52 protein-coding genes and 3 pseudogenes (1 of these 55 only partly in view) are annotated in these 57,671 nt (G+C 42.3%); 5 read left to right on the top strand and 50 right to left on the bottom strand.

What is annotated here, in order from left to right:
* Window positions 1–12: 12 nt before the first annotated feature.
* From QFZ72_RS03060 to QFZ72_RS03000, 13 genes are all read right to left on the bottom strand, one after another.
* Entirely contained in the window at window positions 13–417 is a 405-nt protein-coding gene (locus QFZ72_RS03060; protein ID WP_307429217.1) for a F0F1 ATP synthase subunit epsilon, read from the bottom strand.
* Window positions 418–443: 26 nt separating this feature from the next.
* Entirely contained in the window at window positions 444–1,865 is a 1,422-nt protein-coding gene (atpD, locus tag QFZ72_RS03055; RefSeq protein WP_223438639.1) for a F0F1 ATP synthase subunit beta, read from the bottom strand.
* Window positions 1,866–1,934: 69 nt separating this feature from the next.
* Window positions 1,935–2,792 carry an ATP synthase F1 subunit gamma gene (gene atpG, locus QFZ72_RS03050; protein WP_307429214.1) on the bottom strand — a complete coding sequence of 286 codons (858 nt, stop codon included), beginning with the start codon at window positions 2,790–2,792 and terminating at the stop codon, window positions 1,935–1,937.
* Window positions 2,793–2,877: 85 nt separating this feature from the next.
* Complete coding sequence (gene atpA / locus QFZ72_RS03045; RefSeq protein ID WP_223438641.1) at window positions 2,878–4,386, bottom strand: F0F1 ATP synthase subunit alpha; 1,509 nt, start codon at window positions 4,384–4,386, stop codon at window positions 2,878–2,880.
* Between the two features lie 15 nt (window positions 4,387–4,401).
* Entirely contained in the window at window positions 4,402–4,947 is a 546-nt protein-coding gene (locus tag QFZ72_RS03040) for a F0F1 ATP synthase subunit delta (protein ID WP_307429210.1), read from the bottom strand.
* Window positions 4,944–5,462 carry a F0F1 ATP synthase subunit B gene (atpF, locus tag QFZ72_RS03035; protein WP_307429207.1) on the bottom strand — a complete coding sequence of 173 codons (519 nt, stop codon included), beginning with the start codon at window positions 5,460–5,462 and terminating at the stop codon, window positions 4,944–4,946. The genes QFZ72_RS03040 and atpF overlap by 4 nt, the downstream gene beginning before the upstream one ends.
* Window positions 5,463–5,629: 167 nt before the next feature.
* Window positions 5,630–5,842, bottom strand: a complete 213-nt coding sequence (gene atpE / locus QFZ72_RS03030; RefSeq protein ID WP_029283354.1) for a F0F1 ATP synthase subunit C — start codon at window positions 5,840–5,842, stop codon at window positions 5,630–5,632.
* A 67-nt stretch (window positions 5,843–5,909) separates the two neighbouring features.
* Window positions 5,910–6,620 (bottom strand): F0F1 ATP synthase subunit A, encoded by a 711-nt coding sequence (atpB, locus tag QFZ72_RS03025; protein ID WP_307439566.1) that lies wholly within the window; start codon window positions 6,618–6,620, stop codon window positions 5,910–5,912.
* 20 nt (window positions 6,621–6,640) lie between these two features.
* Window positions 6,641–7,009, bottom strand: coding sequence for an ATP synthase subunit I (locus QFZ72_RS03020; RefSeq protein WP_223438645.1), 369 nt, complete (start codon window positions 7,007–7,009; stop codon window positions 6,641–6,643).
* 7 nt (window positions 7,010–7,016) lie between these two features.
* Window positions 7,017–7,238, bottom strand: a complete 222-nt coding sequence (locus tag QFZ72_RS03015) for an AtpZ/AtpI family protein (RefSeq protein ID WP_070877080.1) — start codon at window positions 7,236–7,238, stop codon at window positions 7,017–7,019.
* Between the two features lie 187 nt (window positions 7,239–7,425).
* The gene (locus tag QFZ72_RS03010) at window positions 7,426–9,663 is read right to left on the bottom strand and encodes a S8 family serine peptidase (protein WP_307429203.1); all 2,238 of its coding nucleotides are present in this window, start codon (window positions 9,661–9,663) and stop codon (window positions 7,426–7,428) included.
* A 186-nt stretch (window positions 9,664–9,849) separates the two neighbouring features.
* Window positions 9,850–10,479, bottom strand: coding sequence for a uracil phosphoribosyltransferase (gene upp / locus QFZ72_RS03005; RefSeq protein ID WP_307429201.1), 630 nt, complete (start codon window positions 10,477–10,479; stop codon window positions 9,850–9,852).
* A 262-nt stretch (window positions 10,480–10,741) separates the two neighbouring features.
* Window positions 10,742–12,868, bottom strand: coding sequence for an alpha-amylase family glycosyl hydrolase (locus QFZ72_RS03000; protein ID WP_307439565.1), 2,127 nt, complete (start codon window positions 12,866–12,868; stop codon window positions 10,742–10,744).
* A gap of 372 nt (window positions 12,869–13,240) precedes the next feature.
* Here QFZ72_RS03000 and QFZ72_RS02995 point away from each other — a divergent pair, with 372 nt between their 5' ends.
* Complete coding sequence (locus tag QFZ72_RS02995; RefSeq protein ID WP_307429198.1) at window positions 13,241–14,068, top strand: undecaprenyl-diphosphate phosphatase; 828 nt, start codon at window positions 13,241–13,243, stop codon at window positions 14,066–14,068.
* Between the two features lie 79 nt (window positions 14,069–14,147).
* Here QFZ72_RS02995 and QFZ72_RS02990 read toward each other — a convergent pair whose 3' ends face one another.
* The 8 genes and pseudogenes from QFZ72_RS02990 to spoIIR all read right to left on the bottom strand — a co-directional run bounded on the left by QFZ72_RS02990 (window position 14,148) and on the right by spoIIR (window position 20,357).
* The gene (locus QFZ72_RS02990; RefSeq protein ID WP_252202742.1) at window positions 14,148–15,383 is read right to left on the bottom strand and encodes a serine hydroxymethyltransferase; all 1,236 of its coding nucleotides are present in this window, start codon (window positions 15,381–15,383) and stop codon (window positions 14,148–14,150) included.
* A 195-nt stretch (window positions 15,384–15,578) separates the two neighbouring features.
* Window positions 15,579–16,152 (bottom strand): annotated as a pseudogene (locus QFZ72_RS02985) (TIGR01440 family protein).
* Between the two features lie 5 nt (window positions 16,153–16,157).
* Window positions 16,158–16,607, bottom strand: a complete 450-nt coding sequence (gene rpiB / locus QFZ72_RS02980; RefSeq protein WP_307429195.1) for a ribose 5-phosphate isomerase B — start codon at window positions 16,605–16,607, stop codon at window positions 16,158–16,160.
* 20 nt (window positions 16,608–16,627) lie between these two features.
* The gene (locus tag QFZ72_RS02975; protein WP_307429192.1) at window positions 16,628–17,080 is read right to left on the bottom strand and encodes a low molecular weight protein arginine phosphatase; all 453 of its coding nucleotides are present in this window, start codon (window positions 17,078–17,080) and stop codon (window positions 16,628–16,630) included.
* Window positions 17,081–17,185: 105 nt separating this feature from the next.
* Complete coding sequence (locus tag QFZ72_RS02970) at window positions 17,186–17,746, bottom strand: manganese efflux pump MntP (RefSeq protein WP_373464405.1); 561 nt, start codon at window positions 17,744–17,746, stop codon at window positions 17,186–17,188.
* 74 nt (window positions 17,747–17,820) lie between these two features.
* Window positions 17,821–18,861 carry an L-threonylcarbamoyladenylate synthase gene (locus QFZ72_RS02965; RefSeq protein WP_307429189.1) on the bottom strand — a complete coding sequence of 347 codons (1,041 nt, stop codon included), beginning with the start codon at window positions 18,859–18,861 and terminating at the stop codon, window positions 17,821–17,823.
* 163 nt (window positions 18,862–19,024) lie between these two features.
* Complete coding sequence (locus tag QFZ72_RS02960; protein WP_307429187.1) at window positions 19,025–19,468, bottom strand: hypothetical protein; 444 nt, start codon at window positions 19,466–19,468, stop codon at window positions 19,025–19,027.
* A gap of 217 nt (window positions 19,469–19,685) precedes the next feature.
* Window positions 19,686–20,357 (bottom strand): stage II sporulation protein R, encoded by a 672-nt coding sequence (gene spoIIR / locus QFZ72_RS02955; RefSeq protein ID WP_307429184.1) that lies wholly within the window; start codon window positions 20,355–20,357, stop codon window positions 19,686–19,688.
* Window positions 20,358–21,930: 1,573 nt separating this feature from the next.
* Between spoIIR and QFZ72_RS02950 the strand changes: the two genes are divergently transcribed.
* Entirely contained in the window at window positions 21,931–22,926 is a 996-nt protein-coding gene (locus QFZ72_RS02950) for a nuclease-related domain-containing protein (protein ID WP_307429181.1), read from the top strand.
* On the opposite strand, the gene prmC is transcribed toward QFZ72_RS02950, so the two are convergent.
* A complete protein-coding gene (prmC, locus tag QFZ72_RS02945) occupies window positions 22,920–23,786 on the bottom strand; it encodes a peptide chain release factor N(5)-glutamine methyltransferase (protein ID WP_307439562.1) in 867 nt (288 codons plus the stop codon). The genes QFZ72_RS02950 and prmC overlap by 7 nt on opposite strands.
* Before the next feature lie 5 nt (window positions 23,787–23,791).
* The gene (prfA, locus tag QFZ72_RS02940) at window positions 23,792–24,862 is read right to left on the bottom strand and encodes a peptide chain release factor 1 (RefSeq protein WP_307429178.1); all 1,071 of its coding nucleotides are present in this window, start codon (window positions 24,860–24,862) and stop codon (window positions 23,792–23,794) included.
* A gap of 244 nt (window positions 24,863–25,106) precedes the next feature.
* On the opposite strand from prfA, the gene gloA2 reads away from it, so the two are divergent.
* Both gloA2 and QFZ72_RS02930 read left to right on the top strand, forming a co-directional pair.
* Window positions 25,107–25,520, top strand: coding sequence for an SMU1112c/YaeR family gloxylase I-like metalloprotein (gloA2, locus tag QFZ72_RS02935; protein ID WP_307429176.1), 414 nt, complete (start codon window positions 25,107–25,109; stop codon window positions 25,518–25,520).
* A 128-nt stretch (window positions 25,521–25,648) separates the two neighbouring features.
* Window positions 25,649–26,167, top strand: coding sequence for a MerR family transcriptional regulator (locus tag QFZ72_RS02930; protein WP_307429173.1), 519 nt, complete (start codon window positions 25,649–25,651; stop codon window positions 26,165–26,167).
* Window positions 26,168–26,201: 34 nt separating this feature from the next.
* Here the strand turns inward: QFZ72_RS02930 and QFZ72_RS02925 are convergent, their stop codons facing one another.
* The 9 genes from QFZ72_RS02925 to QFZ72_RS02885 all read right to left on the bottom strand — a co-directional run bounded on the left by QFZ72_RS02925 (window position 26,202) and on the right by QFZ72_RS02885 (window position 34,561).
* Window positions 26,202–26,612 (bottom strand): hypothetical protein, encoded by a 411-nt coding sequence (locus tag QFZ72_RS02925; RefSeq protein ID WP_307429170.1) that lies wholly within the window; start codon window positions 26,610–26,612, stop codon window positions 26,202–26,204.
* 84 nt (window positions 26,613–26,696) lie between these two features.
* Window positions 26,697–27,314 carry a thymidine kinase gene (locus QFZ72_RS02920; protein WP_307429168.1) on the bottom strand — a complete coding sequence of 206 codons (618 nt, stop codon included), beginning with the start codon at window positions 27,312–27,314 and terminating at the stop codon, window positions 26,697–26,699.
* A gap of 229 nt (window positions 27,315–27,543) precedes the next feature.
* Window positions 27,544–27,744, bottom strand: a complete 201-nt coding sequence (gene rpmE, locus QFZ72_RS02915) for a 50S ribosomal protein L31 (RefSeq protein ID WP_029283312.1) — start codon at window positions 27,742–27,744, stop codon at window positions 27,544–27,546.
* Between the two features lie 133 nt (window positions 27,745–27,877).
* Window positions 27,878–29,161: a transcription termination factor Rho gene (rho, locus tag QFZ72_RS02910; RefSeq protein ID WP_307429165.1), complete on the bottom strand. Its 1,284-nt coding sequence runs from the start codon at window positions 29,159–29,161 to the stop codon at window positions 27,878–27,880.
* A gap of 305 nt (window positions 29,162–29,466) precedes the next feature.
* The gene (gene glpX / locus QFZ72_RS02905) at window positions 29,467–30,429 is read right to left on the bottom strand and encodes a class II fructose-bisphosphatase (RefSeq protein ID WP_307429162.1); all 963 of its coding nucleotides are present in this window, start codon (window positions 30,427–30,429) and stop codon (window positions 29,467–29,469) included.
* A 147-nt stretch (window positions 30,430–30,576) separates the two neighbouring features.
* Window positions 30,577–31,866: a UDP-N-acetylglucosamine 1-carboxyvinyltransferase gene (locus tag QFZ72_RS02900; protein ID WP_307429160.1), complete on the bottom strand. Its 1,290-nt coding sequence runs from the start codon at window positions 31,864–31,866 to the stop codon at window positions 30,577–30,579.
* 510 nt (window positions 31,867–32,376) lie between these two features.
* Window positions 32,377–33,021, bottom strand: a complete 645-nt coding sequence (gene fsa / locus QFZ72_RS02895; RefSeq protein WP_307429157.1) for a fructose-6-phosphate aldolase — start codon at window positions 33,019–33,021, stop codon at window positions 32,377–32,379.
* 121 nt (window positions 33,022–33,142) lie between these two features.
* Window positions 33,143–34,000, bottom strand: coding sequence for a class II fructose-bisphosphate aldolase (locus QFZ72_RS02890; RefSeq protein ID WP_223438664.1), 858 nt, complete (start codon window positions 33,998–34,000; stop codon window positions 33,143–33,145).
* Window positions 34,001–34,189: 189 nt separating this feature from the next.
* Window positions 34,190–34,561 carry a response regulator gene (locus QFZ72_RS02885; protein ID WP_029283300.1) on the bottom strand — a complete coding sequence of 124 codons (372 nt, stop codon included), beginning with the start codon at window positions 34,559–34,561 and terminating at the stop codon, window positions 34,190–34,192.
* Between the two features lie 382 nt (window positions 34,562–34,943).
* Between QFZ72_RS02885 and QFZ72_RS02880 the strand changes: the two genes are divergently transcribed.
* The gene (locus QFZ72_RS02880) at window positions 34,944–35,477 is read left to right on the top strand and encodes a DUF2529 domain-containing protein (RefSeq protein WP_307429151.1); all 534 of its coding nucleotides are present in this window, start codon (window positions 34,944–34,946) and stop codon (window positions 35,475–35,477) included.
* Window positions 35,478–36,155: 678 nt separating this feature from the next.
* Here QFZ72_RS02880 and QFZ72_RS02875 read toward each other — a convergent pair.
* The 18 genes and pseudogenes from QFZ72_RS02875 to QFZ72_RS02790 form a co-directional block, all read right to left on the bottom strand.
* Window positions 36,156–37,760 (bottom strand): CTP synthase, encoded by a 1,605-nt coding sequence (locus tag QFZ72_RS02875; RefSeq protein ID WP_307429148.1) that lies wholly within the window; start codon window positions 37,758–37,760, stop codon window positions 36,156–36,158.
* 466 nt (window positions 37,761–38,226) lie between these two features.
* A complete protein-coding gene (gene rpoE / locus QFZ72_RS02870) occupies window positions 38,227–38,781 on the bottom strand; it encodes a DNA-directed RNA polymerase subunit delta (RefSeq protein ID WP_307429145.1) in 555 nt (184 codons plus the stop codon).
* A 282-nt stretch (window positions 38,782–39,063) separates the two neighbouring features.
* A complete protein-coding gene (locus QFZ72_RS02865; protein WP_307429142.1) occupies window positions 39,064–40,152 on the bottom strand; it encodes a toxic anion resistance protein in 1,089 nt (362 codons plus the stop codon).
* Window positions 40,153–40,178: 26 nt separating this feature from the next.
* Entirely contained in the window at window positions 40,179–41,786 is a 1,608-nt protein-coding gene (locus QFZ72_RS02860; protein WP_307429140.1) for a YceG family protein, read from the bottom strand.
* A 91-nt stretch (window positions 41,787–41,877) separates the two neighbouring features.
* Window positions 41,878–42,063: pseudogene (locus QFZ72_RS02855) on the bottom strand (helix-turn-helix domain-containing protein); the annotation flags it as partial.
* Window positions 42,064–42,191: 128 nt separating this feature from the next.
* Window positions 42,192–43,007 carry an HAD family hydrolase gene (locus QFZ72_RS02850; protein WP_307429137.1) on the bottom strand — a complete coding sequence of 272 codons (816 nt, stop codon included), beginning with the start codon at window positions 43,005–43,007 and terminating at the stop codon, window positions 42,192–42,194.
* 12 nt (window positions 43,008–43,019) lie between these two features.
* Entirely contained in the window at window positions 43,020–44,138 is a 1,119-nt protein-coding gene (locus QFZ72_RS02845; RefSeq protein WP_307429134.1) for a cysteine protease StiP family protein, read from the bottom strand.
* The gene (locus QFZ72_RS02840; RefSeq protein ID WP_307429131.1) at window positions 44,131–45,498 is read right to left on the bottom strand and encodes a phosphoribosyltransferase family protein; all 1,368 of its coding nucleotides are present in this window, start codon (window positions 45,496–45,498) and stop codon (window positions 44,131–44,133) included. Before QFZ72_RS02840 ends, QFZ72_RS02845 begins: the two co-directional genes overlap by 8 nt.
* Window positions 45,437–46,654: an HpcH/HpaI aldolase/citrate lyase family protein gene (locus tag QFZ72_RS02835; protein WP_307429129.1), complete on the bottom strand. Its 1,218-nt coding sequence runs from the start codon at window positions 46,652–46,654 to the stop codon at window positions 45,437–45,439. Before QFZ72_RS02835 ends, QFZ72_RS02840 begins: the two co-directional genes overlap by 62 nt.
* A gap of 490 nt (window positions 46,655–47,144) precedes the next feature.
* A complete protein-coding gene (locus tag QFZ72_RS02830; protein ID WP_307429126.1) occupies window positions 47,145–47,723 on the bottom strand; it encodes a TerD family protein in 579 nt (192 codons plus the stop codon).
* Between the two features lie 43 nt (window positions 47,724–47,766).
* The gene (locus QFZ72_RS02825; protein ID WP_307429123.1) at window positions 47,767–48,375 is read right to left on the bottom strand and encodes a TerD family protein; all 609 of its coding nucleotides are present in this window, start codon (window positions 48,373–48,375) and stop codon (window positions 47,767–47,769) included.
* A gap of 219 nt (window positions 48,376–48,594) precedes the next feature.
* The gene (locus QFZ72_RS02820; RefSeq protein ID WP_307429120.1) at window positions 48,595–49,608 is read right to left on the bottom strand and encodes an ATP-grasp domain-containing protein; all 1,014 of its coding nucleotides are present in this window, start codon (window positions 49,606–49,608) and stop codon (window positions 48,595–48,597) included.
* 770 nt (window positions 49,609–50,378) lie between these two features.
* Window positions 50,379–53,643, bottom strand: a pseudogene (gene icmF, locus QFZ72_RS02815) (fused isobutyryl-CoA mutase/GTPase IcmF).
* A 25-nt stretch (window positions 53,644–53,668) separates the two neighbouring features.
* Window positions 53,669–54,307, bottom strand: a complete 639-nt coding sequence (locus tag QFZ72_RS02810) for a TetR/AcrR family transcriptional regulator (protein ID WP_307429117.1) — start codon at window positions 54,305–54,307, stop codon at window positions 53,669–53,671.
* Window positions 54,308–54,338: 31 nt separating this feature from the next.
* Window positions 54,339–55,478 (bottom strand): acyl-CoA dehydrogenase, encoded by a 1,140-nt coding sequence (locus tag QFZ72_RS02805; RefSeq protein WP_307429114.1) that lies wholly within the window; start codon window positions 55,476–55,478, stop codon window positions 54,339–54,341.
* Window positions 55,479–55,499: 21 nt separating this feature from the next.
* Entirely contained in the window at window positions 55,500–56,636 is a 1,137-nt protein-coding gene (locus QFZ72_RS02800; RefSeq protein ID WP_307429109.1) for an acyl-CoA dehydrogenase, read from the bottom strand.
* A gap of 24 nt (window positions 56,637–56,660) precedes the next feature.
* Complete coding sequence (locus tag QFZ72_RS02795; protein ID WP_307429106.1) at window positions 56,661–57,515, bottom strand: 3-hydroxybutyryl-CoA dehydrogenase; 855 nt, start codon at window positions 57,513–57,515, stop codon at window positions 56,661–56,663.
* Window positions 57,516–57,542: 27 nt separating this feature from the next.
* Window positions 57,543–57,671, bottom strand: partial view of an acetyl-CoA C-acetyltransferase gene (locus QFZ72_RS02790; RefSeq protein ID WP_307439560.1) — the end only. 1,050 nt of this gene lie beyond the right edge of the window; the window shows 129 of its 1,179 coding nt (coding positions 1,051–1,179); the start codon falls outside the window, past its right edge — the gene reads right to left on this strand; it ends in the stop codon at window positions 57,543–57,545.

The raw sequence follows: 57,671 nt of genomic DNA, 5'->3' as shown, positions 1-57,671 counted from the left end.
GGGATTTTCCGATTACATCTTTTGCTGTGATACGTTAATTCGATTCATTGCTCGGCGCAAAGCAAGTTCGGCACGCTTGAAATCGATGTCGTCTGTACTTTTGTTCAGACGCTGTTCAGCGCGTTCTTTCGCAGATTGTGCACGAGTTAAATCAATATCTTCTACAGTCTCAGCAGCTTGTGCCAAGATTGTGACTTTGTCAGGCCGTACTTCTAAAAAGCCGCCGCTAACAGCCACGAGTTCCGTGGATTTTCCTGTTTTCAACCGAACTGCTCCGATTTGAAGAGGAGCCACCAGCGGAATATGACCTGGCAAGATTCCGAGCTCACCGCTTTGAGCCTTTACGCTTACCATTTCGACGTCTGCATCGTAAACTGGGCCATCGGGAGTAACGACATTGACTTGTACTGTCTTCATACTCTATACCCTCCTGCGTCCCAAAATTATACTTCTACACCCATGTTCTTCGCACTTTCGATAACATCTTCGATGCGTCCAACCAGACGGAAAGCATCTTCTGGAAGATGATCGTATTTGCCTTCAAGGATTTCCTTGAAGCCGCGAACTGTTTCTTTAACAGGAACGTAAGAACCTGCTTGACCAGTAAACTGCTCAGCTACGTGGAAGTTTTGGGATAAGAAGAATTGAATACGACGTGCACGGGACACGACTAATTTATCTTCGTCATTAAGCTCATCCATACCAAGGATCGCAATGATATCTTGTAATTCTTTGTAACGCTGCAGCGTTTGCTGTACTTGACGTGCAACAGAATAGTGCTCTTCTCCAACGATTTCAGGAGATAATGCACGAGATGTTGAAGCAAGTGGATCCACCGCTGGGTAAATACCCATTTCAGAAAGTTTACGCTCAAGGTTTGTTGTTGCATCCAAGTGAGCGAAAGTTGTTGCAGGAGCCGGATCCGTATAGTCATCGGCAGGAACGTAGATTGCTTGAATCGACGTTACAGAACCAACGTTTGTAGACGTGATGCGCTCTTGCAATTGACCCATTTCAGTAGCAAGTGTCGGCTGGTAACCAACGGCAGATGGCATACGGCCAAGAAGGGCTGATACCTCTGAACCTGCTTGAGTGAAACGGAAGATGTTATCCATGAAGAAAAGAACGTCTTGTCCTTGATCATCACGGAAGTATTCAGCCATTGTAAGACCTGTAAGAGCTACACGCATACGTGCTCCAGGCGGCTCATTCATTTGTCCGAAAACCATCGCTGTTTTTTTGATAACACCAGAATCAGTCATCTCATGGTAAAGGTCATTTCCCTCACGAGTACGCTCTCCAACACCGGCGAATACAGAGATACCGCCATGCTCTTGAGCGATGTTGTTGATAAGTTCTTGGATAAGTACGGTTTTACCTACACCCGCACCTCCGAAAAGACCAATTTTACCGCCTTTGATGTAAGGTGCAAGAAGGTCTACTACTTTGATTCCCGTTTCAAGAATTTCTACCTCAGTAGAAAGCTGATCGAATTTAGGTGCTAGTCTGTGAATTGGATCACGACGGGATTCAGCAGGAATTGCTTCATCCAAATCAATGTTATCACCTAATACGTTAAATACACGTCCTAGTGTAACATCTCCAACTGGAACTGAGATTGGAGCACCTGTATCTAAAACTTCACTTCCGCGAACAAGGCCATCTGTTGATGCCATCGCAACGGTACGAACCGTGTCGTCACCTAGGTGAAGGGCAACTTCTAATGTTAATTCTGACGCTGCTTCATTTTCGCTTCGTCCTTTGAATGTAACTTTAAGGGCGTTATAGATTTCAGGAAGCTGACCACTTTGGAACTTTACGTCAACAACCGGACCCATAACTTGAGTAACGCGTCCTTTATTCATCGTTTTCCCTCCTAACTTGCTAGTGCAGAACATTTCTGTCTATGGAACCCATCTATTGGGCCTGTTTGTCTATTCGAGTGCCGCAGCTCCGCCGACGATTTCCGTAATTTCCTGCGTAATCGCAGCCTGACGTGCACGGTTATATGAAAGAGTAAGACTGTTGATAAGTTCTTTCGCATTGTCTGTCGCATTTTTCATCGCTGACATACGCGCAGCATGCTCAGAAGCTTTACTGTCTAAAAGTGCTCCGTAGATGAGACTTTCAGCATATTGTGGTAATAACACTTCTAAAATCTCTTCCTCAGAAGGCTCAAATTCATAAGATGTTTTCTTAGTAGAGCCAGCTAGATCAGAAAGAGGAAGAAGCTTCGTTTCTGTTACGTCCTGCTGAATAACACTTGCGAAATGATTGTAATACACGTAGATTTCGTCAAATGTTCCATCATTGAACATATTAACTGTGTTTGTTGCAATATCTTTAATCTCAGCAAATGATGTGTCATCTGCAATACCAGTCACTTCAAGAGCGATTTGAACACCGCGCTTCTTGAAGAATTCACGTCCGATCTTACCAATTGCAATTACAGCGTACTCATCTTTCGACGTGTGGCGCTTTTGCATTGCCTGGTATACGGCACGCAAAACGTTACTGTTAAGAGCACCAGCTAATCCTCGGTCAGACGTGATCACAAGATACGCTGTTTTCTTAACGGGACGGCTAACAAGCATTGGATGAGACACACCCGTACTGCCTAAAGCTATGTTTGCAACCACCTCTTGTATCTTATCCATATAAGGCACAAACGCTTTTGCGTTGTTTTCGGCGCGGTTCAGCTTTGCGGCTGAAACCATCTCCATTGCCTTAGTAATCTGGCTTGTTTTCTTCGTTGAGGTGATTCTTGATTTAATGTCGCGTAATGATGCCAAAGGTTCTCACCACCTTTTTATAAAAATCAACCTGATTCATTATCTTAAGATAAAGTATGAAGGCCTGCCTTCATACTTCACCTCATTATTCAGTAATCGCGAATGTTTTTTTGAATGCAGCAATAGCAGCATTGAAGTCGTTGTCTTCAGGAAGTCCGCCAGTTGTTCGAATATGATCAAGCAATGCTTTATGGTTTTGATCTAAGAATACATAGTACTCTTCTTCAAAGCGTTTAATATCTTCAACTGGGATATCATCAAGGAATCCGCGAGTTAAAGCGTAAAGAATCGCAACTTGCTTTTCAACTGCAAGAGGTTTGTTCAAGCCTTGTTTCAAGACTTCAACCGTACGTGCTCCGCGGTTTAATTTCGCTTGAGTTGCTTTATCAAGGTCTGATCCGAATTGAGCAAATGCTTCCAGCTCACGGTAAGAAGCAAGGTCAAGACGCAGTGTACCTGATACTTTTTTCATTGCTTTGATCTGTGCAGATCCTCCAACACGTGATACAGATAGACCGGCGTTAACCGCTGGACGTACACCTGAGAAGAATAAGTCAGACTGCAGGAAGATTTGTCCATCAGTGATGGAAATTACGTTTGTTGGAATGTATGCAGATACATCTCCAGCTTGTGTCTCAATGAATGGAAGAGCTGTTAATGAACCAGCGCCTTTTGCATCACTAAGTTTTGCTGCACGCTCAAGAAGGCGTGAATGCAAGTAGAATACGTCACCAGGATAAGCTTCGCGGCCTGGAGGACGGCGTAATAATAATGAAAGTTCACGGTAAGCAGATGCTTGTTTCGTTAAATCATCATAAACAACCAAAACGTGCTTGCCGTTGTACATGAAATGCTCACCCATAGTAACACCAGTATAAGGAGCTAAGAATAATAACGGTGCCGGCTGTGAAGCAGATGCTGTAACAACGATTGTGTAGTCTAATGCGCCATTTTTGCGAAGAGTTTCAACTACGCCGCGGACAGTAGATTCTTTTTGTCCGATTGCAACGTAGATACAGATCATATCTTCGTTCTTTTGGTTTAAGATTGTATCGATGGCAACAGATGTTTTACCCGTTTGACGGTCACCGATAATTAACTCACGCTGTCCGCGGCCAATTGGAATTAGAGAGTCAATCGCTTTAATCCCTGTTTGTAATGGTTCATGAACAGATTTACGATCCATAACGCCTGGAGCCGGGCTCTCAATTGGGCGAGTATGTGTTGTTTCGATTGGACCAAGGCCATCAACAGGCTGTCCTAGAGAGTTTACGACGCGTCCGATTAACGCTTCACCAACCGGCACCTCCATGATGCGTCCAGTGCGGCGAACTTCGTCACCTTCACGGATATCAGAGTAAGGTCCAAGGATAATGATACCTACGTTGTTTGACTCAAGGTTTTGAGCCATACCCATTACGCCGTTTGAAAATTCAACAAGCTCTCCAGCCATGACATTGTCGAGGCCATGAGCACGGGCGATACCGTCACCAATCTGGATAACTGTACCTACATCACTAACTTTGATATCAGACTGATAGCTTTCGATTTGCTTTTTAATCAGTGCACTAATTTCTTCTGCTTTGATGCTCATGAGTTTCACCCCTATCTACGATCTTTTTGCAACAAGTTGTCGCTCTATACGTTCAAGCTTTCCGCTTATACTTCCATCATAAATGCGATTGCCGATACGAAGCTTCACTCCGCCGATCAGATTCTGATCAATAACATTTCTTAAACGAAGAGATGTTTTGCCGATTTTTTTGGCAAACGTATCAGACAGCGCTGTTAATTCATCTTGATCCAGCAGTCTGACAGAATAGACAATGGCGTCTTCTGTGCCGCGTTCGTCATTGGCAAGCTTCACAAAATGATCAGCAAGCTCAGGAATCACATTGATTCTTTGACGTTCAATCAAGAGTAAAATTGTACTTAAAACTGGTTGAGATAAAGAAGCGAACGCTTCACTCATCATGGATTTTTTCTTTTCTAGAAGCACTTTTGGATGTGTAAGCACGTTTAATAATTCAGGATTTTCTTTTGTTACCTTCTGGATCAAAAGCAATTCCTCTTCGAACTTGTCAATCGTGCGGTTTTCCTTTGCGATTTGAAAAAGAGCCAATGCATAGCGAGCTGCAACTATTTCTTTACTCATCGACCTTCGCCTACCTCTTTGATATAATCTTGGATAAGCTTTTCTTGTTCTTTTTCATTTAATTCTTTTTCAATAACCTTCGTAGCAATTAAAATAGATAATGAAGCTACTTGCTCACGAAGAGCGGCAACAGCTTGCTCTTTTTCCTGAGCAATTTCTTTAAGTGCAGACTGCTTCAGGCGTTCTGCTTCTGAACGAGCTACTTGGACGATTTCTTCTTTTTGCTTTTCACCAAGCTTCTTCGCACTTTCAACTAAACCCTGAGATTCAAGTCTGGCCTGCTTTAATAGTTCACGCTGCTCTTCAGCAAGCTTCTTAGCTTCCGCGTGTTTAGCTTCAGACGCGCTGATTTCAGATGCAATGTGCTCTTCGCGCTGTTTCATCATATTCATAACAGGTCCAAGAGCATATTTTCTCAGCAATGCAAGTAAGATTAAGAAAAGGACCAGCTGGAATACAATGTCTCCAGTATTTAAATGTAAACCTGCACCAACTACTAGATTTGACGTTAACATTGCCCGGTTTCACTCCCTTCAAGAGTTCCATGATGGGTTACTATCAAAAAAAAGCACGAGATTGTTCTGTTTGATTCTCGGCCGCATATTTAAATAGAAACATAAAGCAATGGCGAAGAAGGGTAAAAAACGATCTTCGCCATTTATGTAGAGAACCTGTCTCTTTATTAACTTCCTAATACGATAAACGCGATAACTACTCCGATGATAGGAAGTGCCTCAACTAATGCGATACCGATGAACATGATTGTTTGAAGCTTACCTTGTAGTTCAGGCTGACGAGCAACACCTTCTACTGTACGTGAAACGATAAGACCATTACCAATACCAGCACCAAGTGCCGCTAAGCCGATTGCAATTGCAGCTGCGATTAAATTCATTATATAAATCCCCTCTCAAATTATTAAAAAGTTTTTTGATTCTGATGAAACTGTTGAAACATATTAATTAATGGTCGCTGCTCACTTTGTGAGACATATAAACCATTGTTAACATTACAAAGATAAATGCTTGGATGGAACCTACAAAAATACTGAATGCCTGCCATACCATCATTGGCAATACGGCAGATAAAGCGCCGATTGGACCAGTTACTGCAAGTCCAGCGAGAAGTCCCAAAAGGATTTCTCCGGCATAGATGTTACCGTAAAGACGCAAGCCAAGAGTCAGCGTGTTAGCGAACTCTTCAATGATCTTGATCGGGAAAAGGAACGCCATCGGTCGGAAGAAATCCTTCCCATACTCAGCTGTGCCCTTCATTTTCACACCATAATAGTGTGTCAAAGCCACGACCATAACAGCAAGAGTCAGTGTAATCGTTGGATCTGCTGTAGGTGATTTCCACCATAGCTCATGGTTTACAGCAATTGAAAACGGCAGCCCGAGCATATTTGATACAAATATGTACATTAGGAGCGTAACGCCAAGCGTCAAGAATTTCCCGCCTGTATGCCAGTCCATTGAACTGTTGATGATTCCCTTGACGAAATCAACGATCCATTCAAAGAAATTCTGCATCCCTGTCGGCTTCATTGCCAATTTGCGAGTGGCTAGTACCGCTATTAGAAAAACGATAACACTTGCAACAGTGATCATTAAAACATTGGATAAGTTAAAAGTAAGGCCTAAAAACTCTACTATAGGAGCTTCGTGATGCAATAGATTCACCTCTCTTCCGGCTAAGCGCGTGAGTGTTGAAAAACATAATCTATCATAATGACAATATAAACTGTCATTAATCCAATAATGACACTAACCATATTCAGATATTCGGGAAACTTGATCGCGAGCAGGGCAGCTAAACCAGCTGACGCCAATCGGGATGCAGTGCCCAATGACCTGACCTTCCTATTCTGCTGAATCGCTTCACCGAACTGAACTTGCTTGCGCACCATTGACCATAAGTTGAACAAACTGAGTGCTGTTCCAAGCGCCAGCCCCAAAAAGACAGACTGATACCCGGTAAATCCCCAGCCTACGGCATAAAAGGACAATAGGTAGAACATATACTTGCGATATCTGTGGTACATCTGGTGCAAATCAAACATGAATGATTCAGTCTCCTGAAAAAAAGTGGTGGACTAGCTTGATCATCGCGGAAATACCGATTCCGAGCCCAATGAACAGTCCTATGATCATAAAAAGCGGTTCAGTCTGGAAATATCGGTCGAGCCATCTTCCTGAAAAGATGCCAATTAGTGTTGAACCGACTAGCTGAGATAGAATGCCTGTCATTAGTGCCATGGCCTGCATTGGATGACGCTCTTTTTTGCGCATTCACAAGTCCTCGCTAATAGATTAATAAAGGATTTTTCTGGGGATAAAAGCGGTATATGAAAGCGGTATGAAAACCTTATCATTTACCCTCGTCTAGCATACAATAGGCTCTAGTCAATGTCAATTGCTTTAAAACCAAAAAACTGACAATCAAAAAAGCCTATCACAAAAAGTTCACATTTGATTTTCAGCGCTCTTTTTCCTCAGGGTTTTCAAGGATAAGATCTGTTTCCATTGTATCTTCCTTGCTGCCTTTTCTTGCAAAAATGACCGCTTTATAAAGTCCGTCTTTCAGCTTAAGATCGTCTTTTTTAAACGTCTTCCTGACAACTCCTCTTTGAAGATTCCTGCCCCAGTCAAGAAAGCCCTCAAATCTGAGTGAATCAGGGTCATACAGCGCAATACCCATTTCATCAGCTCCGCCAGGCAGATAAAACTCGTACTTATACGTTCCTGCTGTATCACCGAATCCAAATTCAAATCCCATCACACGGGGATAATCCGGTTCATCTACTACATATAGATAAGGAAGCTTTTCGATTCGGCCGCCTGCTTCCACATCCATCCATCCATGATGAAGTCCCGCTTCCATCCCATTTGAATAAATATCCAAAGTTACGAATACATCCTTTTGCTGTTTTGGTTCAACCTCCACTTTTTGCGGAATCCCCCATTGAAGACCTTTTGTATACGGGGGGTATTTAAAAGTGTAAGCCTTTTTTTCATCTGACTGATTATCAAGAGTCAGCTTCACTTTTTTTCGGATACGGTCACCATGCAGGGGAACTTGTCCGATTGACAATGAACCCGGATAAAGAAGCGCTTCTGTTTCCAGGGCACGTGTTAAATTGATCCTCCCCGTTCCCTGCTCGACGGGTTCATAGTAGACTCCGTCCTTGTCTTTCAGAGGCTCTGCTGAATTCATTAAGGCAGCTTTGATTTGCTCCGGGTTCCAATCTGGATGCGCCTGTTTTAATAGAGCACTGGCTCCTGCAACATGCGGCGCTGACATGCTTGTTCCCTGAAGACTTAAATATCCCTCCGGAACTGTGCTGTCAATTGCTACTCCGGGAGCCACGACATCCGGCTTGATTTCCCACGTATAGGTGACCGGACCTCTTGAGCTGAAATCTGCAAGCAGATCAGATTCATTCTGATAGACTGTTCGAGCAAGAGCACCATTGTCCAATTGTTTTTTAAGCCATAAACCATCCTCTTTTGAAATGGAGACGACCGGAATACCTACTTCAATTTCAAGGTTTCCCGCAAAATTACCTTTCATGTTGTTGTAAATGATAATAGCCTTAGCTCCAACTTTTTCCGCAAAAAGGGCTTTTTCAGTAAACGTAATCTTTCCTCTCTCTACAAGAACAATTTTCCCATTCATATCCGATTTATACTGATGCTCTTCACCGATGCCGGCAAAGACGATTTCTTCCCCTTGATTAAGTATCCACTCTTTAGACCCTGCAAGGGCTGTGATGGGAACCATTTTCCCCGTACCGCTAAGCTTTAAATAAGGTATTTTTTGCGGAGGAGTGGAAGCCCCGACAGAAATGGATTTGCTTGAAGTGCCGGGCGAGCCGATTGTCCAGACTCCAGGACCTGAATTCCCGCTTGACGTCACGGCTACAATTCCGTGTTCAACTGCTCGATCTAAAGCGAGACTTGTTGGCCAGTCAGGTCCATTGACAGTATTACCAAGCGATAAGTTTAATACATCCACTTTATCTTCAATGGCCTTTTCAATTGCTGCTATCACTTGTTCGCTAGTGCCGTATCCTCCAGGACCCAGCGCACGATATGCGATGATTTCCGCTTCCGGTGCTACGCCCTGAAGTTTCCCATTCGCTGCAATGATTCCGGCCACATGTGTACCGTGCAGTGTTTCCGTTCCATCTGTCGCTTTTGTTTCCATCGGATCGCTGTCACCGTCTATGAGATCTGCTCCGCCGTGATAGCTTCGGTTCAAATCCGGATGCGTATAATCTATCCCTGTATCAATAATGCCGACCTTCACTCCCTTGCCTGTCAGCCTTTTATGGTGAGAATCGAATTTTCCGCGAACTTCATTACCGCCGATAAACGGGACACTCTCTTCAAGGTCGGCATGATAGGCCGTAACCGGACTCGCGTGCAATACATGGGGTTCTTTCTGAAGAGCTGCCAGATCTTTATGCCTTCCTGCAACTGTGAAGCCGCTGAATACTTTTTTATAGGTACGGCGAATGTGAACATTTGGATAAGATTGCGTAATTTTTTGGGAGAAGACATCTGCATGTTCTTTTTCAACTACGATCATGATCGTTTCTGTCTTATCCGGTGATTCCTCAGGAATAGCCGGGATAGCAGGGAACGTTTCTGCCTGTCCTGAAAAAGAAATCAGCATGAAAAATATAAAAGAAATCGTGCATTTTCGGCCCATTTTTGTCACCTCCCTCTTATTCTTTTCTAAGGAAGGTTCTTTCATGTAAGAAAAGCGGAAGCGCCAAGGCCCGCTCCGCCAAAAAGTCATGACTTTTTGGCGGTGCAGATTGACAGCGATGTGCAAATTTTTATCCTGTATAAAACTAAAAATCCCCCTTTTTTATAAAGGAGGATTTCATTTCTATTATTTCGTTCCGAACATGCGGTCTCCGGCATCACCAAGGCCAGGGACAATATATCCATGATCGTTTAATTTTTCATCAAGTGCTGCAATGTAAATATCAACATCAGGATGTGCTTCCTTCACAATCTCCACACCTTCTGGAGCTGCGATTAAACACATGAATTTAATATTTTTAGCGCCGCGTTTTTTCACACTGTTGATTGCTTCAACAGCAGATCCGCCTGTTGCAAGCATTGGATCAACAACGATAAATTCGCGCTCTTCCACGTCAGAAGGGAGTTTCACATAATACTCGACCGGCTTTAACGTCTCTGGATCGCGGTATAAACCTACATGTCCGACTTTTGCAGCCGGGATCAGTTTAATGATTCCGTCAACCATTCCAAGTCCAGCTCGGAGAATAGGGACAATCGCAAGCTTTTTGCCAGCCAAAACCTTTGATTTTGCTACTTGCACCGGTGTTTCAACTTCCACTTCTTCAAGCGGCATGTCTCTTGTAATTTCAAACATCATCAAGCTCGCAACTTCATCAACAAGCTCACGAAATTCTTTCGTACCTGTCTTTACATCACGGATATATGTTAGCTTATGCTGAATAAGTGGATGATCAAAAACGTATACTTTGCCCATCGGCTCATCTCCTTTTCTATGACACTTCAATAGATTTTACAGAAAAAGAAGAGCTGTTTCAAGAAGGATGGGAGATTTATTTGCAGGAATTCATTAAAAGGACCGTTAGACTGCAGATATTTACCGGATTTTTAAAAATATGAGTTCTTTCAGCACATTTATCAGTGTAACTCCGAGATTTATCAATGTAGTTCTCCCTTTTATCGGTCTTATTCATGAATGAAAAAACAGCTCACCCCTCAAACAGGTGAGCTGATCTTTATTAGTTCTGGAAATTAGAAATAGATGTCCCCGGACCGCTTGAAGGGGTCGTGTAAAAATGGTTCGCTCCGCTTTCCCAAACAACATTTCCGCTTGCATCCTTTTTAATAAACTTAAATTCAATCGCTCGTCCAGCCGGCACGCTGACGTCATAATACCAGCCCGGATACTTTGTGATTACCTGGTTATACATTGGTCCAATAGCCTTCGCTGCATCCCAGTTTCCAAGCTCGCTTACATTTCCTACTATATATACTGACTGGCCAGGACTAGTTGTTGCATTGTTCACCATAAACCGTACAGATGACTGCTTTCCGGATAAAACCTCCACTGGACCGTACGTATTGCTTACAGTCCCTCCTGATGAAGTGACAGACACCTGATAATTGCCTCCAGCTAAAACTGGCACCTGTGCACGAATTTCTGTATTCGACCAGGATAATACGGTTGCATTTCCTGTTCCAACTTTCACTGAACCAACAGATGTGCCGAAGGATTCTCCGCTGATTGTGATGGTGCTACCAGGTACTGCCATAACCGGACCGATTTGACCGATTGTCGGTGCGGCTGCGGTTCCATTGGAAGAATAGACGCCTGCTTCCCCTGGTGATAGGCCAAATGCAGAAACAGCTCCTCCGCTGCCCACTGATAAACTATTACCATTTAATAAGGAAGTCAGCTGATCAGAATAACTCCCTGCAGGCAGGGCAGTTGAGAGATTTGTTATGTTGTAAGATGCTGTTTTGCTTTTATTCACTGCTACCAATACTACATCTTTGCCAAATGTTCTTTCATAGATATAGACATCATTATTAATCCATCTTTCTTTTGTTTTTCCGTAGCCTAAAGCAGGGTTCGATTTACGCAGGGCTGAAAGCTTGCTGATGATCTGATAGGCTTTCGTTGTTTTATTGAAAGATGTTTGTTTTTTCCGGTTGTTTGGATCTCCATTGCCTGTCATATATTGCTCGGTTCCGTAATACACGTTCGGCACGCCTCTTGAAGTGAGCATGACAGCTAAAGCAAGATCTGTATTTTTTACATCCGCTCCGTCAAAGTGAAAGCGGTCCATATCGTGATTATCAAGGAAGGTGACCTGATCTGCAGCCTGTTCATACTTCGCTTCCGACTCAGTAATCATCGAGTTAAAGCCGTACCAGCTGTCAGAGCCGTTTCTTAATACCTGTCTCAGTTTTTGGCCAAAACGGAAATCAAGCAATGACATTCCTGTGGTGTTGGCAAAGTTATAATAGTTTTGATCCACCTCATTTTCCCCAAGGAACCATTCTCCGAACGTAAACACCGGTTTATAACTGTAGATGGTTTCCATGAACGTCTTTTGCCAGCCGAACGGCATATGCTTAACTGCATCTACCCTGATTCCGTCGATTCCCATATCGAGCCAGAGCTTCACAGAATCCTTTAAGTATTTATCCACTGTCGGGTTCTGATGATTGAAATCTGCCAGATCATAGAGATTTCTGTATATCCCATCTTCAATAGAAGAAAAATTCGTTCCGCCATTATGATGGAATAAGCCCTTCGTATCGTTTGTATAGCCGCCCACAAGCGTTCCGTTATCATATAGCTTTCCGTTTTCCATATAAGACGGAGTGTCCTCAGATGCCGGAGAGGTGTGATTTGGCGCAAAATCGATAATGACCTTTATTCCCTTCTGATGTGCTGTATTGATAAGGGCTTGAAACTCTTGCATCGTGCCGTAAAATGGGTTTGTCTTTTTAAAATCCCGCGCCCAATATCCGTGATAGGATGCCGTGCCTGCTGCATCATTCAAAACGGAATAGACATTTTCGACAGGCTGAGATATCCATAACGCCGTAATCCCCATATCCGTGAAATATCCGTCATTCAGTTTATTGATAATTCCCTGCCAGTCACCGCCGCAGTATTTTCTTAAATTTGAGCAGTCGGCGCTGAACAAGCTGCCTGTCGGATTATTATTAGCATTCCCATCACTGAATCGATCCGTCATAATTTGATAGATAATATCGTTTGAATAGTTTACTTTGTTATTTATGGAAGCGTTTGCATAATTATCTGCAAACGGTCCATACAAACTAAAAATAAGAACAAATGCAACTAGTAGACTCATTGCTTTTTTTAACATCCAGCCATCTCTCCCTTGATCATGTTTTCCTGCACTTCCTAGCTGCTTCCTCCTTTCCATAATAAAACCCCGTTATTCATAAAGAATAACGGGGTTGTTGTCCATATCAGGACAATGCATAGCCCTCAGGTTATGTTGCAGGTACGGGTTGCAGGTATCTAAGAATGATATTAAATAGATTTAATCATTTACACAATATTCTAAATACTCATTTTTCGCTTTTAGATTTTAAGTATTTTGGCCCACCCTCAGAGAATTCCACTTTACACAGATTACCATTTTCATGAAATTCATAGACTTCTAACTATGAAACGTTTAAAATCATCAAAGAGCGTTTTTTAAATTGAACTAGTTAAAGAGGTGGATTTAAACTTGAATTTATGGGAGATTTTTGTTGCTGTTGTTTTAGGAATTGTGGAAGGTTTAACGGAATTTGCTCCAGTATCCTCTACTGGACATATGATTATATTTGATGATTTGCTGTTTCAATCTAAAGATCTTTTTGGCCCACCTGTTGCAAATACGTTTAAAATCGTGATTCAGCTGGGATCCATCCTTGCGGTCGTCATTATTTTCAGAGAGCGTTTTATCAGTTTGCTCGGTCTGAAAAAAGAAACAGCTGTGGAAAAACGAACAAAGTTAAAATTAACACAAGTCATCGTAGGTTTGCTGCCTGCTGGTGTTTTTGGTCTTCTATTTGAAGATTATATCGATGAACATTTATTTTCTATCCATACGGTTTTAATTGGCCTAGTAATTGGCGCGTTCTTGATGCTGGCTGCTGATTTCGTTCAGCGCAAAAGAACCATTACAACAGAAACCGTGGATAAAATCACATACAAACAGGCTTTGCTTGTAGGGCTGATCCAATGTTTATCGTTATGGCCGGGATTTTCGCGTTCTGGATCGACGATTTCCGGAGGCGTTATGCTTGGCATGAATCATAGAACTGCTTCTGACTTCACCTTCATCATGGCCGTTCCAATTATGGCTGGTGCAAGCGGACTGTCGCTTCTTAAGAACTGGGAGTACTTTACGCTTGACGCACTTCCATTCTTTATTGCAGGATTTATCAGCGCATTCGTAGTCGCTTTAATTTCGATTCGCTTCTTCCTTGCCCTTATCAACAAAATTAAATTAGTGCCGTTTGCCATTTACCGCATTATTTTAGCAGCAGTAATTTATTTTGTCTTTCTATAAGAGAAAAGAGCAAATCCGGTTCATCTGGATTTGCTCTTTTTTCGGTCAAAAAAAGGGCTGAACGAGTCAGCCCAATCTATTACACATACAAAGAAAACTTAGAAGTTAAAGCTTCTACTCTGCTCTTTGCTTCTTCTAATTTCGCTTCATCTTCAGGGTTGCTGAGTGCAAGACCCATGATCGCAGCGATTTCATCCATATCTTCAAGACCGAAGCCTCTGCTTGTTACAGCAGCAGTACCGATGCGGACTCCGCTTGTCACGAATGGACTTTCTGGATCAAATGGAATTGTGTTTTTGTTCACTGTAATTCCGATATCATCCAACACTTTTTCTGCAACTTTGCCAGTCAGATTCAAAGAACGCACATCAATTAAAATCAAGTGATTGTCTGTTCCGTCTGATACTAGCGTTAATCCTTGGTTTTTCAAGCTTTCAGCAAGACGATTTGCATTGGCAATGATGTTAGATGCATATGTCTTGAAGTCGTCTTGAAGGACTTCTCCAAATGAAACAGCTTTTGCAGCAATGACATGCATTAGCGGTCCGCCTTGGATTCCAGGAAAAATTGACTTATCAATCTTTTTCGCGAATTCTTCTTTGCAGAGAATCATACCGCCGCGAGGTCCGCGCAATGTTTTATGTGTTGTTGTTGTAACAAAATCAGCATAAGGAACAGGATTTTGATGCAGGCCTGCTGCTACAAGTCCTGCAATATGAGCCATGTCTACCATGAAATAAGCTCCAACTTCATCCGCAATTTCACGGAATTTCTTGAAATCAATTGCACGAGGATATGCACTTGCGCCTGCAACAATCAGCTTCGGCTTATGCAAGCGGGCTTTTTCTAATACATCTTCATAGTTAATGCGATGTGTTTCTTGGTCCACACCATATTCAACGAAATTGTACTGCACGCCGCTGAAGTTAACAGGGCTTCCGTGTGTTAAGTGACCGCCATGAGATAAGTTCATGCCAAGAACGGTATCGCCCTGTTCAAGGATTGTGAAGTACACAGCCATGTTTGCCTGTGCACCTGAATGAGGCTGCACGTTAACATGCTCTGCACCAAAAATTTCTTTTGCACGGTCTCTTGCGATATTTTCTACAACATCCACATGCTCACAGCCTCCGTAATAACGTCGGCCAGGGTAACCTTCTGCATATTTGTTCGTAAGGACTGAGCCTTGAGCTTCCATTACGGCTTCTGTAACAAAGTTTTCAGAAGCAATCAATTCGATTTTCGTACGCTGACGCTGTAATTCATCCTGAATTGCTTCAAATACACTTGTATCCTGCTTGCTTAAATGTTTCATGTTTTAGAATCCCCCTATCCATTTCATCTGATTTTGCAGACAATTTTCACATTCAATTCAACTTTATTGTACACGTTCATGATCAAGATTGTAATAGATTTATGTATATTTTTTATCAAGAACAGTGTTTTTTGAGGAAATAGCACTAAAATAACGAATGATAACTACATAATTTTTTTATATTGTTCGTATTTATTACGTGCACTTCCTGTTTTCTTCCTTAGCTGCATACACGGCTCTTTCTCCGCCGATCAGCTTCGGACGTGTCTTTGCCATTGTAACACGGGCATGTCCAACCTGATTTACAGAGCTCCTGACCGGAACCGCTACATGCTTAAGATGCATACCGATAAAAGTATCACCGATATCAATGCCGCCGTCTGCTTTTATGAATTCAACAACAACAGGCTCTTTAAAAGCTGAATAAGCATATGTCGCCATCGCTCCGCCAGCCGCTCGTACAGGTGTAACCGTTACTGCTTCAAGGTTATAGGAAGCAGCTGTCTCATGCTCAACAACTAATGCTCTGTTCAAATGCTCGCCAGCATTGAAAAGCAAGATGCATGCCTGTTCTTTCTTTAAACGCCTTTAATTCCTCAAAAATCATTTCCGCGGCTTCAATCGTACCAGCAGTACCAATCTTTTCTCCAATCACTTCACTCGTGCTGCAGCCAACCACAAAGATGTTTTCCGCGCGAAAGGAAGATTGCTCTTCTAAATCAGCAAGCATGGTGCGCAGCTGATTCTTCCACTCCCCAATTGTTGTCATTTCACTCACCCTTGCAGTTTATTTTCAATTGCAGTGATTTTACTGACGCGATTTTCGTGTCTTCCGCCTTCAAATTCTGTTGTCAGCCAGATTCTTGCAATTTCACGGGCCAGACCAGGACCGATAACACGCTCGCCCATAGCAAGCATATTGCTGTTATTGTGCCCTCTTGTTGCTTTTGCACTGAATGTATCATGGACAAGCGCGCAGCGGATCCCTTTTACTTTATTAGCAGAAATGCTCATGCCGATGCCCGTGCCGCAAATCAGAATTCCGCGGTCAAATTCCCCGCTTGCCACTTTTTCTGCTACCGGCAGCGCATAGTCCGGATAATCTACCGACGTTTCGCATTCACAGCCAAAATCTTCATACTGTATTTTCATTTCATCCATTAGCTGCTTGATTTCCTCGCGGAGATTCAGCCCGCCATGGTCAGAAGCAATCGCAATCTTCATTTTTGAAACCTCCAGAACGCTTAATTTTCTAATTTCTTAATCAGAAGCATAATCATTTTTTCTAAATCTTCACGGGTCATTCTGTAAATCTCAAGTGAACCGCCGAAAGGATCCATGACATCGCGCCGATTCTGTTCATTCTCCATCACAAATTCAGAGAGGGTAAACGTTTTTTCGATCGCCTGCGGATATCGTTCAAATATCAGCTCTTTATGGCTTTCAGTCATTGTTAAAATGTACGTTGCCCAGCGGATGTGCTCTTCATTCAAAAGAGACGAGCGGTGATTGCATACGATTCCTTTTTCATCAAGGGCCTGTTTTGCATGAAAGGAAGCATCACTGCCGTCGCTTGCATACACACCTGCAGATTTGACCGAAAGGAGATGATCGTTTTCTTTCATATGATTCAATAATGCTTCAGCCATGGGGCTTCTGCATGTATTTCCGGTACAAACAAAAAGGATATTAATCATTTATCTGCCTCCTTTGTTTTATTATAATCCAATTGGGGTTAGGAAAGTAGTGATTGGGACTTTTCAGAAAAACAAAAAACAGGCCATTATTTGACCTGTTATCATCTATATTGGAAAAATCAGCTTCAGGCCAAAACCTAATAGAATGCTTCCGCCGAGAGCTTCACCGTATGTACCCAGCCAGTGTTGAACTCTTCTTCCAATCAGAAGGCCAATCCATGTGAGCACCATGCTGACAATGCCGAACATTACGATTGTCAGGAACGTTCTTGCACCGTAAATTCCAAGACTTAAACCGACTGAAAAGCTGTCCAGGCTTACGCTGAGCGCAAAAAAAAGGAGACCAAAGCCTACCGGCGTAATCATAGGTTCATTATCTTTTTTTAATGAAGCGAAAATCATCTGCACTCCGAGAAGGATCAGCAGTGCACCGCCTGCAATCGTGGCAATATTCCCAAACGTACTGGAGAGCACTTTTCCGATCCACATCCCCGCAAGCGGCATCCACAAATGAAACAGACCGATCGTCAGCCCAATATAAAAGATCTGCCTTAACCGGAGTTTGATCAGCCCCATCCCAAGTCCGACTGAAAAAGCATCCATTCCAAGTGCAAATGCCATCATAAATAAGGTAATGAGTTCCCCAATTAATGCCTCTATATTCATTCTAAAGCCTCCTCGGACACGCCTCATTCAAACTTATGCACGTCCGAGTTTTCTTAGAACATCTTCTAAGTCTCTTATTCCTTCACAATCTGCTGTCCTGCAGCCTTCAGTAAACGGTTCATCACAGCTTGCCCGACACCTTTATTTGAAAAACTTTCACTGTAAATACAATCTACTTCCGCCGCGTCGAATTCACGCAGCACATCGTAGAGTCCGGCTGCAACTGTCTGCATGTCCTCTCTGCTTCCGCAAACTAAAACAGTGTCGGCCTGATAGATTTCTGCTTTTTCTTTTGTTGCAAGCACACCTACTTTTTTCCCTTCTCTTCTTGCGGCATCAATTGTTTTTTGAAAAAAAGATAAAGAGCCTTCAACAATCGTTAATGGTGCTTTCGGTGCATAGTGGGTATATTTCATTCCAGGCGACTTTGGAGTATGCCCTTCCTCTATTAATGCCTGATCCATTTCAACTTTTCCAATTAGGCTTTCAAGCTGTTCCTGCGTCACTCCGCCCGGTCTTAAAATGACCGGAATCTGCTGAGTGCAGTCTAAGACAGTAGATTCCACACCTACACCAGTTGCGCCTCCGTCCATAATGCCGGCAATTCTGCCGTTTAAATCATCGTATACATGAGCAGCGCGTGTAGGGCTTGGCTTTCCAGAAAGATTCGCACTTGGTGCAGCAATCGGCAGGTCTGTTTCTTTGATAATGGCAAGTGCCAACGGATGATCAGGCATTCTTACTGCTACCGTATCAAGTCCTGCTGTTACGCGATCAGACAGCCCGGGTTTCTTCGGCAAGACAAATGTAATCGGGCCCGGCCACAAAACATCGATTAACTTTTCCACATAAACAGGCACTTCAGCTGCAATTTCATGCAGCTGTTCTTTTGTCGCAATGTGGACAATCAGTGGATTATCGCTCGGCCTTCCTTTTGCTTCATAAATCTTACCCACAGCGAGATCCGATTTAGCGTTAGCGCCAAGGCCATATACGGTCTCTGTTGGGAAAGCCACAACCTCATTCTCTCTTAATTTGGCTGCCGCCTGTGCAATTTGTGGATAACTTAAGGATAAATCCTTTAAATTATCCACAATCCAAACTTTTGTTTCCATTCTTATAACTCTCCTGTCTAACATGTGAATAACTTTGTATTTCCCGACCTATTCTTCCATTCCTCATGAAAGTATAAAAGATGACCCCAAATAAAACAAGCTTTATCCACATTTTGTGGATAAAGCTTGCGAAACAGTGGATAACTGTGTGGATATATCCACATCAGGAGGTTTTTACCATCACAACGGCATGTTCTTTTTCCAATGATTCTTTAAAATGAGCCGAATTTAATAAGTGCTCAGGAATCTCGTTTTGTTCCACTGACTGAAAACCAATGAGCGTAAGAAATTCGATTGAACTTTTCTTATTAGTGACGAGGTAGCTTCCGAGAAGCCCCTTTTCTTTTCCTAATGCATGGATACTTTCAAATAAGGAAAGAAGATGTGCCTGATTTATATTTTCAGAAACGACAAGGGAACGCAGCAAACCGTCTCCATTCACAGGTTCAATTCCCAAGCTTGCAACGATTGTATTTTCATCACTTTCCATTACGACAAAGTATTCGGCAATGTCCTCTATTCCTTCAGAGATCAAACCCGCTTTTTCGATAAATGATTTTATAGCTTGTACATCTTTTTTCTCTGCAATCCGCAATTGATAGTACATCATTTCACCCCGTTTTCCTTTTCTACTTCAAATCTATGATGGGGAATGACTTTTATGCACTCAATAATAAGAAAAGCGGAAGCGCCCGTTTAGCTCCGAAAGACAGATAAGAATCCGGCAGAGGAGTTAGGCGCTTTCGCTAGACATCAAAGCGCAAATTTTTATAATTTCTTAATACTAGAAAAAAAGAAAGACTCAAGGTTTTCCCTTAAGTCCATCATGAGAATAAGTTCGAAAACCATTCAACCAGAAAGAATTTGACTTCTACTTCTTCTTTTTCTTCTTCTTCATCTACAATTAGAGCACTAAGCTCTTCGGACGTTTTTTCAGCCTCTGCACTTTTGTCCTCTTCTTCGATCTCCGCTGCCTGGACAGCCTGTCCGTTAGAAAAATCAAGGAAGCAAAGCGGCGGAAACAGCACGCACCACCAGTTGGCGCCTTTCCCTTCGCCGAGCGTGATCAGAATTGCCTCATAGTCACCTGCCGGGTAAATATAGCTGCCATACATCTTTGTCGGAAAACTGACATTATCAAAATCAACGCTGAATTCCTGCTCCTTGTTCTCTTTCACTAAAACAGACTGAACAATTTTCTCAATCTCAGGAAGTCTTGACTGAATTAGTTCACGTGCCGCCTCTATCGAAGTGAGCTTCTCCACCCACACCGTAATCTCTTTATTAACTTCGTCGCGAATTTTGCGCTTTAAAGCCTGATCCTCATCAGAATCGCTGTTGGCCAAAATGCGGAGACGAATCGCCTCTTCCGGAATCACAACCGGTTCCGATCCCTGCTGCTCGGCACCAGCCGAAAGCGGTTCTTTATATACGTTCATTATTGCACCAAGTAATAATAATAAAATATAGATAAATGCGATATGCTGTTTCTTCATTTCCCTCACCATCCCCTTCTAGGAAACAGTATGGACAGGGATTTAGATTCTTAAACTAGTTTTTTGTTTTCTAGTAATCTATTTTTTTGCTGGATAACCTGATTGCGAGTTGGAAGGCCATTTTTGTGAATTGAATCGTATTTCCCGCGAATTGAAGATGGATTTTTGTTAATTGGATGGCGGTTTCTGCGAGTTGGGTGCTTCGGATCCCGTTCTGAAACCTAATGCAGCTGGATTTCCTTAATATCTTTAGCTGCATCTACGATATAATGGCCAACGGCAGCTAGTAACTGGCATTTTTATGTGTTTTTTTCGTGCGAAATCAAGGTTTGTGAGTTGGATGTCTGTTTTTGCGAGTTGAATCGTAGTTTCTGCGAATTGGAGATGGAATTTTGTTAATTGGATGGCGGTTTCTGCGAATTGGGTGCTTCGGATCCCGTCTGAAACTCAATTCAGCTGAATTTCCTTAATATCTTTAGCTGCATCTACGATATAATGGCCAACGGCAGCTAGTAACTGGCATTTTTATGTGGTTTTTTCGTGTGAAATCAAGGTTTGTGAGTTGGATGTCTGTTTTTGCGAGTTGAATCGTAGTTTCTGCGAATTGGAGATGGTTTTTTGCTAATTGGATGGTGGTTTCTGCGAGTTGGGTGCCTCAGACCCCGTCTGAAAACCCAATGCAGCTGGATTTACTTAATATCTTTAGCTGCATCTACGATAAAATGGCCAACGGCAGCTAGTAACTGGCATTTTCGTGTGAAATCAAGGTTTGTGAGTTGGATGTCTGTTTTTGCGAGTTGAATCGTTGTTTCTGCGAAATGAAGACGAGTTTTTGCTAATTGGATGGTGGTTTCTGCGAGTTGGGTGCCTCAGATCCCGTCCGGAAACCCAATTCAGCTGGATTTCCTTAATATCTTTAGCTGCATCTACGATAAAATGGCCAACAGCAGCTTGTAACTGGCATTTTTATTTGTTTTTTTCGTGTGAAATCAAGGTTTGTGAGTTGGATGTCTGTTTTTGCGAGTTGAATCGTAGTTTCTGCGAATTGGAGACGGGTTTTTGCTAATTGAAAGGCGCTTTTTACGAGTTGGGCACTTCTCATCCGATTCTGATACCCGATGCAGTTGATTTCTTTAATATTTTTAGCTGCATCTACGATATAATGGCCAACGGCAGCTAGTAACTGGCATTTTTATTTGGTTTTTTCGTGCGAAATCAAGGTTTGTGAGTTGGTTGTCTGTTTTTGCGAGTTGAATCGTAATTCCTGCGAATTGGAGATGGGTTTTTGCTAATTGAAAGGCGCTTTTTACGAGTTGGGCACTTCTCATCGATTTTGATACCCGATGCAGTTGATTTCTTTAATATTTTTAGCTGCATCTATGATTAATTAGCCAATGTTATTTAGAAAAAACTAATTTTTAAGTGAAAATGGACGGTGAATGTCGGATATATTAATAATTCACATATAGAAAAGTTAAATTTCCCTCTATGAAAATCCTAATTTGCAGAAGAAGAAGGATTCCAAGCCCTGCTGCAGAAATAAAAAGCAGACTAAAATAAAAGGAGCATTCCATTGATTAAAAAGGAACGGCAGATACCAATTAAATTAAGAAAACTAGAGGCACTTCTTAGAAGATTACCTTCAAACCACCTAAAGAGAAGTAAAATTGAGGAGGAATATGCTAAAATTCGAGCAGGATATAGAGGCGAAAAGTCAATTGACTACTATCTAAATTCATTGGATGAAAAGAGATTTTTTATTTTTCATGATATTAGACTCCAACATTGTAATAATGAGTATTTTCAAATAGATATTTTATTACTGACAAGCAACTATCTTGTCATTCTTGAAATAAAAAATATGAATGGAACATTGTGCTTTGATCAAAAATTTCACCAACTGATCAGGGCTTTGAATGGTAAAGAAGAAGCATTTCCGGATCCTATAACACAAGTAAAACGGCAGAAAAAGCATTTGCATCAATGGTTAATTTCTAATCATTTCCCCTCGCTCCCTATCTATCCACTAATTGTTATCAGTAATCCTGTAACCCTCATTAAATCGATTCCAGCATATTCAGACGAAGTAACAAGAAAAGTGATACATGCTTCACAGCTTCACTCAAAAGTTGAACAAATCAATCAACGTGTAAAAGATGATGTGCTAAGTACCAGAGAGATAAATAAACTTTCCCGATTGCTATTAAAACTTCATTCGCCTCATAATCCAGATATACTGTCTCACTTTCAATTACAGGAAAAAGATCTCCTAAGAGGGATTCAATGCCCGAATTGTAATAACCTTGAGATGCTACGAGTAAACGGTTCCTGGACCTGTTCAAGTTGCAAAACCTCGAATAAGAATGCCCATGTGGCAGCATTAGATGATTATTGTCTTCTAATTTCCGCTACCATCACCAATCAAGAATTACGCAAATTTCTAAAAATCACGTCTGTTTCCTCTGCTGCATATCTGCTGAAACAGTTAAAGGTCGAAACCACAGGCTCCTACCGCCACCGCAAATACCATCTCATCCCTTCAAACACAACAAAAACGCCTCATCATTGAGACGTTCCGTTCACTACAGCAAATACCATGCGATCTTTGCCATTTATATCGTATTTTATTTCTGCTTCTGCATGCGGCAGCTTGTCCAGCAGCAGAGCTTTTACATCTTCGCCTTGTCCGGCTCCAACTTCAAATGCGATCAGGGCGCGATCGCTGATGACGAGCGGAATTTCTGCGGCGAGTCTGCGGTAAAAATCGAGTCCGTCCACACCGCCTGCCAGTGCGCGAAGCGGTTCATGGTCCTTCACAACTGGAGAAAGCTCCAAAATGTCAGCATCCGGGATGTAAGGCGGATTAGACACGACGACATCAAGCTTCTTGCCGCTATTTAATATCGGGGATAACAGATCTCCGTGTAAAAACTGGACTTCTGCTCCAAGATTTTTTGCATTCAGCTGAGCGACTTCAAGTGATTCGGGTGCAATGTCGACCGCACACAACTTGAACATCGGATTTTCTAAAGCAAGGGAAATGGCAATGGCACCGCTGCCCGTCCCGATATCTGCTGCTTCTACTGAAGAATATCCGTTAAACAAGTTTTTTGCTTTTAATAAGATTCCTTCTACAAGCTCCTCGGTTTCCGGGCGCGGTATAAGGACTTCTTTGTTGACCATAAACGAACGGCCGTAAAATTCTTCTGATCCGATCATATGCTGAACTGGTATTCCTTCAGCATGACGGTTTACATCTGTTTTAAAGCTTTCCCAGACTCCGTCAGGAAGATCGGTTCTAAGGTTAGCCAGCATCTCTGCACGGCTCATATTCAGGTGATGGCGCAAAAGGAGCTCTCCCGCATTGTGGTCCCGTTCTGCTTCTGCCAAAAAAGAAGAAGCCCACTTCAGGGCTTCGTATATCTTAATCATGCTTACTGGTCTGCCTGATCAAGTCTGCTCGATTGATCTTCAACGATAAGAGCATCGACAAACTCATCAAGTTTCCCTTGCAGAATCTGGTCAAGCTTTTGGATCGTCAGGCCAATGCGGTGGTCTGTTACACGGTTTTGCGGGAAGTTATACGTGCGGATCCGTTCTGATCGGTCACCTGTACCGACAGCAAGCTTGCGGGTTTGGTCGTATTCAGCCTGTGCTTCTCGCTGAAATTTATCATAAACGCGTGCGCGCAATACTTTCATTGCTTTTTCTTTGTTCTTGATCTGGGATTTTTCATCCTGACATGAAACGACCGTTCCTGTTGGAAGATGCGTTAAGCGAACAGCTGACATTGTCGTGTTTACACTTTGTCCGCCCGGTCCGCTTGATGTGAATGTATCTACACGAATGTCTTTTTCATGGATCTCAATCTCTACTTCTTCTGCTTCCGGCAAACATGCAACGGTAGCTGTTGAAGTATGGATTCTTCCGCCTGATTCTGTTTCAGGAACGCGCTGTACACGGTGTGCCCCATTCTCGTATTTCAGCTTCGAGAATGCGCCTCTTCCGTTTATCATGAAAATGATCTCTTTGTAGCCGCCGACTCCTGTTGAGTTTGCTTCCATCACTTCTGTTTTCCAGCCTTGTGCTTCAGCAAAACGGCTGTACATGCGGTAAAGATCGCCCGCAAATAAGGCTGCCTCGTCTCCGCCTGCTGCACCGCGAATCTCCATGATTACGTTTTTGTCATCGTTCGGGTCTTTTGGAACAAGAAGGATTTTCAAACGTTCAGAGAGCCCTTTTTCCTGTGCCTGAAGCTCAGAAAGCTCTTCTTTCACCATTTCGCGCATATCTGCGTCAAGCTTGTCATCAAGCATCATTTTTGCGTCATCGATCTGTTCTTTCACAGATTTATATTCACGGTATACTTCAACAGTTTCCTGCAGGTCAGATTGTTCTTTTGAATATTCACGAAGCTTCTTAGAATCGTTGATAATATCAGGATCCATCAGCAGCCCATTTAATTTTTCGTAGCGGTCTTCTACGGATTGTAAGCGATCTAACACGTTATTCACCTCAATTTTCGTCCATAACGTTATAATTATAGTATAGGTTAAGCCAAGCGTCAAAAGCAAATTGACCAAGAAAAGCGCAAGCGCCCGTTTAGCGCATGCAGACAGATAAGGATTCGCCAGAAAGGCGCTTTTTGCTTTTACATGCGGATCCGTTCTGGCCGAGGAGTCGGGCGAATCAGCTTGCTATCGAAGCGCAAAATTTTCTATATTCTTGAAACTCCAGAAAGGAAGAAAAATGAAAATAAGAAAAGTGCATCATGTTGCCGTTATTTGTACCGATTATGCCTTGTCGAAGGACTTTTATGTCAATAAGCTCGGATTTGAAATTATCCATAAATTTTACCGTGCTGAAAGGGATTCTTATAAATTGGATCTGGCTGTTGGAGATCATACTCAAATTGAGCTGTTCTCTTTCCCATCGCCCCCGGAGCGTCCTTCACGTTCAGAAGCAGCTGGCCTTAGACATCTGGCTTTTTCTATTGAAAATATTCATGAGACAGTGAGTCATTTGAATGAACTGGGAATCGAAACAGAGCCGATCCGGGTCGATCCCTTCACAAAGAGGCTCTTCACCTTTTTCCAGGATCCAGATGGATTGCCGCTGGAATTATATGAGGATCCCGTCGAAACAGTAAGTCACAATTCGTAAAATCTGCACTTTCTTTGACGAATCCATTCTTCTTTTGTCTGCATAGAAGGGATGCATCTTCCCCTTATCGAACATGTTGATTATCGTGTTTTGTATGTTTCGGATCGATTAAGATAGGGGGAAAATAGATGAATACAAGCCAGGTCGCGAAGTTATTGGGTGTGTCGCCGAAAACCGTACAGCGCTGGGTAAAGCAGCTGAATTTGCAGATGGAACGGAATGAGCTAGGCCATTATTTGTTTACAGATGAAGATATTAATACCTTAAGAGATATTAAAGACCAATTAAATCAGGGTATCCTTTTTCATGAAGTGAAGGTTACGGAAAAGAAACCTCCAAGAATAGGGATAGTGAAAACAGAAGCAGCTGAATCCGGCACTGATTTTGATGAACTATTGCAAAAGATTGCTGAGCTTGGTCAAAAAGTAAACAGCAAAGCAGACAGTGTTGTCTCTTACCAGCTTTTGCAGCATCGCAGGGAAATTGAGGAATTAAATGAACGAATTACTGAACTCGAAGCTAAGATTGAAAGTTTCGAAAAACAAAAAGACAAGCATCCTATCGAGCATGCTCTTGTTTTTGATCATATCAAAACACCTAAAAAACAAAAGCGCAGAAATTTTATCAGCTCCATCTTCAGTTTCTAGCATAAAAAAACTCGTTTACTCAGAAACGAGTTTTTTATTTTGTTTCTAGATTCACTTTAATATCGTAGCGCGGAATGATATTCTGCATTTTTGTTTGAAGCTCTGCCTGCTTCTTTTGTTTTTCATCTTCTGTGAGTTCTGAATCAGATGCTACATCCACCCAAATTGTGTTTCCATTCATCGTGACGTTGTCGATTTTAAGAGACTTGTCATTCCGGATCGCTTCTTGAAGCTTATCCATTTCATCTTCGTTTTGCTCGCGGTTTTTTGACAGATTTAAAAAATTGGGGTTCTGTTCCGTTGTTCCGCGTTCATTTGATACACCTTCCCCTGTTTGCTTCAGCTCACTGCCTTTATGCGACTCAGGCTGAATTTCGGACTGCCCGCTGGGATTTGAGCATGCTCCCAGTAAAAGCAATATAATGACCATCCATACAACTTTCATTATGAACACCTCCATTTTTAAGGTGCCCAATTATCCCATAAAAAAAGCTGCCTGATAAAAATTATCGGCAGCTTTGGTTTTGTATTATAAGTTCTGAGTTTCCTCACTTCGAAATGCTTTAGCAGGTTTTTCGGGTACTTCATGATGATGGCGGCATCTTGGCTCGTACGATTCAGATGCACCAACAAGAATGATTGGATCATTGTACGATGCCGGTTTGCCATTAATCAGTCTTTGAGTGCGGCTTGCAGGAGATCCGCAAACAGAGCAGACAGCCTGAAGCTTTGTTACAAGCTCAGCGACAGCCATTAGTGCTGGAACCGTGCTGAATGGCTCTCCTCTGAAATCTTGATCAAGTCCTGCAGCAATCACACGGTATCCTTGATTGGCAAGCGTTGTGACGACATCCACGATGTCTTCATCAAAAAATTGAACCTCATCAACAGCGATCACGTCTGTTTCGGGTGTAATATATTTAAATAGGTCACTTGAAGAGGCAACGGCATGACTGATCATCGCAGTCCCATTATGTGAAACAACCTCTTCATCACTGTAGCGATTATCGATGGCAGGCTTAAACACCTTCACTTGCTGTTTGGCAAATTGCGCCCGGCGGACTCTCCTGATCAGCTCTTCAGATTTCCCCGAGAACATGCTTCCGCAGATGACCTCAAGCCACCCGCTTTGTTTCATAACATACATGAAAACGGCCTCTCCCTTCATGATTAAACCTGTTTCTATGGTTGAGCGCCCTTTATGACGTCACATTTCTATCGTAAAATAAACCGCAGCGGTTTATTAGGATCGTATGAATCCATATGTAAAAGTGCTTATTCCACTCTTATTATGGCTGTTTTTCCCAAGAATTCGCGGGAAATGGCGTAAAAAAACAGGCAAGACAGAAATCTTGCCTGTTTCCTTTAATCTATGATTATTTAAGACCGTATTTTTTGTTGAAGCGATCAACACGACCGTCAGCAGAAGCGAATTTTTGACGTCCTGTGTAGAATGGATGGCACTCAGAGCAAACCTCGATGCGCACCTCGTCTTTTACAGAACCAGTTTCAAATTCATTTCCACAAGCACATTTAACCATAACTTTTTTGTAGTTAGGATGGATAGCTGCTTTCATTCCGTTTCATCTCCTTCCGCCCTGAATCGTTTGTCGAAACAGAGTTATCAATTCCAGAAGATTGACTTCCGGAAAAGCACATAAAAAAATTATAACAAGCTTCCAATTTATTTGCAACAGTTAGGAATAAAATTTACAATCGTTTTCCCGAGACACCTGCCGCTTTCCATTCAGCATCTAAAATGCTGAAGAATTCTTCATTGGATTTTGAATTACGCAATTTTTTAAGGAATTTTTCAGCAAAGTCAGGTGAATCTGACATTGATTTGCGGATCGCCCAAAGCTTTTCAAGATGATCTCTAGGAATAAGCAATTCTTCTTTACGCGTTCCAGAACGGCGGATATCGATTGCCGGGAAGATGCGTTTTTCAGCAAGAGAACGATCAAGGTGAAGTTCCATGTTGCCCGTTCCTTTAAACTCCTCATAGATCACATCATCCATGCGTGAGCCTGTATCTACTAGAGCTGTTGCAAGAATTGTCAGGCTGCCGCCTTCTTCAATGTTTCTTGCCGCTCCGAAAAATCGCTTCGGACGGTGAAATGCAGCAGGATCGATACCGCCTGACAGCGTACGTCCGCTTGGCGGAATAACAAGGTTATAAGCACGCGCAAGACGAGTGATGCTGTCCATAAGAATGATAACGTCTTTCTTATGCTCGACAAGGCGCATTGCACGTTCAAGTACAAGTTCTGCGACTTTGATATGGTTCTCAGGAACTTCATCAAATGTTGAGCTCACGACATCGCCTGCTACAGAACGTTCTATATCCGTTACTTCCTCAGGACGCTCATCGATCAGAAGAACGATCAGTTCAGCTTCAGGATGATTCGTTGTCACACTGTTAGCGATTTCTTTTAATAGCATCGTTTTACCAGCTTTAGGAGGTGCAACGATTAGTCCGCGCTGTCCAAATCCAACGGGAGCAATCACGTCCATGATGCGTGTCGAAAGGTCATTTGGCTTTGTTTCAAGAATAATTTGTCTGTTCGGATACAGCGGTGTCAAAGCCGGGAAATGAACACGCTCTTTTGCAGATTCAGGGTCGTCCCCATTTACTGCCTCTACGTGAAGCAATCCGTAATAGCGTTCGTTTTCCTTCGGCGGACGCACTTTACCGGAAACCTTGTCCCCATTTCTTAAATCAAAACGGCGGATTTGCGAAGCTGAAATATAGATATCTTCAGAACTCGGGGAATAATTGATAGGTCTTAAGAACCCAAATCCCTCTGATTGAATAATTTCAAGAACGCCTTCCATGAACAATAAGTCCTCTTGCTCAGCGTTTGCTTTTAAAATGGCAAAGATCAATTCTTTTTTTGTCAGTTTACTGTAATATGAAATTTTATAATGACGCGCAAGTTCATATAACTCTTTTAATTTCATATGTTCGAGATTGGAAATTGAAACCTCGCTCATGTCAACACCACACTTTATAAATTATAAAAAACATTGGTTCTTCCATCTATATTCGTGAAAAAACTAGAAATTGGATCAGATATAGAGAAGAAATAGAAGATAGGCTTGAAGTAGGAAAAGCAGTGTGAAAGATAATCTTTCATTTACGCAGCACTCTTTAGTTTTACCTTATTTGCTGAATTTAATCAATATATTTCACACATTGAAATGATTTTGAAATAAAGCCAGAAAAGCGGAAACGCCTTGTTCTTCAAAAAAAGAAGCGGAGCAGCCGGAGCCGCTCTGCTTTTTTCATTATTGTGGTGTTATTTCATTACTAGATTCGGTTTTTTGCTTAAGCTGTGTGTGCCGTCAATGAACCGAACGGTTCCTGATTTTGCACGCATAACCAGTGATTGAGTTGTTCCGATAGAAGCTTTGAACTGAACTCCTTTAAGGAGTTCCCCGTCAGTTACGCCTGTTGCTGCAAAAATGGCGTCTTCGCCTTTCACCAAGTCTTCCATGCGAAGTATCTTGTTAACGTCTAGGCCCATCTTTTCGCATCTTTCGCGTTCTTCATCATTTTGCGGAAGCAGTTTGCCTTGGATTTCTCCCCCAAGACATTTTAGCGCCACTGCTGCCAGAACGCCCTCAGGCGCGCCGCCTGATCCAAACAGGATATCTACACCCGTATGATCAAATGCTGTATTAATCGCACCAGCAACGTCTCCATCATTGATCAGCTTAATGCGGGCGCCCGCCTCGCGAAGCTCTTTAATGATATGCTCGTGTCTTTCACGGTTTAAGATCGTTGCAACGACATCTTCTATGTTTTTGTTCTTCGCTTTTGCAACAGCCTTTAAGTTATCGATGATTGGAGCATTAATATCAATGCAGCCAACTGCTTCAGGTCCAACCGCAATTTTATCCATGTACATATCCGGTGCATTCAGAAGATTTCCGTGGTCTGCAATCGCAATGACTGCAAGTGCGTTCCAGCCTCCTGATGCAACGATATTTGTACCCTCAAGCGGATCAACAGCAACGTCTACACGCGGTCCATAGCCTGTCCCAAGCTTTTCGCCGATGTAGAGCATTGGCGCTTCGTCCATCTCGCCTTCTCCGATTACGACTGTGCCTTTCATCGGAATAGTATCAAATACGTCTCTCATTGCGGATGTTGCTGCATCATCAGCTTCATCTTTTTTGCCTCTTCCCATCCAGCGTGCAGAAGCAAGTGCTGCTGCCTCCGTTACGCGAACTAGTTCCATCGATAAACTTCTCTCCATCGTTCGTTCCTCCTCATGTATCCCCTGTTGTCATTTTTATTTATTTAAGCTCTTTTCATAATTATTGTTATTTTTATCGGAAAAAGAGCACGATATATACGAGAAAATTAAATACGGAGCAACTATCTCTGTGAAAACAGCTTTTATTTATGAGCTTTGCAGCTGCTCAATTTCCTGCTCTGTCAGCTTTTCACGCCAAATTGTTGCCCCGAGGCTTGTCAGCTTTTCTTCAAGCTGGCTGTAGCCGCGGTCAATGTGCTCGAGACCCGTGACCTCTGTCACTCCTTCTGCAATCAAACCCGCTGCTACCAATGCGGCTCCTGCGCGAAGATCGCTCGCTTTTACTTTGGCGCCTTGAAGCTTTGTTGGTCCTGACACAATCGCTGATCTGCCTTCCACCTTAATCTTTGCTCCCATCCGGCGCAATTCATCAATATGCTTAAAGCGTGCAGAATAGATTGTATCTGTCACAACGCTTGTCCCAGTAGACTTCGTTAACAAGGATGTAAAAGGCTGCTGCAGATCTGTCGGGAAACCTGGATAAACAAGCGTTTTAATATCTACCGCTTTTAGTTCCTTCTGACCGCCGACAATCCAGATCTGATCATTATTTGTTTCAACGTGGATACCCATCTCTCTGAATTTTGCAATGAGAGATTCAAGGTGAAGCGGAATCACATTATCAATCAGCACTTCCTGACCCATTGCTGCCCCGATAATCATATACGTCCCAGCTTCAATTCTGTCCGGAATAATCGAGTGTCTGCAGCCATGAAGACTTTCAACACCATCAATGCGGATGACATCTGTACCTGCGCCTTTTATTCTTGCACCCATGCTGGATAAAAGCGTAGCAACATCAATAATCTCCGGCTCTTTCGCCGCATTCTCAATAATCGTCTGTCCTTTTGCAAGCACAGCAGCAAGCATAATATTAATGGTTGCACCTACACTTACAACGTCCAAATAGATTCGTGCACCTTTTAATTCCTCAGCGCGCAAATAGATAGCACCTTGTTCATTTGTTACCTGTGCCCCTAAAGCTTCGAAACCTTTAATATGCTGATCAATTGGACGCGGGCCAAGGTGGCATCCTCCAGGCAAACCGATAACTGCCTTTTTAAAACGTCCAAGCATTGCACCCATTAAATAATAGGAAGCGCGCAGCTTTTTGACCTTCCCGCTTGGAAGAGGCATGGAGATCATCTCTGCCGGATTCACATACATTTCGTTATCCTTAAATTCAGCTGTCCCTCCTATCTCTTCGAGAAGCCCTTTCAAAATATGTACATCCGAAATATCGGGTAAACCTTCAATCGTCACGGGTGATTGCGCGAGGATGGTAGCGGGTATTAACGCAACCGCACTGTTTTTGGCACCGCTTATATTAACCGTTCCTTTTAAAGGATATCCGCCTGCTATTTTTAACTTTTCCATGATAGTCTCCTTTCTCAGAGAAGTTGGCTTTTTGCTCAAGCTAAAAGCCATCGTGTTATGAGATTAAAATGGTGGTTCTTAATTGCGAAAAGCGCAAGCGCCCGTTTAGCTCCGACATACAGATAAGGATCCGACAGAAAAGGCGCTTTTTGCCTTTACTGGCAGAGCCGTTCTGGCCGAGGAGTTGGGCGATGGAGCTAGACATCGAAGCCAAAACGTTTTTACTTTCCTAAAACTTCAAAAAGAACTAGCCTGCACGACCAGAAAATGAATGAGAAACAGGAAAAGATCTCTTTTCAACAAATATTTTCCATTAATGCGGCAAAGAATACAAGTTCAAGTTTTTTTTCTTTTATTCATTATGACATATGAAATTTTTTTAGATACCATTAATTTAATGAAGAGGTCATTTGGCAGGGGCAAATAATAAGCGAATGGAAGGTTCTTAATTTAAGAGACAAATGGCAAGCACTTATGCTTGCCATTCATTTAATCTATAGTCATTGCAATCTATTGTTTACGATTATTCCAGTCTGCTAAAAACTTTTCGATTCCTTGATCTGTTAAAGGATGCTTGCAAAGCTGATTAATGACGTTGAATGGAATTGTGGCAATATGTGCACCGTGCAGAGCTGCATCTGTCACGTGCATTGGATGTCTGATGGATGCTGCAATGATTTGAGATTCGATTCCGTGAATATCAAACATTTGCGCGATTGTAGAAATCAGCTCCATGCCATTTTGTCCGATGTCATCCAATCTGCCGAGAAATGGTGATACATATGTAGCACCGGCTCTTGCAGCAAGCAATGCCTGATTTGCATTAAAAATCAGCGTAACATTCGTTTTAATGCCAAGGTCTGTTAATGCTTTGACAGCCTTCAAGCCGTCTGGCGTCATTGGAACTTTCACTGTGATGTTCGGTGCAATCTCAGCAAGCTCCTTGCCCTCTTCAATCATTTCCTCTGCTTTTAAGGAAATAACTTCTGCACTGACTGAACCTGAGACGATTGCTGTGATCTCTCTTAGGCGATCATGAAAGGATGCATTTTCTTTTGCTACTAAACTCGGATTCGTTGTAACACCTGATAAAATTCCGAGAGACTGTGCTTCTTTAATTTCTTCGACATTTGCTGTATCAATGAAAAATAACATTCTGCCATCCTCCTAAGATATCAGAAAAATTAATCTTGTTTACGCTTACTTCTTATTGGAAGAGAAACCGCCTTGTCGTTTCAGATATGTATCAAAGGCGGTTTTATCTTTTTTTGAAAAATTAAGCTCTGCCAGCAGAACCGAATTCCTTCATTTTGCCTGCAACTGTAGCTTTAATTGCATCGCGTGCTGGTCCTAAGTATTTACGTGGATCGTATTCGTTAGGCTTAGCTGCTAATGTTTCGCGAACTGCTTTAGCAGAAGCGATTTGGTTTTCAGTGTTAACGTTGATTTTAGCTGTACCGAAAGAGATCGCTTTTTTGATATCGTGTGTTGGGATACCAGTTCCGCCATGAAGAACTAAAGGCATACCTGTAAGGTTACCGATTTCTTCCATCTCTTTGAAGCCTAAGTTAGGCTCGCCTTTGTAAGGGCCGTGTACAGATCCTAGTGCAGGAGCAAGGCAGTCGATGCCTGTGCGTTTTACCATTTCGTCGCACTCTTTAGGATCAGCGTAAATAACGCCTTCAGCAATTACGTCGTCCTCTTGTCCGCCGACAGTTCCAAGCTCAGCTTCAACAGAAACGCCTTTTGAATGAGCATAGTCCACAACTTTAGCAGTTGTTTCGATGTTTTCTTCAAATGGGTGGTGAGAAGCATCAATCATAACTGAAGTGAATCCAGCATCGATTGCTTCTTTACATTTTTCAAAGCTTGAACCATGGTCAAGGTGAATCGCAACTGGAACAGTCACTTTCAAGTCTTCCATAAGTCCTTCTACCATTTTAACAACTGTTTTGAAGCCGCTCATGTAACGTGCAGCGCCCTCAGATACACCAAGGATTACAGGTGATTTTTCTTCTTCAGCAGCTTGAAGAATTGCTTGAGTGAACTCAAGGTTGTTCAGGTTAAATTGACCTACAGCGTAACCTTCGCTTTTTGCTTTATTCAACATTTCTGTCATTGATACTAAAGGCATGTCGAAATATCCTCCCTATGCAGCTAATTTGCTAAACCGAAAAGCTTACGTAACATCTAGCATGACCAGAACGATTGCAATGTATGTAATCTGATGAAATGATATACGGGCTTTTCTCATTAACTAGCATACCAACTTATGAGAAAAACGGCAACTTTTCGACATAAATCTGAATTTTCTGCAAAATATTTAATTCGATCTGATTGGAAGGTACTTTCTCACTGCATCACGAATCTCATCTATATCAAACGGTTTTGCGAAATGCGTAAGCGCGCCAAGGTCTTTCGCTTCCTGAATCATATCGAGCTCGCCGTATGCAGTCATAATGATAACGCGGATGTCGGGCTCAACCACCCTCATGCGTTTTAGGATTTCAATTCCATCCATTCCAGGAATTTTCATATCTAAAAGCACTAAATCCGGTTTATGCTTGTCAACAATTTCCAAAGCCTGAAAGCCATTTGCCGCCTGGAATGTCTGATATCCCGCTTTTTGAAAAACCTCATTCAGCAAAATTCGGATTCCGTACTGATCGTCCACAATTAATATTTTTTCATTCATGTCCCTGCACCTCTTCATATTATGATTATTTAGCAAAAACTGCCGATCGTTTTTATTTAAGCTCTTTTCTGAAACATTGTTGCTTTTAAATGATATTTAAGGTGCTCAAGCAGCACTTTCAAGAATCTAATGCATTACTGGCAAAGAGCACGAAAACCATTTTATATACGTAGTTTTACTGCGAAACAACAATCTATGCGAAAACAGCTATGTTCCTCTCTAGTATAAGACAGTCCGCTGAAACATACGGTATTTATTCGGTTCTCCGCATTCTTATTCCTGCTTAAATAAGAAGAACTTTATCGACAAATTCTGAAATGCCATGTTAGGAGTTCTAATTATTATTCGTTATAATATTGGATGTAAAGGAGTGTATTTTTCTATGATGAAAATTTTCATGACACAATTGAATGGCCACTTCAGCCGGATTCATGAGCAGGAAGAGGCTGCAATAGAAGACGGCGCAAGACTGCTCGCACAGGCAGCAGTCGGAAGCGGCACAATTTATATACATGGATTTGATGAGCTTGGCGGCATTATTGGTGAAGCTGTGTTAAGCGCTGAGCCTCTGCCTGGTGCAAAACCTTTGTTTCTTGAGGACGGCACAATGAGCAAGCTGACAGATGCAGACCGCGTGCTTCTGTTTACCCATCGGTCGAATGACCTGAAGGCGATAGAGCTTGCTCTGAAGCTGCGTGAAATCGGCGCCGGCACAGTCGGCGTATCATGCTTTGTGAAGGATGAAGAAGCAAGTCTTGATGAGCATGTGGATGTTCATATTGATTCAAAGCTGAAAAAGGGTCTGATTCCCGATGAAGATGGCAGCCGCTATGGCTATCCTGCTTTAATGACTTCGCTATTTGCCTATTATGCTCTGAGTTTTACACTGAAAGAAATCCTTAGTGAGTATGAATAGATAAGTGAAGCTGGCCAGCGCAGAAAAACGAAATCTGCTGCATCTTCCAAACAGGCAGAAACAGTTTTTAGCGGAAATCGCCATTTTATTAGCGGAAAAGTCATAATTTATAGCCAGTTTACTGTTTTTATTAGCCGATTTTGAGTTTTATTTAGCCAGCAATTATTTTGATTTATCCGATACTTAATAATGTGCACTTCTTCTTATTTTCGAGCTGAAATTGCCATTTATTAGCCAAAATCTCAATACGGGTATGGAATCCAGCAAAGCGTATTGTTAATACATTTTTTCCAGCGGATGGTCTTTTACTAGAAAAGATCACTCTTTAATTGGATACCCATGCTGCGCAGACGTTTATAATTTCAGCCTGAAAATACAGAATTTCTGAAACAGGCAGATCTTGACCAGGCCCAATCTTATCATACAGCCGAAATAGATTTTATCAGCCGATTTTTCATTTTTTACAGCCGGTGTTCCATTCATTCGGCCATTTTCGGATTTTTTCGGCCAAGCTGATTTTTCATTCAGTCATTTTTTTGCTTTATCAGCTGATTTTTTCAGTATTTAGCTTTTTTCAGCCGATACATTCTGATTTAAGTGAAGACCACTTTTCACATGAAACAATTTCGATATAACAAAAAACCCTGACAGCTCAAGCTGTCAGGGTTTTTCTCATGATTATTTTTCAGAAGCCATCAATGATGCATTCACGAATTCACGGAATAATGGCTGCGGTCTTGTTGGTCTTGATGTAAATTCCGGGTGGAACTGGGAAGCCACAAACCAAGGATGATCTTTTAATTCGATAATTTCAACTAGTCTGCCGTCAGGGCTTGTACCAGAGAAGATGAATCCTGCGTCTTCCATTGCTTGACGGTATTCATTGTTGAACTCATAGCGATGACGGTGACGCTCATAGATAACTTCATCCTGATATGCCTCAAATGCACGTGATGATGGATCAAGTTTAGCCGGGTAAAGTCCAAGACGAAGTGTGCCGCCAAGGTCCTCGATATCCTTTTGCTCTGGAAGCAAGTCGATAACCGGGTATGGTGTTGCAAGATCAAGCTCAGATGAATGTGCACCCTGCAGTCCAAGAACATTGCGTGCATATTCAATAGAAGCTACTTGCATGCCAAGACAGATTCCGAAGAATGGAACTTTGTTCTCACGAGCATATTGAGTTGCAAGGATTTTGCCTTCTACGCCGCGATCCCCGAATCCGCCTGGAACAAGGATTCCATCCACGTCTGAAAGCAGTTCTTCCGTGTTCAATACAGTTACTTCTTCAGCGTTGATCCATTTGATGCTGATGTCTGCATCAAATGCATAGCCTGCATGACGCAATGCTTCAACAACGGAAATGTAGGCATCCTGAAGCTCTACGTATTTACCGACGATTGCGATGCGAACTGATTTAGAAAGGTTCGTTACTTTTTGAACTAGCTCGATCCACTCAGACATTTCAGGTTCGCGGGAATCAAGTTTTAAGTGATCGCAAGTGATTTGGTCAAGATGCTGTTCTTGAAGTGCCAATGGAATGGAGTAAAGAGTATCTGCATCACGGCATTCAATAACTGCGTTTGTATCAATATCACAGAATAAGGCAATTTTGTCCTTCATGTCCTGTGAAATTGGCATTTCTGTACGAAGAACGATTACGTTTGGCTGAATGCCCAAGCTTCTTAGTTCTTTTACACTGTGCTGTGTCGGCTTTGTTTTCATTTCGCCTGCAGCTTTGATGTAAGGAACAAGTGTACAGTGGATGTACATGACATTATCACGGCCAATGTCGCTCTTCATTTGACGGATAGCTTCAAGGAATGGAAGTGACTCGATATCCCCCACCGTTCCCCCAATTTCAGTAATGACAACATCCGCATTTGTTTCTTTTCCTGCACGGAATACACGATCTTTAATCTCATTTGTAATATGAGGAATAACCTGTACTGTTCCGCCAAGGTAATCGCCGCGGCGTTCTTTCTTTAATACAGAAGAGTAAATTTTACCAGTTGTTACGTTGCTGTATTTATTTAAATTTATGTCAATGAAACGCTCATAGTGTCCTAAGTCCAAGTCTGTTTCAGCACCATCGTCCGTTACGAAGACCTCTCCATGCTGATAAGGACTCATCGTTCCCGGATCCACGTTGATGTATGGATCAAACTTTTGGATTGTCACCTTTAATCCGCGGTTTTTTAGCAAACGTCCAAGAGATGCAGCTGTTATCCCTTTTCCTAATGAGGATACAACTCCTCCTGTAACAAAAATATACTTTGTCATGTGTTCTTCTCCCTTCAAGTGATGTATAAGATTAATGTGCACAAAAGAAAACATTCCCAATCTAATGGGAACGATTTTACTTTATAAGTTTTGATTGGGGGCTATAAAGAAAAGCGGAAGCGCCTTGTTCAGCTCCGACAGGCAGATAAGGATACGTCAGATAAGGCGCTTTTTGCCTTTACTGACGGAGCCGTTCGACCAAGGAGCCAGGCGCTGGAGCTAGACATGAATGCTCAAACTTTCTCTCGCCTGTATATAAATTAAGCGGAAGTAACTTGCCCGGCAGTACAAATGCCCGCTTCCGGCTGCCTATTTATGGCCAGCAGGATGTGATCCCCGCTTTGTAAAAATAAGAAAGCTCCCTTTCCGCTTTACGAAAGGGAGCATGGTATATAAAATCCATAGGTATTGCTTTTAAAGAGCCCAAATAAGATTCTACCTAGTTGGTTCCTGAAAGTCAAGATGATTATAAATCTTCTTCCTCATCTTCTTCAACATCCTCGTCCAGGTCTTCATCTAACTCTTCTTCTTCAAGATCGAACTCTTCGTCTTCAATGACTTCATCGATTTCTTCTGCATCGTCATCCAGATCGTCGTCATCATCAAGGTCATCGTCAGTATCGTCTTCGTACTCTTCGATTTCATCATATTCTAATTCTTCTTCATCCACTTCATCAAAGTCATCAAGCTCAAGGTCTTCAGCAACCGCTTTTTTCGCTTTTTTCTTCTTAGGCTTAGCGACTGGCACAACCTCTTCTTCGATTTGTTCATATGGGTACCAGCTGCGCAGTCCCCAAGTATTTTCTCCAACACAAATATAACGTCCGTCGATATTTAAATCTGTGTAGAATTGTGAAATTTTATCTTCAACCTGTCTTTGAGTCAAGCCGATAATTTGGCTGATCTCTTTTACTAAATCTTTAAAAAGATATGGCTGTTTTTTTTCTGTCATCAGGTCGTATGCAACTTCAACCATTGACAATTCTTTAAGCTGGTCCTTGGAATATTGTGAAATACTCAAAGTGAGGCACTCCCTTTCTCGTCGTTCATCTATTGGAGGTGAAAAAACGCAAGCGGCTTTGTCAGCTGGACAGCCTGTTTTTTCTCACCCTATAAGAAATCCGGAAGTGAGATTGATAGCACCGTCCGAATCCTATGTATTCAAGTCATACCATTCATTATAAACAAATTCTAACACTTTATGCTACCTTAATCTTCTTCCTTGTAATAAATCAGAATAATTTTCAGCATTTCTATTAAAATTTAGAACTTCATAGAAAAACTCGGAAGATTTCCCGAGTTTTCAGCGGCTGTTTTTGATTTGTTTAAAGTTGTTCTGAAGCTCCTGAAGGCGGACGCGGCCTTGTTCGCGAAGCTGTTTGTTCTCGTCTTCAATGGCCTTTGTTTCCTGCATTCCTTTTAGGATAATGCTCCAAGTTTCTTCGATTGTTTCCATTTTAATGCTTGGACTTCCTGAAAGTCTCGCAATATCAACACTTTGCTTTGATATATTTTGAGCGTTACGGAGAAGCATTTCATTTGTGCGTTTTTCAAGCTCGTTCATCGAATCTGCCACAAGCTTCTGTCTTTTTGCAGCAATCGCGTTGATAAGACCTGTTTTAAAGATCGGAATGGTTGTGACGAAAGCAGAGTTGATTTTTCCTATTAGCTTTGTATTTCCTCTTTGCAGAAGCCGAATTTGAGGCGCTGACTGATAGGCCACTTGTTTGGCAAGCTCCAGGTCATAAACTCTTTGCTCAAGTACTTCTACCGCATTTCGCATTGTATCAAGCTCCATTTGTGCAAGCTGATCCCCTGATGCTGCTTTTGTTTCTAAAGCCGGAAGCTGCTGCTTCAGTTCAGCTGCTTTCATATCTCCGGCTACGATATATTTTTCAAGCTCCATATAATATTGGAAGTTTTGTTCATACAGCTGTTCAAGTGTGTTGGTTGAACGCTTCATTTCATCTTCATATTTGACGATTTCCATGTACACTTTATCAATTTCTCCGCCCATCGTCTGGTACTTGGACATGATTTTCTCTACCATCTTCTGACCGCGGTTAAAGATTTTCTTCATAAACCCTTTATTTTCTGCAAAATCCTTTGGATCAAAGCGGTCCATGATTTTGCCAAGATGTTTAAGGAGAGCGCTTGACTCTTCCATACTGCTTGACTGCATCGTATTTAATATTTTTCCTGAAAAAGCGGAAATTTCATCCGCCGGCGCTTTTCCATATTCAAGCATGCCGACTTGATTGCGGTAGTCAATCATTTGCGCAAGCTTTTGAACTTCCGGTTCTTTTTGCAGCTGTACTTTCATGTTGTTCGGCCCTTGCTGCAGAACCTCTTCCATTTGATCCACTTTACCCAGTCCTGGTACTTGAGACATATTGGTATCCTCCCTCGATAATAAAATCAGAACATTTTGCGGATGAATTTTTTCAGCCGCGAAGGCTCCTGAAACTCTTCTCCGAAGCTCATTTCATCCAGCCAATGACTGTCAAAATATCGTTCATCTACAAAGTTTTCTATGTCATTATGACCCGGCGGATTGTAAATCACGATATCCAGCCCGAATTCATTCATTAAAAGCAGAATGGCTGCATCAGCACGTGTCATGAAGCCGTTATTCTCATTATTGTAAAGCACAACCCGCGGCACATATTGAGAGTAATCGAAATTCTGCAGCAGCTTGATCATGCTGTTTGGAATATTCATAGCTTGATTAAACAAATATAATTGCAGATCATATAAGCTTTCCTGCTCTTGTTTTTTCAATTTAGGATGTGCGCAATATCTCGAGATTGCCTCAGCAATTCCCTTCTGCAGGCCGGTTGGAAGATTGCTGTATCTCCACCAATGGCTGTTCATCATTTTTTCAGCCTGCAGCTCCTGCTTTTCACCCAGGGCATTTTGATAATGAAAGTGAGGGTTTCCTTTCGCTTCCCAAGTAAAAGGAAATTGTTTAATAACCTCCGCATATTCATAATCGGTCAAGTCCTGAATCTTGCTCCAGTAAGCCCGCCGGTTTTTTGTCATCCCAAAAATTTTTGAAAAGATGGCCGGTATATTCACTGTATTGTTCCGGACTTCAAAATTCGGCCTTAAAAATGCTCTTTCTTTTATAAGAATGAAAAGTTCGTCGTATGTTGTTTTCAGCGTAATGGCATTAGGTGAATAATTTCTGAATTGCCACGGCTTATAAAGCATGGAATCATCTGAATGAAGAACCTGGTCGATTTCTTTTGATGCTTTGTAAGCAATAGTAGAAGTTCGCTCAGGTCTTGTTTTTGGAAACGCTGTCAGTTGGTGAGTCCCCGGATAGCGAATGATCTTGCTGATCGCTTCATCCGGATCTGCATCATCCAGTATATCTGTTCCCTCCGGATGGGCAATAATGACGTCACAGCCGAAAAGAATAAGGAACTTAAGGAAGGTTTGCTCGCTTGCCGTCGCATTTCCATACCAAAAAAACGCTGGTATTCTGTCTTCTTGCTTTGCAGTTTTTTCAAGTTCTTTATATAAATGATTCCACGTCCATTTAACTAGATCCACAATGACTCTTCTGAAATCTCCTGTTTCATCCTTTCGCTCCTCGAAAAAGGGAGTCAGCACCTTGATGACACAAGCTCTCAAATGGCGGTTCAATTCAGGATTTTTAAGCATTGGAAGCAGCTGATCACGGTCCATAAAAGCGACAAACCGGTTCACTGACAGTTTTTCTTTTCCATGCAGAATTAATAAGTTCTGAATCGCCTGGAATTTTTCCTGCGGAATGGTTTTGTCTAGATTTTCACTGAGAAAGTGAAGGTCCAGTTCGTCGTTATGAACAAGATCATAGAGCATTTGAAAATACTCATCTTCCACTAAAGGTGTTCCTAGCATGCGAATGGCTATTTGAGGGATTTTCATTTCAGAGGGAGTATTCACAAATCCCGAGCGCTCGGATAACGGCTGAAAAAGAAGCGCTTGCCAATCTGTTTCAAGATTAACCGCTGCTACTGTCTGATATGTTCGAATCATCTCTCTTCCCTCCCCCAAAAGTCACATCCAGCTGTCTATTTTTTATTTTTGCGTTTCATTCGAGCAGAAATTTAACGTTCCAGAAAAGTGCCTATCTGCTTGTTCTCTTTTCGCCAAATACGTGCTGCATTCCTTCACTCGTTACAACCCATGTTTTCCCAAATTTCCGAATGGTGCCTTTAGGGAATTGATCAATCCGTTTACGCAGGGTGGAGTTGTCTATTCCCCATTCCCGGCAGGCCTGTGTGGAACTCATAATATTCTTATCCAATAAATTTGTATGGTTCTTTTCTAGTGTAACCAATACGTTCACTCCAATAATATCTAAAGAAAATCTATCTTGCAGCCATTTGACATCGGAACACCTTGTTAATATTGTACCAGCACAAGGTAAATATTTCTATTTTACAACTCAGCTGGTGCCGGGCTTACTTTCGCCAATATGTTTTCCAAAATTTCTTCGGAGGCAAAAATCCCATTTTTGTTTGTTCTTTTAATCGTTTCTACTAAACGTGTATTTGATTCGCCCAATTCTCCATGCAGCGGTGAGAAGGCATGATCTGCACCTTCAAGCATGCATAGATCAAGCAGAGAATCCCCCGCAGTAATGACAGTTTTTGCACCAATTGCTTCTTTGACATAAGCAACGGCATCCCATTTGTTGATCGGCTTTGGTACAAAGTACAGCTTTCTCCCTTGGAGAGAGTGCTTCCAGCCATGGCGATCGAGCCACAGGATAAATTCCTGCAGCCGCACTTCAGGAATGAGAGCGCGATCGATAATATTATATAGAAAGAGATTTTCAGCATTTTTTTGTTTTAACACCCAATCATCTGCTGCAATCTCCTGAAACTTGAGGGAAACCTCTTCTAAACTGGTGCACTCATTTTTCATCAGGTTTTCTAAATGATCTTTCCACTCCGAGTCGAGCTTTCCGTTCTTGAACACATGTCCGCCATTGCTTGTGACCGCATAGCCTGGGATAATTTCTTCCTGGAAAACAGTGATGCGCTCGTATTGTGAGGGTGTTCTTGTAGTAACGGGCACAAATGTCATTTGCTCCGCAATTTCCTTCAGCATGGAAATCGCTTTTTTCGTCATAAATGAGATTTCCTGACCTTCGAGCGTTTCGATCAGGCGAATATCAGATTCGCTCACCGGTTCCCGGAAGGACCTTCTTGAATAAATGAGTGTTTGATCCAGATCACTTGCAAAAATCACAGATTGTTCCTCCTAGTTTAGGGGCTTAATAATCCCGCAGCATGAATATGACATGTTCTTGTATTCGATTACCGGTACGTTTCTTTCTTTTGCCAGCAGGAAAATGTGTTCAAGATCCTTATTGTTCAAATCTTTCACAAGAATTTTCCAGGGTATTCTGCGCAAAAGTACACGAGTTGTTTCTCCGACCCCAGGTTTAACATGATGAATATTTTCTATGCTGAAATCATCCTGAATTTGTTTAATATCCCGGATGCCTTTCCAAGTCGGTTCTTTATCCTCTGCCTCAAGCTTTAACACTTGCTCGCCGATTTCATCCGAAACATGTGAAAACTCAGAAACGACAACGTCAATAAAATGATTCGAAACATCCTCAGGAAGCAGTTCAGAATAATATTTAGCCCCGTGAAAATCATCAGGTCCAATGAACTGGTCATTTAATACGGTCCTGCTGACCAATCCTGAAACGGTAGAATTCAAGCAGGCACTTGGAATTAAGAAGTCTTCTCTAGTTCCATAAATCTCCGTGCAATAGCCAGGATCTGCCAAGACAGCAAGTGAATCATTGATATTCATTTCGTATTTCCTGTTGAAGCCGGCGACTGCCTCTGTCAGTTCTCTCGTAATAGCGCCTTTCCCAGTCCAGCCGTCCACAAACTGTACATGATCATTCGGATGATTCTGAGCAATATATCTCATCGCATTTTCATCAATGCCGCGGCCTCTGACGATGGAAACACTATAATGAGGAACGTTAAGATTATAGGTTTGCAGCAGATATCTCTTCATCAAAATGCCGATCGGCGTACCTGCTCTTGCAAGTGATACAAGAACGATGCTGCGGCCCTTCTCTTTAAGGATGCGCTCTGCAACGGTTCCTACTGCAATCGCCAGTTTTTGCTTGTACATATCTAAGGAATGATGAAAAAGCTGTAAATATTCATCTGTCGGCTTGTATTCAATCGGAAGCATTTCTGAGTAATGGGTTCCGCTTTGAACAGCCTGCTCTCTTTCTAAGGTTGATTTTTCAAGGCTGACCTGACTCAGGTCCTTTAATAAGAAAATAACGTCCTGCTCCGAATAGCTTCCCATTGCTGCCGGTTTTGGCAATTGCTGCTCCACCTTATTCATCTGCTGCACTTCCTTTTTTGTTTGTACTGAAAAAGACGAGATTGATGATTGGAAAAACTCTTTTCAGCTGGTTCATCATTGATTTCATATGGTCACTTAAAACAGCCCGTTCAAAAAAGACAAAGACTTCGTCGTATTGACCTTGTACTGCATTATAAAAGAAATTAGCTGTTTCTCCGTCTTCCGGGTTTGTAAAAGGATAACCGCTTTTCACTGCGTAATCTTCCCTTTCAACCGGGTGAATCGGACTTCTGGTCGTTGATTGATAGAAGATCCCTTCTCCCATAAAGGATGCGGTTTTCATAGGCACATACATAAATTCCCCTGTACCAAGGCATAGAGTTTTCTTTCCTTTACGGAATTCAAGGAGATTTGCTGCTGCGCTTTGACAATAATCATCGACACTAAGCTGCTCCTGATCTGTTAGACCGAATCTGCCTGTGTGTATTAAATAGGGTGCAGAAAGAAGTTCAGAAGAATATGAAGTCGTATCATCACTAGATATATAGATTTCATTTATCTCAGATTCAGACACTTGTTCTGATCCTTTTTCAGCCTGGTTCTCTGCTACCGGATCCCCGGTTGTTGAAATAAGACCTGTTATTAAAGAAACCGTATGGATCGCAACACCAAGTCTTTCTTCTGTTTCTCTGAATCTTTTTTGGTCCTCTTCTGAGCGCCAATCAAGAATAGACACGACTGTATATTCACGGCGAGGATACTTCGATTGGATAGATTCAATGATATTCAGAGCCGTTTTACCTGTTGTTACTTCGTCATCCACTAAAACGATCGGACGGTCATTTTCAAATAGACTCTCGTCCACATAACAGCGGTGAGAGGTCGCATGTGAGTGTTCTTCTTCAAAATTGATGATGGAATCCATTCCAGATACCATTTCCCTTGTTGTATGAAAAAAAGAGGCATTTTCAAAGTTTTCAAAGACTGCATGTCCAAGGGCAGTTGCTGTTTCTGCGAATCCTATAAATAGAGCCTGATCGTTTAAAGTGTGGCGGTACTCACTCTTTTGAATCGCTTCCCCGTTTAATCCAGCAAGAATTTGGTCTCTTTCAGGATGTGTTTCTCCGTGTACAACCTCCATATATCTTGCTGCAAGAGCTTGTCCAGTTAAAAGAGCAAGCGCAGGATCAACAGGAATATGCTTGCCGAGGACTTTGCTCACAAATAAGAAGCCGCGTTTTTTATTAATCCGTGCTGCCATTGAAAACAGGTTTTCCAAAGGAAGAAGATAAGGATTGCTTGTCAGTTCAATTTCAACAGAAAGCTTTCCTAATAAATCAAATGTATAATTGCTCGTTTGTTGTTTCGCTGATAAGGTCAATAAATGATTGCTGCTCATGGAACACCCCGTATATTTTTGATTTCAAGATGATTTTCCGCGCCCAATTGTAATGGGGTTTAATTTCGTTCATTTTATTTGAAAACTCACTTCTGATGACGCCGTTATAAGATTGCGCCTGATCAAGGATCGACGATGCATCCAAATATTCTTCTTTTGTCACGGCATTCAGCGCGTTTACTATTTTAATATGCAGCGGATGAATAATGGTCTTGCCTACAAGGCCATTCGTATTATCAAGCACGATTTCATGAATTAATCCATCGTCATAACGGTCGATCAGGTTTGCTCTGAACTCAAGTCCCTCGGTGCCGTATGCCTGCTGAAAAGGCGTTTGTCTGATTTGAGGCTTTAAAATCCGCTGGCCTCCGCCAAAATATTCCCAAACGGGTCCTGAAATGACATATTCTTTTTCACATCTTCCAAACACATTAATGATGTCTGTAATGCAGTCACGAATGACGGAAATATCATAAATAGTTGTATCTCGGCTTCTTCTGATGCCGAATAATCCTGATAAATCCGTTCCGCCGAGGCGGACATTCAGAACAAGTTCATAGTAATCATCAAGAATCTCTTTGATAACGAGCAATTCTGCCATACGCGACTCTTTATAAATAATTTCCTTCGTCTCTAAAATAGGCATCCCATACAAAGTGACAGAATAAAGAACAGCGATCTCCTGCAGGGCTGCATAATAGCCTCTTCCATTTTCAGAAGTGAATTTTGGGAAGACAAACCCGCTTAAAAGCTGGATATGATGCTTAAGCTTTGAGGCAAGGCGTTTCATTTGGCCTTCATTTCTGATCCGCAAAAAAATAAGCGGCAGATTTCTCTGATCAAACTGGCCTTTTAAGATGCTGTTAGAGATTACTTCGATTTGCCTGACTGTATTTTCTTCCGCTGATTCTACTTCCGTATCACCGATTGAATCCTCAAGACAAATAACCATTGAAGTTAATCCTTCATGCTTTCCATTAAGAAATTTACCAGATAGTACATCGCTTGAAATAGCCGTCCGATTACCAGGCATGTAGAGAGTCGCACCTAACGTATAGGCCAATGTTTCCCGTTCTGTTTCTTTTGAAAAATGGATTGGTTCGTATAAAAAGATTTCATTTCGCTTTTCTTGAGATAAATATTGAAAATGCTTCAAGCTTGTTCCTCCATTCAGACCCTCTGCGTGATGTACTAGGTGGTAAATTGCTTATTAGAAAAGCGGAACCGCCCTGGTAGACCCGACAGGCAGATAAGGATCCGGCAGAAAAGGCGCTTTTTGCCTTTACTGACGGAGCCGTTCTGACCGAGGGGCTGGGCGGTGCAGCTGGACAATCGAAAAGCGGAGGCGCCTGGTTAGCTCCGACAGACAGATAAGAAATCACCCGAAAAGTCCGGGTTTGACTTTTTGGGGGATTTTGTTCTGGCCGAGGAGTTAGGCGCCGCAGCTGGACAATAGAAAAGCGGAACCGCCCTGGGCAGACTCGGTCAGGCAGATAAGAACCCGGCAGATAGGCGCTTTTTGCCTTTACTGCCGGAGCCGTTCTGACCGAGGGGCCTTGAGCGGTGCCTTCAAACTTTTCCTTTTTAAAAAGGCGCGTTGTTTATAAAAACAACGCACCTCTCATCATGATTTTTCAGTCCGGTTATTAAACGTCTAAACCGTAGTCTTTTACAAGTGATCCTAAGCCGCCCTGGTAGCCGCTTCCGATTGCGTTGAATTTCCATTCAGCGCCGTGACGGTATAACTCGCCAACTACAACCGCTGTTTCGATAGAGAAATCTTCTCCTAAATCGTAGCGGATTAATTCTTGATTGCTCTCTTCGTTTAAGATGCGTACATATGCATTTGAAACTTGTCCGAAGTTTTGGCTGCGTGATTCAGCATCATGGATCGTGATTGTGAACGCAATTTTATCGATTGTTGAAGGTACTTGAGAAAGGTTTACTTTGATTACTTCATCATCACCTGAGCCTTCTCCAGTACGGTTGTCGCCAGTATGCTCAACAGAACCGTTTCCGCCTATAAGGTTGTTGTAGAAAATGAAATCTGCTTCGCTTGCAGCTTTGCCATTTGCATCTAATAGGAAAATAGATGTGTCCAAGTCAAAATCATTTCCGCCGTCATACTTGTTTGTGTCCCAGCCAAGACCTACTAATACTTTTGATAAACCAGGATTTGATTTTGTTAAATCAATTTTTTGACCTTTAGATAAACTGATTGCCATTTCGATTCGACTCCTTTTATGTATAAGTTTTAATTTCTAATAATTATGAGTGACGATTTGCAATTTCAGTGATTGATGCATCTTTAGTGCCAGATCCGACTGCTGCGAATTTCCACTCGCCGCCGTGACGGTAAATTTCTCCCGGAATAAGAGATGTTAAGCCGGAATAGTCATCAGACAGGTTGTAATGTACAAGCTCTGTTTTAGTTGCTGAATCCACTACACGGATAAACGCATTTTGAATCATTCCGAAATGCTGCTTTCTTTGCACAGCCTGATAAATGTTTACAACAAACACAATCTTATGAACGTTGGGTGGCACTTTGCTGAGGTCGATTAAAACCTGCTCATCGTCTCCATCGCCATCACCTGTTAAGTTGTCCCCTGTATGTTTGACAGAACCGCATTTGCTTGTAAGGTTGCCGAAATAAATCACACTTTTCTTGTCAAGCAGACGGTCGTTTTCATCCAGCATCATTACAGATGCGTCACAATCCACATTGCTTCCGCCTCCGCCGCCGAATAAGCCGCCAAGCAGTCCGCCGCTTTTTTGCTTTACAGGGTCCCAGCCAAGGCCTACCATTAAATTCTTCAGGCCCGCATTGCCTTTTGTCAGATCAATCTTTTGACCCTTTTGTAATGTAATTGCCATTTCTTCACTCTCCCTCTTGGGTAATGTGGAAACTTGCAAGTCAGAAACCAAGACCAAAGTCACTTTTATAGAACAAATGGATCATTTGGTCTACCATCACGATAACGTGACCACAAGTTTAATACTACCAACAAATTAACAAAATTTAAACTAAAAACCTTTTTCAAAGGTGTTAATCTTTCATACGATTTAAATAAAAAAAAGTTTCATATTAAATACTTACAAAATGATTTCTTTTTCGAGGAAAGTCACTTTAATATCAAGCTTCATTTCTTGCTTCTCCACATTTTCCCCAAGAAGCAATCTGACAGCAAGATACGGGAAGTTCACCCCGGATAAACAGCTGAAGTAGAGACCGCCTGACATTCTTGGGTTGATTTCCAGTAATTTTGGCAATCCCTGATTGAATTTCACTTGAATGTTAAAGATATAATCCAGCTTAAATTCTTTTGTGAAATCCTCGGCAAGTCTGATAAGCTCTTTGTTATTCTCTAAAATCCGGATCCTGCCCCCGCCTTTTTTCCGCGGAACCGCAGCAAGCAATTCCCCGTTATAAGCCAGGCAGTCAATGCTGTATTCTTCGCCTTCTAAAAACTCCATCACCATCAGCTCAGGAAATTCCGGGACAGCTCTCAGGCCATCGTACGCTCTTTGAAATGGAATGCGGTAGCTCGGCGCCATTACTTCTTTTAAAGGATCTAGCTCATTATCAATAATCCGAAAACCATAGCCGCCTTCTCCTACAACCGGCTTATAGCAAACGCCAAGGCCCTCGTTTTTTAGTTTTTCATAGGTTTCTTTAAATTCTTCAGCTGTGCTTGCCGTATAAAAAGAGGGAATTTCAAAGATGCCTTTTTCTTTGCATATATCATAAAATTCATCTTTATTTTCGATTGTTTCTAATAGATTTGCGTCTCTATTTACTAATACCTTTGTGCCGATTGCTTCAAACTCTTTTATGGCTTTGGCAATCGGCAGCATTTTATATCTTGGAACAAACAGTTCAATTTTATGTTTTTCACAAAAATTCAGACAATACCGGACGTACTCATCGTCTGTTTCAAGCTTTGGCTCTACTTCAGAATAATCGCAGTTGGCAAGCATAACGTGATCAGGATCCGGGTGCGTACCGTACACTTCGAACTTTATGCCGTCTTCATTGGCCCGGATCATGTCGATGTAATGATAGGCAACTGAGAACCAGCGGTTAAACCATATTTTATATGTACTCATTTTTATGAAAACCCCTCTCTTCAGCGTGTGCCGAAGTTTTCTATGTTCTTTCATTTTATACTAAATATGGGATGAACTAAATGAAAAATTCAGGAAGGAGAATTGTGCTGTCATAAAGAGCTTCAGCTTTGTTTTTGGAAGCTGATCTGATTCGAGGGAACAACTCACAAAACTGCCTTTCTATTGGCAAGAATCCAGTAAAAAAAAGATAGGGACCGATTTAATCGCACTCCACGGAAATATCCAATTTAGGGGCGGATAAATTTTAGATAGTGCCTGTTATATATTGCATAGGGACCGATATATAGCACTCCACGATATATTCAAATTAGGGGCGGATAAATTATTGATAGTCCTCGATATATATTGTATAGGGACCGATATATAGCACTCCACGATATATTCAAAATAGAAGCGGATAAATTTTAGATAGTGCCTGATATATATTGTATAGGGACCGATTTAATCGCACTCCACGGTTATATTCAAAATAGGGGCGGATAAATTTTTGATAATACCTGATATATATTGTATAGGGACCGATTTAATCGCACTCCACGGTTATATTCAAAATAGGGGCGGATAAATTTTTGATAGTGCCTAATATAAATTTTATAGGGACCGATATGTAGCACTCCACGATATATTCAAAATAAGGGCGAATAAATTTTAGATAATGCCTGATATAAATTGTATAGGAACCGATTTAATCGCATTTCACGGATATAAAATAAAAAATCCTCCCCGAAAATTCGGGGAGGCTCTTACACTTACATATTGCGGCGATACTGCCCGCCTACTTCATATAAAGCCTGCGTGATTTGACCTAAGCTTGCGTATTTTACCGTCTCCATCAATTCAGCGAAAATATTCTGATTGTGGATGGCCGCCTGCTTTAAGCGGTCGATCGCTTCGGCTGCGTATGCCTCATTGCGCTCCTGAAACGCTCTTAAGTTTTGAATCTGAGTTTCTTTTTCTTCTTTGGATGCGCGGGCGATTTCCATGTTATCGACTGATTCTTCGGACGGCTTATTTGGATTGATGTACGTATTTACGCCTATGATCGGCAGCTGTCCTGAATGTTTTTGCATTTCATAATGCATGGACTCGTCTTGAATTTTTCCGCGCTGATACTGAGTTTCCATGGCACCCAGAACACCGCCGCGCTCATTGATGGAATCGAACTCCTTCAAAACCGCTTCCTCTACTAAATCTGTTAGCTCTTCAATAATAAAGGATCCTTGAAGCGGATTTTCATTCTTCGTTAATCCGTGTTCTTTTGTAATAATCAGCTGAATGGCCATCGCTCTTCGGACGGATTCTTCCGTTGGTGTTGTGATTGCTTCATCATAGGCATTCGTATGAAGCGAGTTGCAATTATCCTGCAGGGCCATTAATGCCTGCAAAGTAGTGCGGATATCGTTAAAGTCGATTTCCTGTGCATGCAGAGAGCGTCCTGATGTCTGCACGTGATATTTCAGCTTTTGGCTTCGGTCGTTGGCGCCGTATTTTTCTCTCATAACCGTTGACCAGATGCGGCGTGCGACGCGACCGATCACCGTATACTCCGGATCTAATCCATTGCTGAAGAAGAAAGAGAGATTCGGTGCGAAATCATCGATTTTCATGCCCCGGCTTAAATAATATTCAACGTAAGTGAAACCATTGGCGAGAGTAAAGGCCAGCTGGGAAATCGGATTAGCTCCGGCTTCAGCAATATGATAGCCCGAAATAGAAACAGAATAGTAGTTTCTCACTTTTTCATTGATGAAGTATTCCTGAATGTCACCCATCATTTTAAGAGCGAATTCAGTAGAGATAAATACATGTGTTTTGACCTTGATCTTCTTTTAAAATATCTGCCTGAACCGTACCGCGGACTGTTTGCAGCGTTTTCTCCTTCACTGCTTTTTGTTCATCTGCAGTCAGTGTGCGGCCAAGCTCTGTTTCCTGTTTTTGAATCTGCTGTTCAATCGCTGTATTCATGAACATTGCAAGAATGATAGGTGCAGGACCATTGATGGTCATTGAAACGGAAGTTGCAGGTGCACACAGATCAAATCCGGCATAAAGCTTTTTCATATCATCCAGTGTACAGATGCTTACACCGCTTTCACCGATTTTCCCGTAAATATCAGGGCGGTAAGCAGGATCTTCCCCGTACAGTGTAACAGAGTCAAATGCTGTGCTCAGGCGCTTCGCAGGATCGTCTTTGGACAAATAGTGAAAACGGCGATTCGTCCGTTCAGGTGTTCCTTCTCCAGCAAATTGGCGCTTCGGATCTTCTTCTGCACGTTTGAATGGAAAAACACCGGCTGTATAAGGAAATGAACCCGGAACATTTTCTTTGTATACCCATTTCAAAATTTCACCGTAATCTTTGTATTTCGGCAAAGATACTTTAGGAATGGATAATCCTGAAAGAGAAACCGTTTTTAATTTTGTCACGATTTCTTTATCGCGGATTTTGGTCACAAATTGATCAGTTTCATATTTCTCTCTCAATTCAGCCCATGAATCTAAAATCCGTTTTGATTCTTGTGAAAGTTCTTCTTCTACACTCTTTTTAATAGCTTCCAATGATTCCAGCACTTCTGGTGCAGCGTCTCTTTCTTTCACACTTTCGATCGCGCCCTGCAGCTGAAATAACCTTCTCGCAATGTCAGCCTGATATTCAGCTTTTTGATGATAGGTGCGTACAGATTCGCTGATTTCTCTTAAATAGTAGCGGCGGTCTGTCGGGATAATGACGTTTTGCTTTTCTACATCCTTCACGACTGGAAGGGTTGAAGACCAGCTTTTGTCTGCCTTTTTATTGATTAGATCTAAAAGGGCCACAAACAGTGTATTTGTTCCGGGATCATTGAACTGGCTTGCAATTGTCCCATAAACCGGCAAGTCTTCGAATGGACTTTCAAACAGTAAGTGGCTGCGCTGATATTGTTTTTGCACCTGGCGCTTTGCATCCTGAGATCCTTTTCTTTCGAACTTGTTGATCACAATCAAATCTGCATAATCGATCATATCTATTTTTTCAAGCTGGGACGGGGCGCCAAATTCGCTTGTCATGATATATAAAGAGAGATCACAGATTTCAGTAATTGCTGCATCACCCTGGCCGATTCCGCTTGTTTCAACAATAATCAGGTCATAGCCTGCACCTTTGACAACAGCAATCGCATCATTGATCGCAAGAGACAATTCAGATCTTGATTGTCTTGTCGCAAGACTTCTCATGTAGACCCTTGGCGAAAAGATAGCGTTCATGCGGATACGGTCGCCTAGGAGGGCGCCGCCTGTTTTTTGCTTTGTCGGATCGATGGAGATAACGGCAATTTTGATTTCAGGGACTTCATTTAAAAATCTGCGGATCAGTTCATCTGTAAGCGAACTTTTCCCGGCTCCGCCAGTACCTGTTATCCCTATAACAGGAGCGTCTGAAGAAAGCTGCTTCACTTCTGAAATCACCTTTTCGGCTGTTGCCGCTGCTTCGTTTTTGCTTCCGAGCTGTGATTCAGCAACCGTAATCAGCTTGGCAATCGCTCCAACATCACCCGTTTTCAGCTTTTCGATTTCGTCTTCAATTTTAGTAACTGTTTGAAAATCGCACTCTTTCATCATGAGCTCAATCATTCCCTGAAGACCAAGCTCCCTGCCGTCTTCCGGAGAAAAAATACGCGCAATGCCATATTCATGCAGTTCTTTTATTTCACGCGGGATGATGACACCGCCGCCTCCGCCGTACAGACGGATATGCGAGGCTCCTCTTTCTTTTAAAAGGTCATACATGTATTTAAAAAATTCTACATGTCCGCCTTGATAAGAAGAGATTGCAATCCCCTGCGCATCCTCCTGAATAGCTGCATTTACGATTTCTTCAACTGAACGATTGTGTCCAAGATGGATGACCTCTGCTCCGCTTGCCTGCAGAATTCTCCGCATAATATTAATCGAAGCATCGTGTCCGTCAAATAAACTTGAAGCCGTTACAAAACGAACGGCATGTTTCGGTTTATAGGTCTCCTGTGTATGCATACATCCCGCATCCCCTTTACTCTCGTTATTTCGTTTGATTCCCGTTTTTTCCTACCCCTTGAAGAATCAGTTTTGTCTGAACCTCAATATACTCATCCAACGTGTAATTTCTTTGCAGAGCCCATCTTCTGAACCCCCACATTTGCCCCTGAACGAATATATTGTGCGCCAATAATTCCCGCTCCCTTGAGGAAAGCGAAATTTCCCCTTTATCCACGCAGCCTGTAATTACTTTTTCAAACATCCCGACCATTTCGATTTCTTTTTGCAGAACGTACGGGAGAGCGTCACGCGACAGTGACTTTGCCTCCTGGTACATGACAAGCACCTCATCCTGCATTTCATCGACAACTTTGAAGTAGTTGGCAATGGCAACCTTTAAGCTTTCAATTGTGCCCTGCTTAATATCAATGTCTTTCTCCAGTCTGTCGCGAACCTGGTCATAAATTGTATCACAGACAAGATACAGCACATCTTCCTTTTGTCTGATGTATTCATACAGCGTGCCGATGCTGAATCCCGCCGCCTTTGCAATTTCCCTTGTGGTTGTGCCGTGGAATCCTTTTTGCTTAAAGAGATTTACCGCACCTTTAATCATTTGGTCACGTCGTTTTTGAACAAGCCTCTCATCTTTGACAGAAGCATGCACTTCACGTTTCGTCATCTTCCACCGCCTCCCTGTTTGAATTGTCCTCTTATTTTGTAATCATCCTCGAGATCACAAGTCTTTGAATCTCCTGTGTTCCCTCATAGATTTGAGTGATTTTTGCATCCCTCATATACCGTTCTACTGGGTAATCTTTCGTGTAGCCGTAGCCCCCGAAAACCTGAACAGCTTCTGTTGTCACCTTCATTGCCGTATCTCCTGCAAAAAGCTTGGACATGGCTGATTCTTTTCCATAAGGCAGTCCTTCTGATTCAAGCCATGCAGCCTGATAGGTTAAGAGACGGGATGCTTCAACCGTTGTAGCCATATCAGCCAATTTAAAGCCAATACCCTGCTGCATCGCAATCGGTTTTCCGAACTGCTGGCGTTCTTTCGCATAAGCAACAGAAGCATCAAGAGCGCCTTGGGCGATTCCGACAGCTTGAGCTGCAATCCCGTTTCGGCCGCCGTCAAGTGTCATCATGGCAATTTTAAAGCCTTCCCCTTCTTGACCAAGAAGGTTTTCTTTTGGCACGATGCAATCTTCAAAGATGATTTCTGTTGTCGGCGAGGAACGAATGCCAAGCTTGCTTTCTTTCTTGCCCACAGAGAAGCCCTTGAAGTCTTTTTCAACGATAAACGCGCTCGTGCCTTTATGCTTGCTTTCAGGATCCGTTACAGCAAACACGATATACGTATCGGCAATTCCTCCGTTTGTGATAAAGATCTTAGAGCCATTAAGAACGTAATGGTCGCCGTTTAATTTAGCCGTCGTTCTCATGCCGCCTGCGTCAGAGCCTGAACCTGGCTCAGTTAATCCGTAAGCGCCGATCTTCTCGCCCTGTGCCATTGGCCTCAAATACTTCTGTTTTTGTTCTTCTGTGCCGAATTTGAAAACAGGCCAGCCTGCAAGTGAAGTATGGGCAGATAATGTAACCCCAATCGACGCGCACACTCGTGAAAGCTCTTCAATCGCAATGACATACGCTAAGTAGTCGCTGCCAATGCCGCCGTATTCTTCCGGCCAAGGAATGCCTGTTAAGCCAAGCTCAGCCATTTTGTCAAAAAGTGCACGGTCAAAACGCTCTTCCTCGTCACGTTCTGCAGCTGTAGGCTCTACTTCATTTTTAGCGAAGTCTCTTACCATTTTACGAATCATTTCATGCTCATCTGATAGTTTAAAAAACATCTATTTCATCCCCCGTATTGATTAATTTAAGATATGTTTACTGATGACGATTCTTTGAATCTCGCTGGTTCCTTCATAAATCTCGCACACTTTTGCATCCCTGAAGTAGCGTTCAACCGGATAATCTTTTGTATAGCCATAGCCGCCATATACTTGAATCGCTTCTATGGCAACCTCCATCGCTGTTTTAGAGGCAAACAGCTTGGCCATTGACGCTTCTTTTCCGCAAGGAAGTCCGTTCTGCCTTAAGAAAGCGGCTCTGTATGTTAGAAGTTCAGAGGATTCAACACTTGTTGCCATGTCTGCCAGTTTAAAACCGATGCCTTGCTGAGCAGAGATTGGCTTGCCGAATTGAACACGCTCTTTTGCATAGTTGATGGAGTTCTCAAGCGCCGCCTGCGCGATGCCAAGTGATTGGGCAGCAATTCCGATTCTCCCCACATCCAGATTGGCCATGGCAATTTTAAACCCGTCTCCTTCTTCCCCAAGAAGGTTTTCAAACGGAACCTCGGCATCTTCGAAGGAAAGCTGGACAGTCCGTGACCCATAAAGCCCCATTTTGTGCTCATCTTTTCCAATCACAAGGCCCTCCGTATTCTTTTCAACTACAAATGCTGAAATCCCCTTTGTTCCCCCGTCGGGATTTGTGGACGCGAACACGATATATGTGTCTGCTTCTCCCCCATTTGTAATAAACACCTTTGATCCATTCAAAATGTATTTGCCGTCTTTTTTGACGGCTTTTGTTTTTAAACTGCCTGCATCAGATCCTGATCCTGGCTCTGTTAAACAGAAAGCCCCTAAGTATTCGCCGCTTGCAAGCTTTGGAATATATTTCTTTTTCTGTTCTTCTGATCCAAAATAAAGAATCGGATTTGTGCCGACTGATGTATGAACGCTTAGAATGACACCGACTGTCGCACTTACTTTTGAAAGCTCGTGGATGGCAATAATGTAAGAGGTAAAATCCATACCTGCCCCGCCGTATTCCTCAGGTATTGGAATTCCCATTAGACCAAGTGAGCCCATTTTACGGAAAATCTCTCTTGGAAATTCTCCCTGCTCCATTTTTTCTACAAACGGCTCGATTTCTGTTTGAGCAAAATCCCGAACCATCTTACGCATCATTTCCTGCTCTTCTGTGAAGCGAATATTCATGTCCCGTCCCCCTGTGATGTCTGATTAACCCTCGTATGAATAAAAACCTCTGCCTGTTTTGCGGCCAAGCCATCCAGCTTTTACATATTTTCTGAGAAGTGGACATGGACGGTATTTATCATCGCCAAAGCCTTCGTGAAGCGTTTCCATAATATAAAGACAAGTATCAAGGCCGATAAAGTCAGCAAGTGTGAGCGGGCCCATCGGATGATTCATTCCAAGCTTCATCACTTCATCAATCGCTTCTTTCTCTGCAACCCCTTCGTACAGAGTGTAGATGGCTTCATTGATCATAGGCATCAGAATTCTGTTTGAGACGAAACCCGGAAAATCATTGACTTCAACCGGAACCTTTTTCAATGTTTTCGTCATATCTTCAATTGCCTGATAGACTTCTTCACTTGTTGCAAGACCGCGGATAATTTCAACCAGCTTCATCACAGGCACCGGGTTCATAAAATGCATGCCGATTACTTTTTCAGGACGCTTTGTTGCTGCTGCGATCTCTGTAATTGGCAAAGAAGAAGTATTTGTCGCAAGAATGGTATGCTCTGGTGTAATCTCATCAAGCTTTGCAAAAATATCTGATTTGATTTTCATATTCTCAACAGCTGCCTCAATTACTAAATCTGTTTGTGCTGCATCCTGAAGATCTATGGAAGCTGTCAATCTGCCTAAGATTTCGTGCTTTTGCTCTGCTGTCATTTTTTCTTTATCTACTTGTCTTTGAAGATTTTTATCAATCGCAGCAAATCCCTTTTGAACGAATTCTTCTTTTAAATCATTCAAGTAAACCTTGTACCCTGCCATTGCAAAAACCTGCGCTATGCCTGAACCCATCTGACCTGCCCCGATAACCATTACATTTTGAATACTCATGTACATCCCCCTTGATCGTTTTAACGCTTATACTTCTACCATAATTGCGTCGCCCTGGCCTCCGCCGCTGCAGATTGCCGCAATGCCGATTCCGCCGCCGCGTCTTTTCAGCTCATGAATTAATGTAATAATGATTCGTGCCCCGCTCGCTCCAAT

The sequence above is a fragment of the Bacillus sp. V2I10 genome (assembly GCF_030817055.1).
Taxonomy (GTDB): domain Bacteria; phylum Bacillota; class Bacilli; order Bacillales; family Bacillaceae; genus Bacillus_P.
The sequence above is the reverse complement of the archived record's forward strand: the minus strand, read 5'-3'. Positions and strand labels throughout refer to the sequence as shown.

Coding starts and splice junctions, on each gene's coding strand:
- QFZ72_RS03060 (WP_307429217.1), bottom strand. CDS start 417: ATGAAGACAGTACAAGTCAATGTCGTTACTCCCGATGGCCCAGTTTAC.
- atpD (WP_223438639.1), bottom strand. CDS start 1,865: ATGAATAAAGGACGCGTTACTCAAGTTATGGGTCCGGTTGTTGACGTA.
- atpA (WP_223438641.1), bottom strand. CDS start 4,386: ATGAGCATCAAAGCAGAAGAAATTAGTGCACTGATTAAAAAGCAAATC.
- QFZ72_RS03040 (WP_307429210.1), bottom strand. CDS start 4,947: ATGAGTAAAGAAATAGTTGCAGCTCGCTATGCATTGGCTCTTTTTCAA.
- atpF (WP_307429207.1), bottom strand. CDS start 5,462: ATGTTAACGTCAAATCTAGTAGTTGGTGCAGGTTTACATTTAAATACT.
- atpE (WP_029283354.1), bottom strand. CDS start 5,842: ATGAATTTAATCGCAGCTGCAATTGCAATCGGCTTAGCGGCACTTGGT.
- QFZ72_RS03020 (WP_223438645.1), bottom strand. CDS start 7,009: ATGTTTGATTTGCACCAGATGTACCACAGATATCGCAAGTATATGTTC.
- QFZ72_RS03015 (WP_070877080.1), bottom strand. CDS start 7,238: ATGCGCAAAAAAGAGCGTCATCCAATGCAGGCCATGGCACTAATGACA.
- QFZ72_RS03010 (WP_307429203.1), bottom strand. CDS start 9,663: ATGGGCCGAAAATGCACGATTTCTTTTATATTTTTCATGCTGATTTCT.
- upp (WP_307429201.1), bottom strand. CDS start 10,479: ATGGGCAAAGTATACGTTTTTGATCATCCACTTATTCAGCATAAGCTA.
- QFZ72_RS03000 (WP_307439565.1), bottom strand. CDS start 12,868: ATGTTAAAAAAAGCAATGAGTCTACTAGTTGCATTTGTTCTTATTTTT.
- QFZ72_RS02990 (WP_252202742.1), bottom strand. CDS start 15,383: ATGAAACATTTAAGCAAGCAGGATACAAGTGTATTTGAAGCAATTCAG.
- rpiB (WP_307429195.1), bottom strand. CDS start 16,607: ATGAAGATTGCGATTGCTTCTGACCATGGCGGGCTGAATCTCCGCGAG.
- QFZ72_RS02975 (WP_307429192.1), bottom strand. CDS start 17,080: ATGATTAATATCCTTTTTGTTTGTACCGGAAATACATGCAGAAGCCCC.
- QFZ72_RS02970 (WP_373464405.1), bottom strand. CDS start 17,746: ATGAATATAGAGGCATTAATTGGGGAACTCATTACCTTATTTATGATG.
- QFZ72_RS02965 (WP_307429189.1), bottom strand. CDS start 18,861: ATGGAAACAAAAGTTTGGATTGTGGATAATTTAAAGGATTTATCCTTA.
- QFZ72_RS02960 (WP_307429187.1), bottom strand. CDS start 19,468: ATGTACTATCAATTGCGGATTGCAGAGAAAAAAGATGTACAAGCTATA.
- spoIIR (WP_307429184.1), bottom strand. CDS start 20,357: ATGAAGAAACAGCATATCGCATTTATCTATATTTTATTATTATTACTT.
- gloA2 (WP_307429176.1), top strand. CDS start 25,107: ATGAAAATAAGAAAAGTGCATCATGTTGCCGTTATTTGTACCGATTAT.
- QFZ72_RS02930 (WP_307429173.1), top strand. CDS start 25,649: ATGAATACAAGCCAGGTCGCGAAGTTATTGGGTGTGTCGCCGAAAACC.
- QFZ72_RS02925 (WP_307429170.1), bottom strand. CDS start 26,612: ATGAAAGTTGTATGGATGGTCATTATATTGCTTTTACTGGGAGCATGC.
- QFZ72_RS02920 (WP_307429168.1), bottom strand. CDS start 27,314: ATGTATGTTATGAAACAAAGCGGGTGGCTTGAGGTCATCTGCGGAAGC.
- rpmE (WP_029283312.1), bottom strand. CDS start 27,744: ATGAAAGCAGCTATCCATCCTAACTACAAAAAAGTTATGGTTAAATGT.
- rho (WP_307429165.1), bottom strand. CDS start 29,161: ATGAGCGAGGTTTCAATTTCCAATCTCGAACATATGAAATTAAAAGAG.
- glpX (WP_307429162.1), bottom strand. CDS start 30,429: ATGGAGAGAAGTTTATCGATGGAACTAGTTCGCGTAACGGAGGCAGCA.
- QFZ72_RS02900 (WP_307429160.1), bottom strand. CDS start 31,866: ATGGAAAAGTTAAAAATAGCAGGCGGATATCCTTTAAAAGGAACGGTT.
- fsa (WP_307429157.1), bottom strand. CDS start 33,021: ATGTTATTTTTCATTGATACAGCAAATGTCGAAGAAATTAAAGAAGCA.
- QFZ72_RS02890 (WP_223438664.1), bottom strand. CDS start 34,000: ATGCCTTTAGTATCAATGACAGAAATGTTGAATAAAGCAAAAAGCGAA.
- QFZ72_RS02885 (WP_029283300.1), bottom strand. CDS start 34,561: ATGAATGAAAAAATATTAATTGTGGACGATCAGTACGGAATCCGAATT.
- QFZ72_RS02880 (WP_307429151.1), top strand. CDS start 34,944: ATGATGAAAATTTTCATGACACAATTGAATGGCCACTTCAGCCGGATT.
- QFZ72_RS02875 (WP_307429148.1), bottom strand. CDS start 37,760: ATGACAAAGTATATTTTTGTTACAGGAGGAGTTGTATCCTCATTAGGA.
- QFZ72_RS02865 (WP_307429142.1), bottom strand. CDS start 40,152: ATGTCTCAAGTACCAGGACTGGGTAAAGTGGATCAAATGGAAGAGGTT.
- QFZ72_RS02860 (WP_307429140.1), bottom strand. CDS start 41,786: ATGATTCGAACATATCAGACAGTAGCAGCGGTTAATCTTGAAACAGAT.
- QFZ72_RS02845 (WP_307429134.1), bottom strand. CDS start 44,138: ATGAATAAGGTGGAGCAGCAATTGCCAAAACCGGCAGCAATGGGAAGC.
- QFZ72_RS02840 (WP_307429131.1), bottom strand. CDS start 45,498: ATGAGCAGCAATCATTTATTGACCTTATCAGCGAAACAACAAACGAGC.
- QFZ72_RS02830 (WP_307429126.1), bottom strand. CDS start 47,723: ATGGCAATCAGTTTATCTAAAGGTCAAAAAATTGATTTAACAAAATCA.
- QFZ72_RS02825 (WP_307429123.1), bottom strand. CDS start 48,375: ATGGCAATTACATTACAAAAGGGTCAAAAGATTGATCTGACAAAAGGC.
- QFZ72_RS02820 (WP_307429120.1), bottom strand. CDS start 49,608: ATGAGTACATATAAAATATGGTTTAACCGCTGGTTCTCAGTTGCCTAT.
- QFZ72_RS02810 (WP_307429117.1), bottom strand. CDS start 54,307: ATGACGAAACGTGAAGTGCATGCTTCTGTCAAAGATGAGAGGCTTGTT.
- QFZ72_RS02805 (WP_307429114.1), bottom strand. CDS start 55,478: ATGTTTTTTAAACTATCAGATGAGCATGAAATGATTCGTAAAATGGTA.
- QFZ72_RS02800 (WP_307429109.1), bottom strand. CDS start 56,636: ATGAATATTCGCTTCACAGAAGAGCAGGAAATGATGCGTAAGATGGTT.
- QFZ72_RS02795 (WP_307429106.1), bottom strand. CDS start 57,515: ATGAGTATTCAAAATGTAATGGTTATCGGGGCAGGTCAGATGGGTTCA.